Consider the following 55,441-nt stretch of genomic DNA (forward strand, 5'->3'; position numbering starts at 1 on the left):
GTGCTGTAAGGCGCCCACCGCACGAGGAAGAGCAACATGCAACTGAACACGATCAAGCCGGCCTCCGGCTCCAAGCATGCCAAGCGCCGTGTCGGCCGCGGCATCGGCTCGGGCCTGGGTAAGACTGCGGGCCGTGGCCACAAAGGCCAGAAGTCCCGTGCGGGCGGCTACCACAAGGTGGGCTTCGAAGGCGGTCAGATGCCGCTGCATCGTCGCCTGCCCAAGCGCGGCTTCAAGTCGCAGCTGCTGAAGTTCAACGCCGAAATCACGCTGCTCGAACTGCAGACGCTGGGCGCGGACGAAGTGGACCTGCTGACGCTGAAGCAAGCCGGCCTGGTGGCCGATCTGGTCAAGAACGTCAAGGTCATCAAGTCCGGCGAGCTGACCAAGAAGGTCACGCTCAAGGGCATCGGTGCCACCGCGGGTGCCAAGGTGGCGATCGAAGCCGCTGGCGGCTCGCTGGCCTGATCCCGGCCTGACAACCGACTCGAAGGACACCCACCCTCGTGGCAACCTCCCCGAATCAGCTGGCCAAGACGGGCAAGTTCGGCGACCTGCGTCGTCGGCTGGTCTTCTTGCTGTTGGCGCTCGTGGTCTACCGCATCGGCGCACATATTCCTGTGCCGGGCATCAATCCGCAGCAACTGCAGGCCTTGTTCCAAGGTCAGCAGGGCGGCATCCTGAACCTGTTCAACATGTTCTCGGGTGGCGCGCTGTCGCGGTTCACGGTGTTCGCGCTGGGGATCATGCCGTACATCTCGGCCTCGATCATCATGCAGCTGATGAGCTACGTGGTGCCGACGCTCGAAGCGCTGAAGAAGGAAGGTGAGTCGGGTCGTCGCAAGATCACTCAGTACACGCGCTACGGCACGCTGCTGCTGGCCGTCTTCCAGTCGCTGGGCATTGCGCTGGCGCTCGAAGGCACCGCAGGATTGGTGATCGCCCCGGGCTTTGGTTTCCGTGTCACGGCGGTGGTCAGCTTGGTGGCTGGCACGATGTTCCTGATGTGGCTAGGTGAGCAGATCACCGAGCGGGGCCTGGGCAACGGGATCTCGATCCTGATCTTTGGCGGTATCGCCGCTGGTTTGCCCAATGCGATCGGTGGCCTGTTCGAGCTGGTGCGTACCGGTGCCATGAGCATCATCGCTTGCCTGTTCATCATCGCGATCGTGGGGGCAGTGACCTTCGCCGTCGTGTTTGTCGAGCGGGGGCAGCGCAAGATCCTGGTGAACTACGCCAAGCGTCAGGTCGGCAACAAGGTGTATGGTGGCCAGTCGTCGCACCTGCCGCTRAAGCTAAACATGTCGGGCGTGATCCCGCCGATCTTCGCGTCGTCGATCATCCTGTTGCCGGCGACGGTCGTGGGTTGGTTCGCCACCGGCGAAGGCATGCGTTGGCTGAAGGACATCTCGTCGGCGCTGTCGCCGGGTCAGCCGATCTACGTGTTGCTTTACGCCGCGATGATCGTCTTCTTCTGCTTCTTCTACACGGCGTTGGTGTTCAACAGCCGTGAGACGGCAGACAACCTGAAGAAGAGCGGCGCGTTCATTCCGGGCATCCGGCCGGGTGAGCAGACGGCCAAGCACATCGACAAGATCCTGTCGCGGCTGACGCTGGCTGGCGCGATCTACATCACGCTGGTCTGCCTGCTGCCTGAGTTCTTGGTGCTGAAGTACAACGTGCCTTTCTATTTCGGTGGCACCTCGCTCCTGATCATCGTGGTCGTCACGATGGACTTCTGGGCGCAAGTGCAGTCGTATKTCATGAGTCAGCAGTACGAGTCTCTGCTGAAGAAGGCGAATTTCAAGGCCAGCTGAACCGACTCGGCCAGCTGCCAGCAGAAAWAACAATGGCGAAAGACGACGTCATCCAGATGCAGGGTGAGATCCTGGAAAACCTGCCCAACGCCACCTTCCGAGTGAAGCTGGAAAACGGGCATGTGGTTCTGGGTCACATCTCCGGCAAGATGCGGATGCACTACATCCGCATCCTGCCGGGCGACCGGGTGACTGTCGAACTGACCCCATACGATTTGAGTCGCGCTCGGATTGTTTTCCGCGCAAAGTGAATAACGTTCCAGAGCGTTTGGACCCCTCCCGGAGAAGACCATGAAAGTCTCGGCCTCGGTCAAGAAAATGTGCCGCAACTGCAAGATCATCCGCCGTAATGGCGTGGTTCGCGTGATCTGCACCGACCCCCGCCATAAGCAGCGCCAGGGTTGAGCCACGGCTGACAGCGAATCGAAGGAAGCACAATGGCACGTATTGCTGGTATCAACATTCCGCCGCACAAGCACGCGGAAATTGGCCTGACGCACATCTACGGCGTCGGCCGCACGACCGCTCAGAAGATCTGTGACTCGGTGGGCATCGCCTACTCGAAGAAGATCAAGGACCTGACCGACACCGATCTGGAAAAGATCCGGGAAGAGGTGGGCAAGCTGACGATCGAAGGCGACCTGCGCCGCGAGATCTCGATCAATATCAAGCGCCTGATGGACTTGGGCTGCTACCGCGGCTTCCGCCATCGCCGTGGCCTGCCGATGCGTGGTCAGCGCACCCGCACCAACGCCCGCACCCGCAAGGGTCCGCGCAAGGGTGCAGCAGCGCTGAAGAAGTAAGCGTCGCCCACGGTACTAGGAAAGAGAACACAACATGGCCAAAGCACCTGCCAACACCGCCGCGCGGCGTGTGAGCAAGAAGATCCGCAAGAACATCGCGGACGGCATTGCCCACGTGCATGCTTCGTTCAACAACACGATCATCACGATCACCGACCGCCAAGGCGGTGCGCTGTCGTGGGCCTCGTCGGGCGGTCAGGGCTTCAAGGGCTCGCGCAAGTCGACCCCGTTCGCCGCCCAGGTCGCTGCTGAAGTGGCTGGTCGTGCTGCGCAAGAACAAGGCATCAAGAATCTGGACGTTCGGATCAAGGGCCCGGGCCCTGGCCGCGAATCGTCGGTGCGCGCCCTGGCTTCGCTGGGCATCCGCATCAACTCGATTTCGGACATCACCCCGATCCCGCACAACGGCTGCCGCCCCCAAAAGCGCCGCCGGATCTGAGCGCAGCAGGGTTGTGACGACCCTGCTACAATCGAGAGTTTCCCGAATGCCGACCGCCGGAGTGATCCGCGGTCGGCTTCCTTACTCCCAAGCCCACCGTCTGAGCGTCAATTACAACATTCGCCAGACTCGCGCGCCGGTCCGAATCGTTTTCAACGAATCCGACCACTGGGCGCGTCAGTAACACACCTAAGAAGGAAGCAACGTGGCACGTTACCTCGGCCCCAAGGCCAAGCTGTCCCGCCGTGAAGGCACCGACCTGTTCCTGAAGAGCGCCCGCCGCGCCATCAGCGACAAGGCCAAATTCGATTCGAAGCCCGGCCAGCATGGCCGCACCTCCGGCTCGCGCACCTCCGACTTCGGTCTGCAGCTGCGTGAAAAGCAGAAGGTCAAGCGCATGTATGGCGTGCTGGAGCGCCAGTTCCGCCGCTACTTCGCCGAAGCCGACCGCCGCAGGGGCAACACCGGCGCCAACCTGCTGTTCCTGCTGGAATCGCGCCTGGACAACGTTGTTTATCGCATGGGCTTTGGCTCGACCCGCGCCGAAGCGCGCCAGCTGGTCTCGCACAAGGCACTGACGGTCAACGGCGAAGTCGTGAACATCCCGTCGTACCAGGTCAAGGCCGGCGACGTGATCGCGATCCGCGAAAAGTCGAAGAAGCAACTGCGCGTCGTTGACGCTCTGAAGCTGGCCGAATCCATCGGCCTGCCGGCCTGGGTCCAGGTCGACGCCACCAAGCTGGAAGGCACCTTCAAGAAGGTCCCGGACCGCGACGAATTCGGTGCCGAGATCAATGAATCGCTGATCGTCGAGTTGTACTCACGTTGATGCCAATTTGGCGCGTGCGTGCCACTGCGCGCATGCGGCCCACCCCGCCGCGGCAAGCCGGTCCCGCGGCGGGTTTTTCGTGCTCCGGTGTGGTCCGCCAGCCTTATCGGTGTAACGAGCCGAGGGTATTGAGAGGAACAGGACTTACATGCAAACCAATCTGCTGAAACCCAAAGCCATCGTTGCGGAGCCGCTCGGCGGCCACCGCGCCAAAGTCACGCTGGAGCCGTTCGAGCGTGGTTATGGCCACACGCTCGGCAACGCGCTGCGTCGCGTGCTGCTGTCGTCGATGGTGGGTTACGCGCCGACGGAGGTCACGATCGCCGGCGTGCTGCATGAGTACTCGACGATCGACGGCGTGGCCGAAGACGTCGTGCACATCATGCTGAACCTGAAGGGCGTGGTTTTCCGCCTGCACAACCGCGACGAAGTCACGCTGGTGCTGCGCAAGGAAGGCGAGGGCCCGGTCACCGCGGCCGACATCCAGACCCCGCACGACGTTGAAATCGTCAACCCTGAGCATGTCATCGCCAACCTGGCCCAGGGTGGCAAGCTGGACATGCAGATCAAGGTCGAGAAGGGCCGTGGCTACGTGCCTGGCAACCTGCGCCGCTACGGCGATGAGCCGACCAAGTCGATCGGCCGCATCGTGCTGGACGCTTCGTTCTCGCCGGTCAGGCGCGTCAGCTATGCGGTCGAAAACGCCCGCGTCGAGCAGCGTACCGATCTTGACAAGCTGGTGATGGAAATCGAAACCAACGGCGCCATTTCGCCGGAGGAAGCGATCCGCGCGTCGGCCAAGATCCTGGTTGAACAGCTGGCCGTCTTCGCCCAGTTGGATGTGGGCGACATTGCCACTTTCGACCAGCCGGCCAAGAGCTCGGCGGTGTTCGACCCGATCCTGCTGCGCCCGGTCGACGAGCTCGAGCTKWCGGTGCGTTCGGCCAACTGCCTGAAGRMCGASAACATCKWCTACATCGGCGACCTGATCCAGCGCACCGAGACCGAGCTGCTGAAGACCCCGAACCTGGGTCGCAAGTCGCTCAACGAAATCAAGGAAGTGCTCGCTTCGCGTGGTCTCACGCTGGGCGCACGCCTCGAGAACTGGCCGCCCCAGGGCCTGGACAAGCGTTAACTGAAAAAGACGGCACAAAACGCCGTCCAAGGAACGGGCCGCATCTCGGTGCGGCCCGGTGCAACCCCTGGTACCTGATCCGGCCAGGGTTCAATAAAGAAAGGAAAGCACCACCATGCGTCACCGCCACGGACTTCGCAAACTCAACCGCACCAGCGAACATCGCCAAGCGATGCTGCGCAACATGTGCGTCTCGCTGCTGCGCCACGAAGCCATCAAGACCACGGTCCCCAAGGCCAAGGAACTGCGCCGCGTCGTCGAGCCGCTGATCACGCTGGGCAAGGAAGCCACGGTCGCCAACCGCCGCCTGGCTTTTGCCCGCCTGCGTGACCGCGACATCGTGACCAAGCTGTTCAACGAACTGGGCCCGCGTTACCAGACCCGTCCGGGTGGCTACACCCGGATCCTGAAGATGGGCTTCCGCGTCGGCGACAATGCGCCGATGGCCTATGTCGAGCTGGTCGATCGCCCTGACGTGGCGGGCGAAGCGGTCGAAGGCGTCGCCGAATAAGTCAAGAATCCTCTTTCCGAGGTTTTCGCAATAAAAGGGCCAGCTATGCTGGCCCTTTTTGCTTGGTCTGCACGGCCCATCAGGCTGCTGCATCGGAAGGCGCGGAACCTGCGCCGCCCTGGTCTCTCAGAGAACGACATGATCCGACCGCTGAATTGGCTCCATCGCTTCGCCAGCCTGCTGGCCATGCTGTCCCTGGCTGTGCTCGGTTTGCTGGCTTCGGCTGCGGCACACGCGGCCGATGACTTCCTGGAGCCCGAGCAGGCGTTTCCGCTTGACGTGCGCGCCGCCGGCCCAAAAGAGTTGCTGCTGACTTTCCGCACGGTGCCCGGCTACTACCTGTACCGCGAGAAGTTCCACTTCAACACGACCGAGGCATCGGTCGGTGAGCCGGTGCTGCCGGCTGGTCATGTCAAGTTCGACGAGAACTTCCAGAAGAACGTCGAGACCTACCACGGGCCGCTGGAGGTGCGCGTGCCGGTGACCCAGGCCGCCGCTGGCGGCTTCACGCTCGACGTGGTATCGCAAGGCTGTGCCGATGCCGGCCTGTGCTACCCGCCGCTGACGCGCCAGGTGCGTGTGTCGCTGACCGGCTTTGGCGGGGATGGCACGGCCAGTTTGGTCGGCGCGCCGCAGGCGAGCACAGGGGCTGATGGCGCCACCGCCGGTGGGCTGTTGAAGTCCGCCGCGCAAGCGTCGCCGCAAAACGCCAGCTCGACCGCTCCCGCGGACTCGTCAGACAACGACGGCGACCGCGTGCAGCAAGTGCTCAAGAGCGGCTCCTGGTGGGCCGCTGTGGGCGCCTTCTGGCTGATGGGGCTGCTGCTGGCCTTCACGCCATGCGTGCTGCCGATGTTGCCGATCTTGTCGTCGATCCTGACCGGCGGGGCGGAGGTGTCGCGTCAACGGGGCTTCTTGTTGGCGGTCTCCTATTCGCTCGGCATGGCCATGATCTACACCGGGCTTGGCGTGGCCGCCGGACTGGCGGGTGAGGGCCTGGCTGCGACGCTGCAAAAGCCGGCGGTGTTGGCCGGCTTCGCGCTGATGCTGGCCGTGTTCTCGCTGTCGATGTTCGACGTCTACGAACTGCGCCTGCCGTCGGCCTTGGCCACGCGACTGGATGGCGCCTCGCGGCGTCTGCCTGGTGGTCAGCTGGTCGGCGTGTTCCTGATGGGCGGGCTGTCTGCGCTGATCGTCAGCCCTTGCGTGACGGCGCCGCTGGCGGGGGCCTTGCTGTTTCTCAGCCAAACGCGCGATGTGGTGCTGTCGGCGAGCGCCCTGTTTGCGCTGGCCGTGGGCATGAGTACGCCGCTGCTGTTGCTGGGCGCTTCGGCCGGCGCCTGGTTGCCCCGCTCGGGCACCTGGATGAACGTGATCAAGCGCTTCTTCGGCCTGGTGCTGCTCGGTGTCGCGCTGTGGGTCGTACAGCCGGTGTTGCCAGCAGCGGCGGTGTTGGCCCTGTGGGGCGCTTTGCTGCTCGTGTCGGGCTTCATGCTGCGGCCCTTCGACGCCAACCCGCATAGCGCTGCGCCACGCGTCTGGTTGCAGCGCGCGGCGGGTGTGGCCGCCTTGGCGTGGGGCGTGATGCTGCTGGGCGGTGCTGCTTCGGGTGGGCGTGATCCGCTGCAGCCGCTAGCCCACCTAGCCTCTGCTGGGGAGGGAGCCGGACCGCGCGGCGCGGCGCCGTCCCTGGCTTTCATGCATGTCAAGAGCGTGGCCGAGCTGGACGCGCAACTGCAACGAGCGGGCCGCCCGGTGATGCTGGACTTCTATGCCGACTGGTGCGTGTCCTGCAAGGAGATGGAGCGCTTCACTTTCAGCGACCCGCAAATCCAGGCGCGTTTGTCGAAGGCGCTGTTGCTGAAGGCCGACGTCACGGCCAACAGCGACGATGACCGCGCGTTGTTGAAGCGCTTCCAGCTCTTCGGCCCACCGGGCACGATCTTCTTCGACGCACGCGGCAGCGAGTCACGCGATGCGCGGGTCATTGGCTTCCAGAACACGGCCCGCTTTGCAAAAAGCTTGGACGCGGCTGGCCTCTAACGCAATTGCATGCTATAGTCCGTCTTTCTGTCGCGGGGTGGAGCAGTCTGGTAGCTCGTTGGGCTCATAACCCAAAGGTCGCAGGTTCAAATCCTGCCCCCGCAACCAAATTTCAGCCGACGCCACGGTTGCCATCAAGCCCTCTCTACCCGGTGTAGCGAGGGCTTTTTGTTTTCCCGATAGCGGTGCGCTGCAGCGGGTTTGTCCCAAGGTTTTCGGCTGGGCCGAAGGCTTGATTCGGCCCCACAGCGCCACAACTACAATGCCGCGCCCGCCGACTGGCGCGCTGCCACTGAAGAAGGAAACTCTCGTGTTCATTTCCAACGCCTACGCCCAAGGTGCAACGCCTGCAACCCCTGGTGGCTTGGCCGGCTTCCTTCAGGGGCCGTTTCCGATGTTCATCGTGCTGTTCGCGGTGATGTACTTCGTGATGATCCGCCCGCAGATGAAGCGGCAGAAGGAACACCGCGCCATGATCGACGCGCTGGCCAAGGGTGACGAGGTGGTCATCGGTGGCGGCGTGATCGGCCGTGTGGCCAAGATGGGCGAGAGCGTGCTGCACATCGAGGTGGCCAAGGATGTCGAAGTCCAGGTCCAGCGCTCGTCCGTCGTTCAGGTGCTGCCCAAGGGCACCTACAAATAAGCCTGCTGGCAACCCGGCGCATCTCCGCATGCGCCTGGCCGCGGCTGCTGATGCGGCGGGCGGTCCACGGCACGAAAGCCTGACATGAATCGATACCCTCTGTGGAAGTACCTGCTGCTGGCCTTCGCGCTGGCCGTGGGCCTGGTCTATACGCTGCCCAACTTCTTCGGCGAAGCGCCGGCGGTGCAGGTCTCCAGCGGCAAGGCGACGCTGAAGATCGACGCCTCGCTCGTTGGGCGGGTCGAGCAGGTGCTGCAAAGCGCCAGCATCCAGCCCGACTTCGTGCAGTTCGAGGGCAATTCGGTCAAGGCCCGCCTGCACGACACCGACACCCAGATCAAGGCCAAGGACGCGATCAGCAAGGCGCTGAACGGCGACCCGAACGACCCCTCCTACATCGTTGCGCTGAACCTGGTCTCGCGCTCGCCGCAGTGGTTGAGCAGGCTGCATGCGCTGCCGATGTACCTGGGGTTGGACCTGCGCGGCGGCGTGCACTTCCTGATGCAGGTCGACATGAAGGCCGCGCTGACGAAGAAGGCCGAATCGCTGACCGGCGACATTCGCACCACGTTGCGCGACAAAAACATCCGCCATGCCGGCATTGCGCGCGAAAGCAACAGCGTCGAAGTGCGCTTCCGCGACGCTGAGACTCGCACGGCTGCACTGACGGTCCTGAATGACACGCAGCCTGACGTGATCTGGACCGAAGGCTCGGCAGCCAATGGCGACCTGCTGCTGACCGGTGCGCTGAAGCCCGAGGCGATGCGCAAGGTACAGGATGCGGCGCTGAAGCAGAACATAACCACGCTGCACAACCGCGTCAACGAGCTGGGCGTGGCCGAGCCGGTGATCCAGCAGCAAGGCACCGACCGCGTGGTCGTGCAATTGCCCGGTGTGCAGGACACCGCCAAGGCCAAGGACATCATCGGCCGCACCGCCACGCTGGAAGTGCGACTCGTCGATGACTCAGCCGAAGCCGCGACAGCGGCCGCTGGCGCTTCGCCGGTGCCCTTCGGTACCGAGCGCTATGTCGAACGCGGCGGCGGCCCGCTGATCGTCAAACGCCAGGTCATCCTGACCGGCGAGAACCTGACCGACGCCCAACCCGGCTTCGATGACCATCAGCAACCGGCGGTGCACCTGACGCTGGACGCCAAGGGCGCACGCATCTTCCGCGACGTGACGCGTGAGAACGTCAACAAGCGCATGGCCATCCTGCTGTTCGAAAAGGGCAAGGGCGAGGTCGTGACGGCGCCGGTGATCCGCTCTGAAATCGGCGGTGGCCGCGTGCAGATTTCCGGTCGCATGACAACGCAAGAAGCCAATGACACGGCGCTGCTGTTGCGCGCCGGTTCGCTGGCGGCGCCGATGGAGATCATCGAAGAGCGCACGATCGGCCCGAGCCTGGGCGCCGACAACATCGCCAAGGGCTTCGCGAGCGTGACCTATGGCTTCGCCGCGATTGCAGTCTTCATGTGCCTGTACTACCTGCTGTTCGGCATGTTCTCGACGCTGGCGCTGGCCTTCAACCTGCTGATGCTGATTGCGGTGCTGTCGATGATGCAGGCCACGCTGTCGCTGCCCGGTATCGCGGCGATTGCGCTGGCACTGGGCATGGCAATCGACTCGAACGTGCTGATCAATGAGCGCGTGCGCGAAGAGTTGCGCGGCGGCGCATCGCCGCAAGCTGCCATCAGCGCCGGCTACGAACGCGCCTGGGCGACGATCCTGGACTCGAACATCACCACGCTGATCGCAGGTCTGGCGCTGCTGGCCTTCGGCTCCGGCCCGATCCGTGGCTTCGCGGTCGTGCACTGCCTGGGCATCCTGACCTCGATGTTCTCGGCCGTGATGTTCTCGCGTGGCCTGGTCAACCTCTGGTACGGCCGGCAGAAGAAGCTGAAGTCGGTGTCGATCGGCCAAGTCTGGCGACCGGAGGGCTCGGCCCTGCCGGCCACCACCGACACGGCCGATCAGGCCTGACCCGCGCCGCACGCGACGCTGAATCCACAAAGGTCATTCCATGGAATTCTTCCGTATCCGGCGCGACATCCCGTTCATGCGGCATGCGCTGGTGTTCAACATCATCTCGGCCCTCACGTTCTTTGCGGCGGTGTTCTTCCTGGTCACCCGCGGCCTGCATTTCTCGATCGAGTTCACCGGCGGCACGGTGTCCGAGATCCACTACGCGCAAGCGGCCGATCTGGCCCATGTGCGCGAGGCCGTCGACAAGCTCGGCTACGGCGAAGTGCAGGTGCAGAACTTCGGCACCTCGCAGGACGTGATGATCCGCGTGCCGGTGCGCGCCGACGTCAAGCAGGCCGAGATCGCACAGCACGTGTTCGATGCACTGTGCGCAGCCGACACGGGTGTGGTCGGAAAGAAGACCGTCACCACGCCGAAGGGCGAATTGGTGACGCGGCCTTCGTGCACGCAGGCCGGCGGCGTCGAACCGTTCGAGCTGTCGCGTACCGAGTTCGTTGGGCCGTCGGTCGGCGCCGAGCTGGCGCAGGACGGCGCGAAGGCGCTGGCCTTCGTCGTCATCGGCATCATGATCTACTTGGCGATCCGCTTCGAGTGGAAGTTCTCGGTCGCCGCGATCATCGCCAACTTGCACGACGTGGTGATCATCCTGGGCTTTTTCGCCTTCTTCCAGTGGGAGTTCTCACTCTCGGTGCTGGCGGCGGTGCTGGCGGTGCTGGGCTATTCGGTCAATGAATCGGTGGTGATCTTCGACCGGATTCGTGAGGCCTTCCGCAAATACCGCAAGATGAACACCCACGAGGTGATCGACCATGCGATCACCTCGACGATGAGCCGCACGATCATCACCCACGGCTGCACCCAGATGATGGTGCTGTCGATGCTGCTGTTCGGTGGCCCGACCCTGCATTACTTTGCGGTGGCACTGACCATCGGCATCCTGTTCGGCATCTACTCGTCGGTCTTCGTGGCCGCGGCGATCGCGATGTGGCTGGGTGTCAAGCGCGAAGACCTGGTGAAGTCGGGCCCGGCCAAGGAAGGCGGCGACCCGAACGACCCGAACGCCGGGGCGGTGGTGTAGAGTCAAACGCCTCCACTCGGCCTGCCGCACCGACGCACATGCCCGCTCCCTCGGCCCAGACGAGCCTGCTCGATCAAGCGCGACTGTTCTACGCTGAACGCCTGGTCAAGGAGTTCCAGCCCTGGGCGGACGCGGCTCTGGCCGGCGCGCAACTGCTGAACGAAAAGCCAGCCGAGCGCACGATCGCGCAGCAACGGCGCGATATGCTTCAGGACCTGATGCGCCACGGCGGTCAGTGGCCAGCGCGCCTGGCCGATCAGGTGCGGCAACAGATCGCAGCTGGTGGTTCCATGACCGCTGCCAGCGCGAAGCCCACGGGTCCAAGCAGCGGGCTCGACCTGAAGCTGGTCGACGACGACACGATCCAGTACGAGATCCTGGTGTCACGCCTGGCCCAGGGCATGCTGGACAAAGGCATCTGGGAATACAACGACCTGCGCGCCCGCCTGCTCGCGCTCGCGCGCCAACCTGAGTTGGACGAGCACGACCTGTTTCGCACGCCGGTGTTGGCGCAGACCGTCGTCAGCGCCTGGACAGCTGCCGGCCTGGCGCTGGAATCGTGGCGCGGCCTGGAAGAGGTTCTGATCAAGGCCTGCGCCAAACCGATCGAAGGCGTCTGGAAAGAAGTTAACAAGTGGCTGATCGACCATGGCGTGATGCCCGAGGTCGACCTGCGCGGTGCAATCCGCAAATCGGACGGCACCTCCACGTCGCCCGGCCGGCTGGATGAAGTTCCGCCGACACGCACAGGGGCCAGCACGCGCTTTGCCGACACGGCCACCTCGACGCCGTCGGCCCCGATGCCGTCTACCGGCGGCCGCTCCAGCGTCTACGGCGCCACGGGCTACGGTGCCGGTGGGGCGATGACCGGCGGCGGCGCCAGTTCTTCGGGCGGCGGCGCAGCCGCTCAAGGCGCGGGCGCGCCAGGTGAACCGTTTGGTGGGCCGCGGCCGCCGCAGAGCATCCTGCACGGCCACAGCATCGAAGACGAAACCCGGATGATGACCCGGCAGGCCGGCGGCGGCTCAGCGCGGGCCGACGTCGTGCTGGAGCATTTCTCCGAGGTGATGGAGCGTCACCTGCCAGGCTTCCGCGACACCGCGCATGCCCGCCCCGCGTCGGCGCGCCTGTCCGATGCGATGAACCAGGCCCAGCAGCGCCTGGTGCAGCAGGCCGGCGGCCCCGCGGGGGATGGTGCGGTTGCTGGCGGCGTCGCCGGCCCGGGTCCAACGCCGGAAGTGTTGCTGCAGGAACTGCGCGAACGCCAGGTCGCGTTGAAAGCGGCGGCGACCACGCCGGCCGAGCGGGCCACGGTCGAGCTGGTCGCGCTGCTGTTCCAAGCCATCCTGACTGAAGAGCGCATCCCGGCCCAGCTGCGTGTCTGGTTCGCACGGCTGCAGATGCCGACGCTGCGCGTCGCGATCGCCGAACCCGACTTCTTCTCCACCGCCGACCACCCGGCGCGCCGCCTGATCGACCGCATGGGCGCCTGCGTCATGGGCTTCGAAGGTGGTGCCGAGGTGCTGGGCACCCCGCTCGAGGCTGAGATCAAGCGCGTGGTGCAGGTCGTCGAGGCCTTTCCGGACACCGGTCGCCGCGTGTTCCAGACCGTGCTCAACGAGTTCGAGAAGTTCCTCGAAGGCTACTTCCGCGACTACAACGAGAAGAGCCGGGCCGGCGTCTCGCTGGCTCAGCAGGTCGAGCAGCGCGAGACGCTGGCGATCCAGTACACGATCGAGCTGCGCAAGCTGCTGGGTGACGTGCCGGTGCACGAAGGCATCCGCGAGTTCATGTTCCACGTCTGGGCCGATGTGCTGGCCACCGCCGCCGTGCGCCATGGCCCGCAGAGCGCCGAGGTGAAAACGGTGCGCGCTGCGGCCAGCGAATTGCTGTGGACGGCCAGTGCCAAGACCTCTCGCGAAGACCGCGCCGAGGTGATTCGCCGCCTGCCGCCGCTGCTGACCACGTTGCGCCAGGGCATGTCCTCGGTCGGCCTGGCCGCCGAGAAGCAGGACAACGCGATCAAGTCGCTGAACTTGGCTTTGACGGCCGCCTTCAGCGCTCGCTCGACCGCGATCAGCCCGCAGCAGCTGGACGAGCTGAAAGAGCGCCTCGAGATGATCGAGGAGCTGCTGCCCGACGAAGAGGTCGAGATCGACGAAACCTGGGTGCTCGACAGCGGCAGCCACCAGCAGGAAGGCCTGGAGATCGTGGCCGATGGTGGTTCGATGCCCGGTCCGGCGATGCTGCAATGGGCGTCCGAGCTGCAGCTGGGCGCCGCCTTCATGCTCGAGTACCGCGGCCGTCACCAGTCGGTGCGTTTGGTCTGGCAAGGCATGAGCCGCCAGCTGTCGCTGTTCTCGGCTGCCGACGGTCGTTGTGTGCTGTTCCAGAAGGCGCGCCTGGCGGCTTTCCTGCAGGCAGGGCTGCTGGTGCCGTTGCAGGACGAATCGCTTACCGTGGCAGCGACGCGCAACGCAATCGAGAAGATCAAGGCCGACCCCGCTCGCCTGTTGGCCTAGCGCCGCGCGCCCCAAAAGCAAACGGCAGCCTCCAGGGCTGCCGTTTTCGTTTCCGGGGTCGTTGACTTCAGTGGATCAATCGGTCTTCGGGCGCGACGAACAGTTCGTCGAGGATCAGCGCGTCGGGCTCTTCGCCCAGACTCCAGAAAACCATCAGCACGATGATCTTCAGGTCGTCCAGCTCCAGCGGGCCGGAGCCCACCGCGGTGGCGCGATCGATCACCATCTCGCGCAGCGGCGGCGTCAGCACGCCGGCGGCTTCGAGAAAGCTGATGAAGCCGATCGATTCGTCACCCAGCAATTCCTGCTCTTCGCGCAGGTAGACGCGAATGCCGGCCGAGGACTGAGCCAGTGGTGCGGCGCCGGTGGGTGCTTCTGCGCTCAGTTCGCCCGTGCGCATCGCCAGGCCGTCCAGCCAGTGCAATGCTTCTTGGATCTCGTCCGACTCAAAGCCCACGGCCGACAGTTTGCGGCTCAGCTGTGCGTGGTCCGGGCAGGCGTCGGGCCGCCAGTAGTTTTCGTACAGGTAGACCAGAACGTCGAACATGGATTGACTATACCCGAGTGCCCTGGGCCGGGTCGGCGGCAATTGGCGGGAATCACCCGGGGTCATCCGGGCGTTGGCGTGCTGTTTTCCGCGGCCTGGCGGATGCTCGAAAGATCGGATCAGCCGGTGCCGCGGCGCTGGAACAGCCCGCCCGGCAGGCGGGCCAGCCTGCCATCGAGCTCCATCTCCAGCAGGCGAGCTTGCAGCTCGGCGGTCGGCCAGCCCAACCGTGCCGACAGCGCGTCGAGCGTGACCGGGTCGTGGCCCAGCGCGGCGAGCAGCGGGTCGGGGCGCTGCGTGCTGCCACCGCCTTCCGTGGCGGCTGATGTGCTGGTCACCGATACGGGAGGCATCGGCAGACGCAGCTCCTGCACGATGTCGTCGGCGGTTTCGACCAGCTTGGCGCCGTCCTTGATCAGCCGGTGGCAGCCACGCGACTGCGGGCTGTGGATCGAGCCAGGGATCGCGAACACCTCGCGCCCGCACTCGACGGCCAGCCGGGCGGTGATCAGCGAGCCCGACTGGACGGCGGCCTCGACCACGAGCGTGCCCAGCGTCAACCCGGCAATGATGCGGTTGCGGCGCGGAAAGTGGCTTGGCAGCGGCATGCTGCCGAGCGCAAATTCGCTCAACATCAGCCCCGCCTCTTCGCTGAGGCGGTGCGCCAGCGCGTGGTGGCGCTTGGGGTAGACACGGTCCAGCCCGGTGCCGACCACCGCGATGGTGCCGCCGCCGGTGCCTGCGCCGTCGAGGGCGCCTTCGTGGGCGGCACCGTCGATGCCCAGCGCGAGGCCGGAGACGATCACCATGCCGGCCTGGCTGAGGTGGGTAGCGAAGGCGCGCGCGTTGTCCAGCCCGCCCGGCGTCGCATGGCGGCTGCCGACGATCGCGATCGAGGGCCTCGTCAACAAGTCGATCCGGCCCTGCGCGTACAGCAGTAGCGGCGGATCGGCGGTTTCCAGCAGGGCCGGCGGATAGGCGGGGTCACCCAGCGTCAACACATGGCGCCGAACCGGGTCGGCGGCCAACCAGGCCTGGGTGGTGTCAAACAGCGCGGCCGGATCGAGGCTGGGCTGCTGCAATGCCTGTGCAGCGTCCGCACCGGCAATTTCTCGCCAAGCGCCGGGGCCGGCGGAAACCGCTTGCTCTGGCGACCCGAACGCCGCTAGCAGACGCCGTGCGGCGCCTGGGCTGAGGCCCGGTGAGTGGACCAAGCGCAGCCAAGCCCGCAGTTCTTCGGCGGGCAGGGCAGTGTCGGGTGGCATGGCGAAAGACGGCGGCTGGGCCGCCGCCCAGGCCGAAGGGCGATCAGGGCTGGGTGAACAGGTCGCCGGCGGTGACCGGATCCTGCACGTTCAGGATCAGGGCGTACGACACGCGCTCAAACACGCGGAACACGAACATCAGGCCGTGACGCTCGTCCGGTAGGCGGATCAGTTCGCGTTTGTCTTCGGTGTTGTCGACACGCTGGGTACCGGCGCGCCAGACGGCCATCACGTGGCCACGCTCCATGCCGTCGCGGGCCCCCTTGTTCAGCGAGACGATCTGGTTCTGACCGGCGTTCAGGCCATCGCCGTAGACCGAAATGATGCGGCCCGACATCGGTGCGCCAGGTGCGTGCGGGGCGAACGGGTCGACATCGCGCGCCGGCGCGGGCGACAGGCGGTCGCCGATGTTCACTTCTTCGCGCAGGTTGGTGACGGTGATCGTCGCCGGGATGATTTCGGTCTTGCCGTCCGGTGTGGGGCGAACTTCGCCGGGCCTCACATAGTCGGCCGAGCCGACATAGCGGGCCTCGAAGCCCAGCACCTCCTGCGTGATGGGGTCGACCAGGGGCTTCGGCTCCCGGAACAGTTGCCAGTTGCGGGCCGCCGACAGGTCACCGCGCACGTAGGCGTTCTCGCCCTTGGACACGATGACCCGGCCTTCCTGGGTGGCGACCACGCGCGGCGCGGTGGCCAGCGTGTTGCTGTCCAGCACCACGGCGTCGTTCAAGAACGGGCCGATCAGGTGCATCGGCACCGACGCGATCGCGTCGCTCGGCAGCTCCTCGGCGCGCACCCGCGGCGACAACTTCTCGTCGCCGATCGGCTTGGCGGTGCGCAGGCGGGCGCGGCCGCCGGTCTTGTCCAGGTACAGGATCTGGCCCGGATAGATCAGGTGCGGGTTGCGGATGTCGTCCATGTTCATCCCCCACAGCTCGGGCCAGCGCCACGGGCTCTTGAGGAACAGCTTGGAGATATCCCACAGCGTGTCTCCACGCTTGATGGTGTAGCTGTCCGGCGCATTGGGCGACAGCTCGGACAGCGGCACACCGGTTTCGGCCACCTGCTGGGCGGTGGCTCGTTGGCCCGGGGTGATCGGGTAGGTGGCGGCCCCGGCTGACGCCGCAGCGCCCAACCCCAAGGACACGGCCACGAACCAGCTGGAAGGCGGCACAAGGGGCAGACGCGCGAATCGGCTCATGAATGGACTCTCCCGGGCGACGAGCCGGAAATCAAAGGCAGTGCAACAATTCCGGTTGCGCAGACGGCGGCCAGACCCCTTGCAGGGTCGGGCTTCAAGCCGTTGCTCAGCCGAAACCAAAAGCTAATGAAGCTCCGCAAATTCTGCCCCTAAAGCATTGATATCGCAAACAAACTGGCCTGCACGGTGCAACCCTTTGTCACCTGGGCGGGCCGCAAACGTTGCGTGCTGTTGACAACCTGGGGCAAGCCCCAAGGCCTTCATGGCCCACCGAACCCATGGCCCTGCTTTCGATCCTGCGATACCCTGACCCCCGTTTGCACACCGTGGCGGCGCCCGTCACCGAGGTTGACGATGCCACGCGCCAGCTGGTCGATGACATGCTGCAAACCATGTACGACGCCGACGGCGTCGGCCTCGCGGCGACGCAAGTCGACGTGCACCGCCGCATTCTGGTGATGGACACCTCCGAGCAGCGCGACGAGCCGCGGGTGCTGATCAACCCCGAGTTGGTGAGTACCAGCGAAGAGATGATGGTCGGCGAAGAAGGCTGCCTGTCGGTGCCGACGGTGTACGACGCCGTGCCGCGCCACGCCAAGGTGACCGTGCGTGCGCTGGGCCGCGACGGCAAGCCGTACGAGTTCGACGCCGAGGGGCTGACGGCGGTCTGCGTGCAGCACGAGATGGACCACTTGCTCGGCAAGGTGTTCGTCGAGTACCTGAGCCCGCTCAAGCGCGAACGCATCAAGACCAAGATGCTGAAGAAGACCCGCGACGAGCAAAAGCATCGATGAGGCCTCTGCGCGTCGCGTTCGCCGGTACGCCGGAATTCGCTGCCGCAGCGCTGGCGGTCATCCACGCCGCCGGCTACACGGTGCCGCTGGTGCTGACGCAACCCGACCGACCCGCCGGCCGCGGTATGAAGCTGACGCCGTCGCCAGTCAAGCAGTTGGCACTCGCTCACGGCCTGGGTGTGGCCCAGCCTCAGGGACTGAAACTGGACGGCAGGTACGCGGAGGACGCTGCTGCCGCTCGCGTTGAGCTCGAAGCTGCCGCGCTGGACGTGATGGTGGTGGCTGCCTACGGCCTGATCCTGCCGCGCTGGGTGTTGACCCTGCCGCGCCTGGGCTGCCTGAACATCCACGGCTCGCTGCTGCCGCGCTGGCGTGGCGCCGCACCCATCCACCGGGCGATCGAAGCCGGCGACGGCGAGACCGGCATCACGATCATGCAGATGGACGAAGGGCTGGACACCGGCGCGATGCTGTCCATCGGGCGCGAGCCGATCCGGCCGGGCGACACCACCGGCGCGCTGCACGACCGGCTGGCCGCGCTGGGCGCCACGATGATCGTGCAGGCACTGGCCGACGCTGCGGCGGGTCGTCTGACCGCGGTGCCGCAGCCTGACGAAGGCGTGACCTACGCCCACAAGATCGCCAAGACCGAGGCGGCGATCGACTGGACGCTGCCGGCCGCGGTGATCGAGCGCCGCGTGCGCGCGTTCGACCCCTTCCCCGGCGCCAGCTTCGACTGCGGCGGCGAAGCCGTGAAGCTCTGGCAGGCCAAGCTGAGGCCGGACGTGCAGGCGCAGCCTGGCCGAGTGGTTCACGCAGATGCCGCGCGCCTGACGGTGGCCTGCGGCGACGGCGGGCTGGACCTGCTGCAGCTGCAGCGCCCAGGCGGCAAGCGCCTGCCGGCGGCCGCCTTCATCCAGGCCAGGCCCGACCTGCTGGGCACCGACCTGGCGCCCCATTGAACTCGTGACCCCCGGCCGCATCTGAGCCGGTATCCGCATTGATGCGCGCCGCCATTGCCGGCGCCGAGGAACCACCTGCCATGTTCAACCTGTTGAAGACCGCTGTCCTGATGGCGGCGATCACCGCCCTGTTCATGACCATCGGTCGCCTGCTCGGTGGCCAGCAGGGCATGGTGCTGGCGCTGGTCGTGGCGCTGGGCATGAATGTTTTCAGCTACTGGTTCTCCGACAAGCTGGTGCTGCGCATGTACAACGCGCAGGAGGTCGATGCCCAGAGCTCGCCGCAGTTCTACCGCATGGTGCAAGAGCTGGCCGAGCGGGCCCAGCTGCCGATGCCGCGCGTCTACCTGATCAACGAAGACGCGCCGAACGCGTTTGCCACTGGCCGCAACCCGAGCCATGCAGCCGTGGCCGCGACCACAGGCATCCTGCGCACGCTGAGCGAGCGCGAACTGCGCGGCGTGATGGCGCACGAGCTGGCGCACGTGAAGCACCGCGACATCCTGATCTCGACCATCAGCGCGACGATGGCTGGTGCGATCTCGATGTTGGCCAATTTCGCCATGTTCTTCGGCGGTCGTGACGACGAAGGTCGCCCGGTCAACCCGATCGTGTCGATCCTGGTGATGATCCTGGCGCCGATCGCCGCCGGCCTGATCCAGATGGCGATCAGCCGTGCCCGCGAGTTCGAAGCCGACCGCGGCGGCGCCGAGATCTCGGGTGACCCACAGGCGCTGGCCTCGGCACTGCAAAAGATCCACCGCGTCGCCCAAGGCCTGCCGCTGGAAACCGCCGAGCGTCACCCCGAGACGGCGCAGATGATGATCATGAACCCGCTGTCGGGTGGCGGCCTGCGCGGCTTGTTCTCGACCCACCCGAGCACCGAAGAGCGGGTCGAGCGACTGCTCGAAATGGCCCGTTCCGGCCTGGCTGCTCGCTGAATCGGGGTCTCAAGTCCGCGGCGGGCGGGCCGATAAACCGGGCAGTCCTGTGCCTACAGACCACCCACCCACCATGCGCCGCGCCCTTCTCGCCCTCGTCACCCCGGTTTGCCTCTGGCTGGCCGGCTGCGACATGCTGGGCATCGAAGGCGCGACAGTCGTTGCCGAGCGCAAGGCCGCTGAAGGCAAGGCCGTCGGCGCCGCCTGCCGCCACGCCGGCCGGGCGATCGAAGACTGCTACACGCTGAACAAGAAGGCCGACAAGGCCGCCATCTACGCCGGCTGGCGCGAGATGGACGATTACATGCGCGAGAACAAGCTCGAACCGGTCCCGCCGCAGCTGAAAGCCGAAGCGCCGAAGGCCAAGGCGGCCGAGTCCGAAGACGAGCCTGAGAAGACCACCAAGGCCGACGGCGAGACCAAGGGCAAGGAAGCCCGCGCCAAGAAGGTCGCCAGCTCTCACTGATCGGGCGTTCTTGCTGTGYGTCCATGCACAGCCGACCCGCATCTGCGCACGAATGTGTATCCCCCATGGGTGAAAACCCCATAGGACAATGGCTGGATGCCCGATGTTGCGCCGCCGCCCCCGCTGTCCACGCCAATCTGGCAACACCCCGAATTCCGCCGCGGCGCCCGTGAGATGACTGGCATTGCTCTGGGCCTCGCTGCGTGGGGCCTGGTGACCGGCGTGGCGATGGTCAAGAGCGGGTTGCCGATCCCGCTGGCGTTGCTGATGACCTTTGTTGTCTTCGCCGGCAGTGCGCAGCTGGCTTCGCTGCCGCTGATCGCCAGCGACGCGCCGATCTGGGTGGTGTGGGCGACTGCGGCTTGCGTCAACCTGCGTTTCGTGATTTTCAGCGCCGGCTGGCGGCCGTATTTCGGCCACCTGCCGCTGCGCGAGCGGCTGCTGCACGGCTACTTCACCGCCGACTTGAACTACGTGATGTTCATGCGACGTTTTCCCGAGCCCAAGCCGTCGGCGGACCAAGGCCCGTACTTCTGGGGCGGTGTCTCGATCAACTGGGTCACCTGGCAGGCGATGTCGCTGCTGGGCATCGCGCTGGCCGACCGCATCCCCACGGCCTGGGGCCTGGGCTTCGCCGGCACGTTGGCGCTGATCGGTTTGACCGGCTCGCTGCTGACAGACCGGCAGACCTGGATCGCCGCAGCCATCGCCGCCTGCGCCGCGGTGGCGGCCTTTGCGCTGCCGTTCAAGCTGAACATCGTCGTCGCCATCGCCGCGGCGGTCGCGGTGGGCATCGTGCTGGACCACTTCAAACCGGCCGTCCCCCCAGGAGCCGGATCATGAGCACCTGGGAAGCCGCGATCTCGATCCTGGGGCTTGGCCTCATCACCGTGCTGACGCGCTCGTTCTTCCTGCTGCCGCAGCGCGAAGTGCCGATTCCGCTGTGGCTGCGCGAGGCGCTTCGCTACGCGCCGCTGGCCGCGTTGGTGGCCGTGATCGCCCCTGAAGTCATCATGAAGGACGGCCACCTGATCCAGACGTGGCAGGATGCGCGCCTGTACGCCGCCGCCGCTGGGGCGCTGTGGTACTGGTGGCGCCGTGGCATCCTCGGCACCATCGTCTGCGGCACCACGGTGCTGCTGGCACTGCGATTCGGCCTGGGCTGGTAAGGCGCCCGGTACCGGACGCAGGTCTGGCGCCGCTCCCGTCTTCCTTTTCCTATCCGAGAACGACCATGATGAAAGTGCTCCGCTTTTCCGACCTCGTTGCCCAGGGCCAAGTGCAGGGCAAGCGCGTGTTCATCCGCGCCGACCTGAACGTGCCGCAGGACGACGCCGGCCGCATCACCGAAGACACCCGCATCCGCGCGTCGGTGCCGTGCATCAAGCTGGCGCTGGACGCCGGCGCCGCGGTGATGGTCACCAGCCACCTGGGCCGCCCGACCGAGGGCGAGTTCAAGCCCGAGGATTCGCTGAAGCCCGTGGCCGAGCGCTTGGCTGAGTTGCTGGGCCGCGAGGTCAAGCTGGTCGCCAATTGGGTCGACGGCGTCGACGTGAAGCCCGGCCAGGCCGTGCTGCTCGAGAACTGCCGCCTGAACAAGGGCGAAAAGAAGAACAACGAAGAGCTGGCGAAGAAGATGGCCGCGCTGTGCGACATCTTCGTGCACGACGCCTTCGGCACCGCCCACCGTGCCGAGGCCTCGACCTACGGCATCGCGCAGTTTGCGCCGGTGGCCTGCGCCGGCCCGCTGCTGGCGGCCGAGATCGACGCGATCGGCAAAGCGCTCGCCAATCCGAAGCGGCCGCTGGTGGCGATCGTCGCCGGCTCGAAGGTCTCGACCAAGCTGACCATCCTGCAGGCGCTGGCCAAGAACGTCGACGGCCTGATCGTCGGCGGCGGCATCGCCAACACCTTCATGCTGGCCGCCGGCCTGAAGATCGGCAAGAGCCTGGCCGAGCCCGACCTGCTGGGCGACGCCACCGCGGTGATCGCGGMGATGAAGGCCCGCGGCGCCGAGGTGCCAATCCCTGAAGACGTGGTGACCGCGAAAGCCTTTGCCGCCGATGCACCGGCCACCGTCAAGGCCGCGACCGACGTCGCCGATGACGACCTGATCCTGGACATCGGCCCGAAGACGGCTGCCAAGCTGGCTGCGCAACTGAAGGCGGCCGGCACCATCGTCTGGAACGGTCCGGTCGGTGTGTTCGAGTTCGACGCCTTCGCCAAGGGTACAGAGACCATCGCCCGCGCGATCGCTGACAGCGACGCGTTCAGCATCGCCGGTGGTGGCGACACGCTGGCCGCGATCGCCAAGTACGGCATCGAAAAGGACGTTGGCTACATCTCCACCGGCGGCGGCGCCTTCCTCGAGATCCTGGAAGGCAAGACGCTGCCGGCGTTCGAGATCCTGGCCAAGCGCGCCGCAGCCTGACGGGGCGGTGCCGATGAGCCGCCGCTGGTGTCGCTTCGTCGTTGCCGGCTGCCTGGCCGCAACGGTTGGTTGGGCCTCGGCAGCGGCCGACACCGGCGTGCTGGGCGTGCAAAGCGGCGGCCGCCAGCTGCTGCGCGACTGCAAGCCCTGGGTGCCGCATGGCTTGTCGTTCTTCGGCCGGCTGCTGCCGAGCAAGCGCGCAGCAGACCCGAGCACCGGCGCCGCGCGCGAGCGCTATGGCGCCACGGCGATCGAGCTCGCACGCGCGATCGGTGCCGACGTCGTGCGGCTGCAGATTGGCCAGCCCTTTCTCGACCCGCAGTCGCCCGAGTTCGACAAGGACTACCTGGGCGAGGTGAAGGAGGCGGTGGCGCAGGCCCGCCGCGCCGGCTTCAGCGTGATCCTGTCGCTGCAGTGGGAAGGGCGCACAGGCGTCAAGCCGGTCGAGATGCTGCCCAAGGCATCAGCTCTGAGGGCTTGGACGGCCGTGGCGCCCAGCTTCGCCAACGACCTCGGCATCGCGTTCGAGCTCTTCAATGAACCGGCCAGCCCACCCGATCCCGGGCCGGGCATGTGGGAAGCCTGGCGCGCCGGCCACCAGGCGCTGATTGATGCGCTGCGCAAGAGCGGCGTGCGCAACCTGCTGATCGCTGACGGCCTGCGTGGCGCCCAGCGGCTGGACGGGGCTCCGGCGCTGAACGATCCGCTGGGCCAACTGGCCTATGCGGTGCACCCGTACTTCGGCTCCGAAGACAACTCACCCGCCGGCTGGGACCAGCGCTTCGGCCGCTTCGCTGCGACGCACCCGGTGATCGCGACCGAATGGGGCCACGCCGCGCGCCACTGCGAACGCGGCGGTGCCGACACCGCCGAGCAACTGCTGGGCTACCTGTCGGAACGCCGCATCGGCGTGATCGGCTACGGCGCCGACGAGGTGCACAGCCGAATGTTGCGTTGGGACGGCGACAAGCCCGTCTGGTCCAGCTACAAGAACCGCCCTTGCAACGGTGCGGCTGCCGGCCCGGGCGAGTTGCTGCAGGCCTGGTTCGACAAACAGTCGCGTGAAGCGACGCGCGTTGCGGCCGTCGCGCCGGCTGCCTGCGAGCGCGCGGCCCGCTGAGCGTTGCGGCGCCGCCGCGATCGCGGCTTTCCACATCGGCCATGCCACGTTAGGCTGCTACGCTGGGCACAAGACCTGCAAGCAAGCCCCGCGAGGAGACAACGACATGGCTTCCCCCCTGACCCCGGCCGAACAGGCCTTGCGCGACGCCGCGCTCGAATACCACCGCAGCCCGACACGCGGCAAGATCGCCGTCACGCCGACCAAGCCGCTATCGAACCAGCGCGACCTGTCGCTGGCCTACTCGCCCGGTGTGGCCTATGCCTGCCTCGCGATCGAAGAAGACCCGAAGCTGGCGGCCGATTTCACCTCGCGCGCCAACCTGGTCGGCGTGGTGACCAATGGCACTGCCGTGCTGGGCCTGGGCAACATCGGCCCGCTGGCCGGCAAGCCGGTGATGGAGGGCAAAGGGTGCCTGTTCAAGAAGTTCGCCGGCATCGACGTGTTCGACATCGAGCTGGCCGAGAACGACCCCGACAAGCTGGTCGAGATCATCGCCGCGCTGGAGCCGACGCTGGGCGGCATCAACCTCGAAGACATCAAGGCGCCCGAGTGCTTCTACGTCGAGCAGAAGCTGCGCGAGCGGCTGAACATCCCCGTCTTCCATGACGACCAGCACGGCACCGCGATCATCTCCAGCGCTGCGCTGATCAACGGGCTGGAGCTGGTCGGCAAGAAGATCGGCGAGGTCAAGCTCGCGGTCTCGGGCGCCGGCGCCGCGGCCATCGCCTGCCTCGACCTGATGGTGAGTCTCGGCGTCAAGCGCGAGAACATCTTCGTCGTCGACTCCAAGGGCGTCGTACGCGAAGGCCGCGGCGATACGCTGGACCCGTCCAAGCGCCGCTACTGCCAGCACACGACGGCGCGCACGCTGGCCGATGTGGTCGACGGTGCCGACGTGTTTCTCGGCTGCTCTGCCGCCGGTGTGCTGACCGGCGAGATGGTCAAGACCATGGCCGCCAAGCCGATCATCCTGGCGCTGGCCAACCCCGAGCCCGAGATCAGGCCCGAGATCGCGAAGGCCGCGCGGCCCGACTGCATCATCGCCACCGGCCGTTCGGACTACCCGAACCAGGTCAACAACGTCCTGTGCTTCCCGTACATCTTCCGCGGCGCGCTGGACTGCGGCGCGACGCGCATCACCGAAGCGATGAAGCTCGCGTGCGTGCACGAGATCGCCGCCTTGGCCAAGGCCGAAACGAGTGACGAGGTCGCCGCGGCCTACGCCGGCCAGGAGCTGAAGTTCGGGCCCGACTACCTGATCCCGACGCCGTTCGACGCGCGGCTGATCCTGCGCATTGCGCCGGCGGTGGCGTTGGCGGCGGCCGAGTCGGGTGTGGCGACGCGGCCGATCACCGACCCGCAGGCCTACCGCGAGCAGCTGACCAAATACGTCTACCAGACCGGCATGTTCATGCGCCCGGTCTTCCTGGCCGCCAAGGCCAAGCCCGCGCGCGTGGTCTACGCCGAGGGCGAAGACGAGCGGGTGCTGCGCGCCGTGCAGGTGGTCAAGGACGAAGGGCTGGCCCAGCCGATCCTGGTCGGCCGGCCGAGCGTGATCGAGATGCGCATCGAGCGGGCCGGCTTGCGGCTGAAGGCTGGCGTCGACTTCGAGCTGGTCGACCCGGAAGACGACCCGCGTTACCGCGCCTGCTGGGAGGACTACCACCGCCTGATGGGCCGCGACGGCATCTCGCCCGATGCGGCCAAGGCGGCGCTGCGCCGCTCGAACACGCTGATCTCGTCGATGCTGGTGCGCCGCGGCGATGCCGATGCGCTGCTGTGCGGCTTGGTCGGCCGCTTCGACCACCACTTCGACCATGTCAAGAACGTGATCGGTGCGCGGCCCGGCTCCGGCACGATGGCGACGATGAACGCGCTGATGCTGGAGCAGCACACGCTGTTCATTGCCGACACCTTCGTCAACGAAGAGCCGACAGCCGAGCAACTGGCCGAGATCGCGCAGATGGCGGCCGAAGAGGTGCAGCGCTTCGGCATGCCGGCCAAGGTGGCCTTCTTGTCGCATTCGATGTACGGCTCGTCGACTCGTGCGTCGGCCAAGCGCATGCGTGCGGCGCGCGAGCTTTTCGTGCAGCGTTGCCCAGGCATTGAAAGCGACGGCGAAATGCAGGGCGACGCGGCGTTGTCCGAAACCATTCGCCGCGCGGTGTTGCCCGACACCACGCTGACTGGTGCGGCGAACCTGCTGGTGTTGCCGAACATCGACGCCGCGAACATCCTGTTCAACGTGCTGAAGGTCACTGGCGGCCACGGCGTGACGGTGGGCCCGATCCTGCTCGGCGCGGCGGCCACGGCGCACATCCTGACGCCCTCGGCGACGATGCGGCGGGTCGTCAACATGACCGCGCTGGCCGTCACCGATGTGGCGGCAGCGCGGGCTTCGACGCACGCAGCTGCATAAGCACGTAATCGCCCGGTAACCGAAAACGCGTCGGGCTGTCGATAATCGCCCGCTGCATTGACCCCGGAGAAGCCCCCACCATGTCCCGCGCCACCAAGATCGTCGCCACCCTCGGCCCAGCCTCCAGCGATGCGGACGTGCTGGAGCGCTTGTTGCGCGCCGGTGTCGACGTGGTGCGGCTGAACTTCAGCCACGGCAAGGCGCAGGACCACATCGACCGGGCCAGGCTGGTGCGCGAATGCGCCTCCCGCGTCGGCAACCCGGTCGCGCTGATGGCCGACCTGCAAGGCCCGAAGATCCGCGTCGGCAAGTTCGCCGAAGGCAAGGTGATGCTGGAAAAAGGCGCGCCCTTCGTGCTGGACGCCGGCCGCACCGAACTCGGTGACCTGGACGGCGTGGGCCTGGACTACAAGGAGCTGCCGCGCGACGTGAAGCCCGGCGACACGCTGCTGCTGAACGATGGCCTGATCGTGCTGACTGTCGACCGCGTGCTGGGCGAACAGGTCCACACGCTGGTCAAGATCGGCGGCGAGTTGTCCAACAACAAGGGCATCAACAAGCAGGGCGGCGGGCTGACCGCGCCGGCCCTGACTGCCAAGGACATGGAAGACATCAAGACCGCGATGAGCTTCCAGTGCGACTACCTGGCGGTGAGCTTCCCGAAGAACGCGACCGACATGGAGATGGCGCGCCAGCTGGCCAACGTGGCCGGCGAACCGTGGCGCCACAAGCCGGCGATGATCGCCAAGATCGAGCGCAGCGAGGCGATCCCGCACCTGGAGGCAATCCTGCGCGCCAGCGACGGCATCATGGTCGCCCGCGGCGATCTCGCGGTCGAGGTCGGCAACGCGACGGTGCCGGCGCTGCAAAAACGCATGATCCGGATGGCGCGCGAACTCGACAAGATCGCGATCACCGCCACGCAGATGATGGAGTCGATGATCCTCGCGCCGGTGCCGACCCGCGCCGAGGTCAGCGACGTGGCCAACGCGGTGCTCGACGGCACCGATGCGGTGATGCTCAGCGCCGAGACGGCCGCCGGCAAGTACCCGGTCGAGACGGTCGAGCAGATGGCCGCGATCGCGCTCGAAGCCGAACGCGCCGAAGAGGTGCAGCTGGAAGCCGACTTCACCAACAAGCATTTCGGTCGCATCGACCAGTCGATCGCGATGGGCGCGCTGTTCACCGCCCACCACCTGGGCTGCAAGGCCATCATCGCGCTGACCGAATCAGGCTCGACCGCGCTGTGGATGAGCCGCCACCGCATCCACGTGCCGATCTACGGCTTGACCAGCCAGGTCCGCTCGCAGTCGCGCATGGCGCTGTACCGCAACGTGCGGCCGATCCTGATGAACAACTTCACCGACCGCGACCAGGCCCTGGCCGAGGCCGAGCGCCTGCTGGTGGTGCGTGGCGTGCTGAAGCCGGGAGATACCTACGCGATCACCTGCGGCGAGCCGATGGGCTATCCAGGCGGCACGAACATGCTCAAGGTTTGCCGGGTGGGTTGATCAACCCGGGTTGCCTGCAGAGCTCTGAGCGAGGCAGTCGGCCCGGGGATGTGCTCTGCGGCCCGCTCGCGGGGGGCGGCTTTTGGCTCGCAACGGTTGGCGTTGTCAGCGCCGCTGTGCGCATTCGAGGGTTGGGGCGACCGCGAATAGGGGCCGCCGAACACACCCCCGGACCACCTGCCAGGGCACCGACGGTGGCATGCAGACGCGTGGCGTGTCACGGGTGGTGCTTGCAGGGTGGCGGTGGCGTCTGCGGGCGGCGGCCTCATTCGCGGTCGCCCCCACGTGTCTAGGGCACCACGGTGTTGATGGGTAGCCCGTTGATCACTTCAAGCGGTCGCCCGCGAGCGGGCCGCAGCCCGCAGGCGACGCCGTCGCCCTGCCGCCGCGACCGTCGAAGTAGGAGCTACTTCAAGCTGCCTGAGCCAGCTCGATCATCGCGTTCACACGCGGACCAGCGTTCTTGACCACCAGCTGCACAGCCGTCTGGTTGCGGCCGAAGACGCGGAACAGCTCGTCGGCAAAGCCTTGGCCGATGTGCTCGATGCCAGTGAAATCCAACTCGGCTTGCTTGAACTCGGTCAAGCGAGCAGCCACGCGGCGGGCCTGGGCGCGGGATTCGAGCCCGGTGTCTTCGTTGACGATCAAGCGCAAGGGCAGGGTGGTGCGTTCGATCGAATAGCCTTGGGCGTCGATGCTGGCCGAGCGCATCACCTCGTCCAGTGTGCGGGTCGTGTCCAGCGCAATCGCCAAGTAGATGGCGCTGCCTTGCTGCTGCCGCACGGCGCGAGCCTGCTTCCAACTGCGCGGGTCCCACTCACGGTGCTGGAAGGCGACTGCATTGGCGTGCAAGTCGAAAATGTCGGCCAAGCGCGAAGTGAAGTACAGGCCGCGGCCGGTGTGGCGGTCGGGTGCGCTTGTCAGCTTGCCTTTGCTCAGCTCCAGCATCGCCATCGCCGGGTCTTCGATCTCGAAGCCCTCTCGGATCTTGTCGAACAGGCCGCGGCCGTCGTCCGACACCAGCAACTGCAGGTGAGCGGGAGTCTGGCGCATCGACACGGTGACGAACTGGCCTTCGCTGTGGTCGATGGCGTTGTTCAGCAATTCGGTGAAGGCGTGCTGCATCAGCTGGCGCACGTTCTTCGGCATCTCGAAATGGGGCGCAAAGTCGCGTGCCCAGGGCAGATCTTCGTTCAGACCGGCCAGCGGGTAACGCTGCACGATCTGGCGCAGGCGGCCGGGGGAGTAGCGAGCGCGGCGGCCAACGCCCTGGCCCTCGATCCAGCMCAGGCTGGCCAACTGCTTGACCAGCGCGCGAGCCTTGCCGATGCCGCAGCCGGCCCGTTCGGCCAGCGCCTTCGGCAGGTCGGCCGGCCGGTCTTCGGCCAGGCGGGTGATCCAGGTGGTGACTTGGGCGAGTTCGATGCGGGCCATGGTGGGCTTTCGTGACAGCGAGGAGGGCGGGCCGCGGTGATCGCGAATCCCGGGTTTCCAGGCTCACAGTGTTGGCCCATCCGGCGCAAACTGGAGCCGGAAAAGCGGCGGCTTTTCGGTCCAGTTCCAGGCTGGCGGGGCTGCCGTGGCCTGGCACGCGTGCTGCTTGTCACGCCCCAAGTTTGTGGAATGGCTGAAAAGGGGCGCTCGGTAGAATCGCCCGAGTTACGGCGCGATTACATCGGCCCGGCMCCTGCCTCCCGAGTGACGGCGGCGGCCCTGCCTGCCCGGCGCCGGGGCCTGTTTTTCAACTGCAGTGAGGAAGACCATGCCTCTCGTTTCCATGCGCCAGCTGCTGGACCATGCCGCCGAAAACGGCTACGGCATCCCGGCTTTCAACGTCAACAACCTGGAACAGGTCCAGGCCGTGATGACCGCCGCGGCGGAAGTCGGCGCGCCGGTGATCCTGCAAGCCAGCGCCGGCGCCCGCAAGTACGCCGGTGAAGCTTTCATCAAGCACCTGATCCAGGCGGCCGTCGAAGCCTGGCCGCAGATTCCGCTGGTGATGCACCAGGACCATGGCCAGAGCCCCGACATCTGCCGTGGCGCGATGGGGCTGGGCTTCGGCTCGGTGATGATGGACGGCTCGCTCGAAGCCGACGGCAAGACCATCGCCAGCTACGACTACAACGTCGACGTGACCCGCAAGGTCGTCGACATGGCCCACGCCCAGGGCGTGACCGTCGAAGGTGAACTGGGCTGCCTGGGCTCGCTCGAAACGATGCAGGGCGACAAGGAAGACGGCCACGGCACCGATGCGGTGATGACGCACGACCAACTGCTGACCGACCCCGAGCAAGCCGCCGACTTCGTCAAGCGCACCCAGCTGGACGCACTAGCGATCGCCATCGGCACCAGCCACGGCGCCTACAAGTTCACCCGCAAGCCCACAGGCGACATCCTCGCCATCGGCCGTGTGAAGGAAATCCACAAGCGGATCCCGAACACCCACTTGGTGATGCATGGCTCGTCGTCGGTGCCGCAAGACCTGCTGGCGATCATCAACCAGTACGGCGGCAAGATGAAGGAAACGTATGGCGTGCCGATCGAGGAGATCCAGGAAGCCATCAAGAACGGCGTGCGCAAGATCAACATCGACACCGACATCCGCCTGGCGATGACCGGCGCGGTGCGCAAGTTCATGGCCGAGAACCCGGACAAGTTCGATGCCCGCGAATGGCTCAAGCCCGCTCGCGAAGCCGCGATGAAGATCTGCAAGCAGCGCTACATCGAGTTCGGCTGCGAAGGCCAGGCCGGCAAGATCAAGGCGGTGACGATGGTCGACATGGCCAAGCGCTACGCCAGCGGCGAACTGGCGCAGACGGTCGTCTAATACCCTCATGTGAAGAAGTCGCAAGCGGCCCCTCGAGGGCCGCTTTTGCTTCGGCTTCGATGAACCGGCCGCCGGGCAAGCCACCTACAATCAGCGGCTCATTTCTCGCCCGGCGCCATGAACCCCACGTTGCTCCAGAGTTCGCTGCATTCCCTTCCTCTTCTGGCGCGCGGCAAGGTGCGTGACAACTATGCAGTCGGCGCCGATCGCCTGCTGATGATCGCCAGCGACCGACTGTCGGCCTTCGACGTCGTGATGGGCGAGCCGATCCCCGGCAAGGGCGAGCTGCTGACCCAGATGGCGCTGTTCTGGTTCGAGCGCCTGAAGGACATCGTGCCCAACCACCTGACCGGCGAAGCGCCCGAGTCAGTGGTCGCCCCCGATGAGGTGGCCCAAGTGCGCGGCCGTTCGATGCTGGTCAAGCGCCTGCAGCCGATTCCCGTTGAAGCCGTGGTGCGTGGTTACCTCGCCGGCTCGGGCTGGCAGGAATACCAGCAATCGCAATCGGTGTGTGGCGTTGCGCTGCCGGCCGGCCTGCACAACGCCGCCAAGCTGCCGGAGCCGATCTTCACCCCGGCCACCAAGGCCGAGATGGGTGAGCACGACGAGAACATCTCGTTCGACCAGATGGCCGCCAAGATCGGCCGCCCGCTGGCCGAAAAGGTGCGTGATGTCGCGATCCGCCTGTACAAGGAAGCGGCCGCCTTCGCGCTGACCAAGGGCATCATCATTGCCGACACCAAGTTCGAATTCGGGCTGGATGCCGACGGCACGCTGACCCTGATGGACGAGGTGCTGACGCCCGATTCGTCGCGCTACTGGCCGGTCGAAGGGTATGCCGACGCGGTCAAGGCCGGCGCCAACCCGCCCAGCTACGACAAGCAGTTCGTGCGCGACTGGCTGGAGCAGGCCCGGGTCGACGGCAAGCCCTGGCCGAAGACCGCGCCGGCACCGGCACTGCCACCCGATGTGGTGCAGCGCACGGCCGCGAAGTACCACGAAGCTTTCGAGCGCCTCGGCGCCCGCTGACCGGTCGCCGCCGCCGTGGTTGCCTCCCGCCTGATTGAACGCTTGGATGGCGCAATTGGCGCCGCGTCGGAACCGCTGCAGCGCGAATACCTGAAGGCCGAGCGGGCCGGGGCGATCGCGCGGCTGGGCTTGCTGTCGGACGCGCGTTTTGCGTTGGGCGGCCTGCGGACCCAGAACCAGCGCCACAAGGACCCGTTGCTGTCGGCCTGGATCCACCTGGTCGACGGCCAGATCGACCACTTCGACACCATTGCGCCGAAGGCGGTCGACAAGTTCCAGCGCGCGCTGGAGCTGGGCGAGTCGGCCGGCAACGTGCAGATGCAGGCGCTGGCCTCGGCCTGGCTGGCCAACTGCGCCTTCAATGCATCCGACATCCCTGCGATGACGCGCCACGTGGCGACCGCGCTGACCCTGGCTGAGCCAGACCAGCATGCGGCCCGCGCCCGCGTCGGTCTGGTGCTGGCCGACGCCTACCGCTGCAGCGGCGACGACATCAATTCGCAGACCTGGTACCTGCGCGCCCGGGCCCACGCCAGCGCCGATGGCGACAGCTCGATGATCAGCGCGATGCTGCACAACATCTCGGCGATGCGCTCGGGCCAGATCGCATTGGCCGACGCCTTCGGCCGGGCCGACATCGAGCAGGCGCGCAAGGCGCTGCTGGAGGCCGAGTCGACCGCCAACTACGACTGGGGCACCGGCGTCGCGTCGCTGTCGGCAATGGTGCCGGTCACCCGGGCCCAGCTGCTGGTGGCACTGTCCCGCTTTGAAGAGGCTGCACGTCTGTTCGACGAGCACCTGGACCGCGCCCGCCAAGAAGGCATGGCCCACCGCGAAGCCCGCTTGTTGGCCGACCGCGCCTGGTGCCATGTGCGCCTGGGTCGGGTCTCGCAGGCGCTGGCCGACACCCGCGCAGCCGAGGCGGGTGTGCAAGGCCAGACCGATGCCGACGACCGCGCCGCTGCCTATGCCCGGCTGGCCCGCATCCACCGCCATGGCGGCCGCGAAGGCGTGGCCGACACGCTGCAGGAGCAAGCCGATCGGGCGCTGGCCGAACACGAGGCCGAACAGGCCCGCACGCGCGAAGCGCTGGACGACACGCTGGTCGGTCTCGGGCAGTACGAGAAATAGCCCGCCGCGGGTCTGTTCGGCAGCCGACTCCAGCGCGATGGCGGCGGACTCAGCTGCGTCGTCGGGTTACGCCAGGGTGAACTTGATCCATGGCTGGCCGTTGCAGACCTGCTGCTTGAACTGCTCTGCGCGCAGGCCGTGCCGCTCCGCCATCGCGATCAAGGTGCTTTCGGCGTAGGCCACGTTGATGCCCGCGGCCGGCGGTTCGGCCAACAGCTTCTCGCCGATGACCAGCGGCGGCTTGCGTGCGGCGTGGGGCTTGGCCACGTCCGATGGCCAGTACGACGCGAGGAAAACCCCGGTCGCACTCAATGAGGCGGGCAGGGAGGCCAATACCTTTTCAATTGCCGCTGGCGTGAAATGGGTAAAGATCGACCGCGCCACGATGAAGTCGAATTTCTTGTTGAAGACCGTGAGATTGAAGTTGGCGTCGGAATTGAAGGCGGGAGCCTTCTGTGCCAATAGTTCACTTCCGATCACAATTCTTTTCCCGGCCGCCAAATACTCTTCATTCGGCTCGATGCCGTGATAACCACCTCGATCAAGGAATCGCATGATCCAATAACCGAGACGCATCACGCCGCAACCGTAGTCGAGCACCAGCGAATCGGGCCTGAGCCCGTGCTGCAGCAGAGTCACAAAGGTGTGGCGGCCCACTTTTTCGAAGGCATTCTTGGGCCCGCCAGAGAAACCACCCTCGGCTGTGAGGGCGTCTGCAATATCAGCCAACTTGGTTTGCAATTGGATACTCCCCACTGAACGCATGCGCGCTGCCACGAATGCCATTGATTAATCGGGCCGCCAATTGGCAGGCGGCGCGATGGTATGCCAATGGCGCGCCAATTCAATGAATACCGTCATGCCCATATTGCAGTTGGGGTGCAGTGGCGGGCGTGGTAAAGGCGTGATGGGCGGGGAGGGGCCAAGCGCGGCCGGTGAGAAAAGCGCGGCCGGACCGGGGTCACAGCCTGCATGGCTGCGGCGGCGAGGGTGGTCGGCGGAAGTAAGGGAAGTGGGGCCAGGTACTGCTGATGGCCCACCAGCCGATCGCCAAGCGGCGATCGGCAGCGCTCAGAACAGCGCCATGCTGAGCTTGCGCCGGTACTGGTCGAGCACCGGGTCGGCCGCGGGGGCGGCGGCAGCCTTGCCGGTCAGCTCGAGCGTGCCCTTGGCCGAGCCGGCGGCCGGGTCGGCCTTGGCCGGCTTGGTCATCAGCTCGAGGATGGCCACATAGGTCTTGCGCGCCAGCTCCTGGTTCCAGGTCTTGTCGCGCATCAGGATCTCTAGCAACTCGTCCATCGCTGCGGTGGTGTCGCCTTGCGCGAACAGCCACTGCGCGCGCTCGAAGCGGGCGTTGAAATCGCGGCGATTGGCGCCGATCGCTGCGTCCAGTTCCGCCATCGGCCGGGCCGTCGCCATCGCCTCGCAGGCCTTCAGCCAGTGCTCGATCGCCGCATAGCGGGTGTCCGACAAGACCTTGCTCGCGACCGGCTCGAAGGCTTGGCGGGCCTGGGCCGTGCGGGCCGGGTCGGCGGCCGCCTCGCCAAGCAGCAGCTTCAGGTAGTCGATGCGCGCGCCGTCGTTGGACGGGTCGATCGCCACCGCTTCCTGCAGCTTGGCCAGCGCCCCTTCGACGTCACCGCCCTCGGCCAGCAGCTGTTCGGCCTCGGCCACCTCGGCGTCGGCTTCCAGTTCGTCGACGCTGGGCACGTGTTTCTCGAGGAACTTGCGGATCTCGGCTTCCGGCAGCGCGCCGACGAACCCGTCGACTGGCTGGCCTTGCGAGAACAGCACGCAGAACGGGATCGATCGCACGCCGAAGGCCTGGCTCAGCTGGCCGGCGATCTCGGGCTGCTCGTCGCTGTTCAGCTTGGCCAGCAGGAAACGGCCTTCGTAGGCCGTCTCCAGTTTTTCGAGCACCGGCCCTAAGCTCTTGCATGGGCCGCACCAGGGCGCCCAGATGTCCAGCAGCACCGGTTGCTGCATGGAGGCGCTGATCAGCTCGGTCTCGAAATTCTGTATGGTGATGTCGATCATGTCGGAATGTGAACTGAGGGCGAACGGGCGGGAAACAAGCGCAGCCTAAAATCGCGGTTTTCCCGTGACCCGGAGCCGCAAGCTTGGAGCCTGCCCTGCCCGTGGTCGGCATCGTGATGGGGTCGTCCAGCGACTGGGACACCATGCAGATCGCCGCCCAGATTCTCGCCGAGTTCGGCATCGCCCACGAAGCCCGCGTGGTGTCCGCTCACCGCATGCCGGATGACATGTTCGCCTATGCCGAAGCGGCAGCTGCGCGCGGGCTGAAGGCGATCATCGCCGGCGCCGGTGGTGCCGCGCACCTGCCGGGCATGCTGGCCGCCAAGACGGTCGTGCCTGTGCTGGGCGTGCCTGTGGCCAGCCGCCACTTGCACGGCGTCGACTCGCTGCATTCGATCGTGCAGATGCCCAAGGGCATCCCGGTGGCGACGTTCGCCATCGGCACGGCCGGCGCGGCCAACGCGGCGCTGTTCGCGGTGGCGATGCTCGCCAATGAAGACGCCGGCCTGCGCGAGAAGCTGACCGATTACCGTGCCAAGCAGACCGAAGCGGCGCGGGCCATGAGCCAGGAGCTGAAGTGAGCGTCGCCAAGCCGCTGTTGCCGGGTGCCACGCTCGGCGTGATGGGCGGCGGCCAGCTGGGCCGCATGTTCGTGCATGCGGCACAGGCGATGGGCTATGCCACTGCAGTGCTGGACGCCGACCCGACCAGCCCGGCCGGCCTCGTCTCGCACCACCACCTGCTGGCGGCCTATACCGACACCGCGGCGCTGGCTGAGCTGGCTCGGGTGGCCGATGCGGTGACGACCGAATTCGAGAACGTGCCGGCGCCGGCGCTGCGCGTGCTGGCCGAGTCGCGCCCGGTGGCGCCCAGTGCCGACGCGGTCGCCATCTGCCAGGACCGCGCCGCCGAAAAAGCCCACTTCGGCCGCGCCGGCGTGCCCTGTGCGCCCTATGCGGTGATCGACTCGGAGGCTGCGCTGGCGGCCGTCGACGAGGCGCTGCTGCCCGGCATCCTGAAAACCGCCACGTTGGGCTATGACGGCAAGGGCCAAGCCAGGGTCACCGACCGAGCCGAACTGGCCAGCGCCTGGCAGCGGCTGCGCAAGGCCCGCTGCGTGCTGGAGCAGCTGCTGCCGCTGCAGCGCGAGCTGTCGGTCATCGTCGCCCGTGGCGCCGACGGCCAGGCGATCACCTTCCCGGTGCAACAGAACCTGCACCGCGACGGCATCCTCGCCGTGACCCAGGTGCCGGCGCCTGATGTGCCGTCCGCACTGGCTGACGAGGCCGTGCGCTGCGCCAAGGCGATTGCTGCGTCGATGGACTATGTCGGCGTGCTGTGCGTCGAGTTCTTCGTCGTGGCGGACGGCGCCGGTGCGCTGCGCCTGGTGGCCAACGAGATGGCGCCGCGCCCGCACAACTCGGGCCACTACACGATCGACGCCTGCGATGTCTCGCAGTTCGAACTCCAGGTGCGCTRCATGGCCGGCCTGCCGCTGGTCAGCCCGCGCCTGCATTCGCCGGCGGTGATGCTGAACCTGCTGGGCGACCTGTGGTTCATCGGGGGTGAAGCTGAGGCGAAGACGCCCCGCTGGTCCGAGGTGCTCGCTTTGCCTGGCGCGCATCTGCACCTGTACGGCAAGACCGACGCCCGCCCGGGCCGAAAGATGGGCCACCTGACCTTCACAGGCGCGACKCCGGAGGACACGCGTGCGCTGGCCCTGAAGGCTTGTGCGCTGCTCGGTCTGCCCGCGTTCTGAGATGTCGGCCCCCACCTCGCTTCGCGCCTGCCCCCCGAGGGGGCGTTCAGCCGCCTCGGGGCGGCCCGTCGTCGTCTGAGATGCCGATTCGCGACGGGGCCGATGCCACCGCCCTGCGCGAAGCCGCGCAGCGGCTGGCCGACGGCGAACTGGTGGCGTTCCCGACCGAGACTGTCTACGGCCTCGGCGCGCGGGCTGATGACGATGCCGCCGTCGCGCGCATCTACGCCGCCAAGGGGCGGCCGGCGGACCATCCGCTGATCGTTCACGTCGCCCAGACCGAGGCCGCGCAGGCCTTTGCCGCCACTTGGCCGGCGCGCGCACAGCGTCTGGCCGAGGCCTTCTGGCCCGGGCCGTTGACGGTGATCGTGCCGCGTGCGCCTGGCATGGGTGGTGCCGCGGCCGGTGGGCAGGACACGATCGGCTTGCGCTGCCCGGCCCACCCGATCGCGCATGCCTTGCTGGTCGAGGCCGCCGCACTGGGCGTGTCAGGCGTGGCCGCACCGAGCGCCAACCGCTTCGGCCGTGTCAGCCCGACCCAGGCAGCCCATGTGGCGGCCGAGTTCGACCCGGCGTTGTGGGTGCTGGACGGTGGCCCGTGCGAAGTCGGCATCGAATCGGCAATCGTCGATTGCAGCCGCGACCGTGCGGTGTTGCTGCGCCCAGGCACCTTGACGCGCGAGCGCATCGAGGTCGCGCTCGGCGGCGAAAGGCTGGGTGCGCGCGACCACAACGCGCCCCGTGCGTCCGGCACGCTCGACGCGCACTACGCGCCGCGGGCGAAGGTCCGCTTGATGGACGCGCCGGCGTTGCGTTCGGCGCTGTCGGTGCTGGGGCCAGTGGCCGGCAGGGCGAAACCGCCGGTGGCGGTATATTCCCGTACCGTGGGCCCGCTGCCTGCGGGCATTCCCGGTCGCGCCATGCCGGCTGACGCCGCTGCCGCCGCCCGGGCCCTCTTCAGCGCGTTGCGCGAGCTCGATGCTTGCGGCACGCCCTTGATCTGGATTGAAACCCCCCCCGCCGAATCCACCTGGGACGGCGTGCGGGATCGCCTTCAACGCGCCGCGGCGGCTGGCTGAAAGCCGTGCGCGACGACCGAATTCACCGAACTGGAATGAGCATGATCTCGACTTCGTTGGCCCGCCGGGCCCCCCGCGTCTGGCGCCTGGCCGCGGGCGCTGCGCTGATGGCCGGCGTCCTCGCCGGCTGTGGTGGCAGCACCAGCCAGGTCGACACCTTCGAGCCCGGCCGCGTGCTGGTGTTCGGCGACGAGTTGAGCGTGCTGACCAACGACGGTCACAAGTACACCGTTAATGCCGTTGACGAGGACAGCGGCGCCCTGCAGTGCTACAACAACCCGATCTGGGTCCAGGTACTGGCGGTGCATTACCACATGGTCTTTTCCGAATGCAACCCCGATGCGGTGGCCAACCCCAAGGCCAAGATGCTGGCCACCGAAGGGGCCACGGTCGACGAACTGGACTTGCAGATCCGCACGTTCACCTCGGGCGACAGCATCCACAGTGATGACCTGGCGACGGTGTTGATCGGCATGAACGACGTGCTGCGGGCCTATGCCAGCTACCCGGCCGAGAGCGAGGATGTGCTCATCGCGCGGATGGAAGAGGCCGGCGAACGCACGGCGTCGCAGGTCAACGATCTGGCGTCCAGTGGCGCGCGGGTCCTGATCAGCACGATGCCGGACATGGGTCAGACCCCTTTCGCCAAGGCCGAAGACCTGGAGCACGGGGACATCCGCTCGAAGGTGCTGACGCACCTGAGCAGCGCCTTCAACCGCAGCATGCGGCTGAAGCTGACCAATGACGGCAGCAAGCTTGGTCTGCTGTTGCTCGACGACCTGATGCACGCCATGGTGCGCGTCCCGGCTGCCTTTAGTCTGACCAACACCGACACGGCAGTCTGCGACGCTGCCGCGCCGCTGCCCACTTGCAGCAACGACACGCTGATCCCGGCCGACAGCTCACCCACGCCCAGCGCGTCGACCTACCTCTGGGCCGATGCGACACGGCCAGCCCCGAGGGCCCACAACTCCCTGGGCTCGCAAGCCGTGACCCGCGCGTCGAACAACCCGTTCTGACCACGGGCTTCGTGACAGGCGTCACGCCACCACCCTTTCGACGCCGCAGTTTTAGGGGCTGTCAGCCCGCCGCCACACAGAGGGTTTGCCCCGGCGGCGAGCGCCGGACCCGCCTTTTATAGTTTTTCCACTAAATCGAACGGTCGTTCGATTTTCTGGCAGACGAGCGCCCTCCGGGCTCGGCAGGCCGAGCCCGCCCCCGGGGTGTCCAAACTCGGGAGCGGCCCTTCGTTTCTTGAGAGGTGGGCATGAAGAAATTTCATCCGTCATGGGTGGCGGCGGCAGCGACCGCTTTGCTGGTGGCTTGCAGCGGCGGCGGAGAGGGCGATCAATCCCCTCGCGTCGAATACGGCAAGATGGTCACGTTCGGCGACAGCCTGAGCGACGTCGGCAGCTACAAGGTTGGCGCGGTTGCGGCGATGGGTGGTGGCCGCTACTCGATCAACGTCGATGCCGATAGCAACGGCACCAACGACCCGATCAACTGGACCGAACTGCTGGCGACCACGCTGGGCGTGGATGCCCTGTGCTCGGCCGAGACGGGCCTCAATTCGGCGGCAGAGCTTGGCGGGCACCAGCCTATCGTCCCTCACGCGGGTTGCTACAGCTATGCGCAGGGCGGCGCCCGCGTCACGGACGATGTCGGTCCCGGCAATGAGGCACTTTGGCTCGTTTACGGACTTGAGTCCGGCAAGCTGGGCCAGTTGACCGTTCCCGTGCAAAAGCAGATCCAGCGTCACTTGGCTTTGTCCAACGACAGCTTTGCTGCCGACGACTTGGTCACCGTGATGGCGGGTGGCAATGACCTGTTCATGGTCATTCCGTTCGTCTTCCAGGGCACCCTGGCGCAAACGGGCAACTTGGATCAAGCCAAGGCGGCCGCCAATGCCGCCATGACTGCTGCGGGCGCGCAATTGGCCGGCTACGTCAAGGACCTTATCGTCGCGAAGGGCGGCAAACGGGTCGTGGTCGTGAACTTGCCTGACGTGAGCAGCACGCCAGCCTATCTGTCTGCCGATGCTGACAGCGGTACGGATACAGACGACTTTGTGACGCGTGCGCTTGTGCTTGAGCTGGTCCAGGCCTACAACACTGCGCTCGCCGATGGACTGAAGGACAACAGCACCGACGTGCTGCTGGTCGACGCGTTCACCGTCAGCCAGGACCAAGCCGCTCATCCGACGCAGTACGGGCTGACCAACGTCACCACGCCAGCTTGTGACCTTGAGAACATGCCGCTGGCGACCTCGCTGGCCTGCTCCGTCAACACGCTGGTCGCCGGCGTCACCGAGACCTGGCAATACGCCGACACCGTGCACCCGACGCCTTACGGCTACAAGCTGCTGGCCCAGCTGGTGACGGCTGAAATGTCGAAGAAGGGCTGGCTGTGAGCCGGCGGCATCTGCGCAGCAACAAGGACCTGTCCATCATGAAGAAAACATTCACCTCCGCGCTGATGCTGACGGCCCTGGCCCTGGCGTCGAACAACGCGCTGGCGCAGGACGCTGGCACCGTGGCGGTCAAGTTCGGCTACAACCAGATCATGCCGCAGGTCAGCAGCGGCGATCTGTCGGCGCCGAGCATGCCGGGCACCAAGATCGACGTCAAGGAAGCCGGCGCGCCGATCCTGACGCTGACCTACATGTACTCGTCGGGCATCTCGTTCGAGCTGTACGCCGGTCTGCCGTACGAGCACGAGATCGTCGGTGACGGTGCGATCAAGGGCGTGGGCAAGATCGCCAGCGTCAAGCAGGTTTCGCCGACGCTGTTCGCCCAGTACCGCTTCTTCGACAAGGACTCGACGTTCCGTCCTTACGTCGGCCTTGGTGTGACCTATGCCTACTTCTATGGCGAAGAAGGCAGCGGCAACCTGACCGCGCTGACCAACCCGGGCGGCGATCCGACGCTGCTGGAAGTCGACGACGCCTGGGGCATCTCGCCGCAGGTGGGCGCCACGGTGAAGATCGACCGCAACTGGTTCGTCGACATGTCGGTGATCAAGTCCTTCGTCAAGACCACCTCGCACCTGTCGACCGGCCAATCGATCGACACCAAGCTCGACCCGCTGGCGGTCAGCCTGTCGGTCGGCTATCGCTTCTGATCGGCTGAGCGCCTCGGCGCACCACGGCGGCACCGGTGACGGTGCCGCCGTTTTCTTTTGTGCGCGGCCCGGCGGCTGAGGATTTCGAGGGGCCGGTGCTGGTCTTCTTCAGTGCGGCCGGCGCTCAGCGTGCGAGCGGCGGACACGGGCGTCTTCGCGCAGTTTGGTCAGCAGGATGCTGGCCGCCAGCGGCAGCGTGACCGCGTTGGCGACGATCAGCGCCCAGTCCTGCTCGTGCCAGCCGTAGATCAGCCACAGCGTGATCCCGACGGTGAAGGCGAAGTAGGTCAGGGCCGAAATGCCGCTGACATTGCGCGTTCGCAAGGTCAGCCAGGCCTGCGGCACGAAGGCCAAGGTGGTCAGCGCAGCGGCGGGGTAGCCCAGCCAGTGGTACAGGTGGTCGGGGATCATGGCGGGCAGGATGAGGTGACAGCGCGCGCTTCAGCGTGCGATGGTGTCGCCGGTGGCGGTGGGGGCGATGGGGGCGGAGGTTGAAGCGCCGGGGGCGTCGCGAATGGTCCACTGGACGAGCGCATCGATCGCCGGCCGGGCCGCGGCGGCGTTCGGGTGGTTGACGATCGCGACCAGCACATAACGCCGGCCGTTGTTTGACAGCACGTAGCCCGCCACCGCGGCCACGTCGCGCAAGGACCCGGTCTTCAGGTGCGCGCGACCGGCGGTGGCGGTCGAACGCTTCAGCGTGCCGTCGGTGCCGCTGACCGGCAACGAACTCATCAGCTCCGGCATCACGCTGCTGGCCCAGGCTGCTTGCAAGAGCCGCGCCAACAGTGATGGGCTGATGCGCACCTCGCGCGACAGGCCGGAGCCGTTGTCGACCACCGTTTGCTGCGCCGCGGCCTCGCCGAAACGGCCAGTCAGCCAGCGCCGCAGGTTCTCGCGCGCGTCCTCGGGCCGAGTGGCAGGGATGACCGGAAGGGTCGCAGTGGCACTGCTGGCCGCCGAGGCCGGCACTGCCGGCAGGGCCAGGGGGACCGGAGCCAACGCCGAAGGCAGGCTGAGGAACAGCTGCTCGGCCATCACGTTGTTGCTGAACTTGTTGATGTCCCGGATCACCTCGGCCAACGGCGGCGAGGCCTGATCGAAGGCCAGGCGTGCACCCGGCAACAGCACGCCGTCGCGCACGCTGCCGCCCAGGCGCCCGCCCAGCTCGCGCCACAGCTGATCGACCAGGCGCACGTCATAGGCATGGGCGTCGGCAGCGGCCAGTGGCCAGCTGCGCTCACCACAGGCCAGCGGGTAGTTGCCGGCAAAGTGCACCCGCAACGGGTCGGTCAATTGGGCTTTCAGCGCGAGGCGCCAATCGTCGCAAGGGCCGGCGGCCAGCGGCACAGTGGCGTCGACCTGCATGCCCGCCAGCACCGGCTCGCTCGCCACCCGGGCGAAGCCCAGCGCCGGCTCCGGCACGAAGCTGTAGCTGACTGACTTGAAGTTCAGCAGCAGCGCGTCAGGCTGCACGTTCTGCGGTTTGTAGGGCTCGCCGTCGAAGTCGCCTGGCGCACGCTCTGGCAGCGCAAACGCCGAATGGTCGAGCACGATGTCGCCGCGGATCTCTCTCACGCCGGCCTGTTGCTGCAGCCGCCGCAACAGCAGCCAGACCCGTTCGACCACCAGCTTCGGGTCGCCGCGGCCCTGGATCACGACGGAGCCGTTGAGCACGCCGTCGCGCAAGGGGCCGGTCAGGTAGACCGGGGTCGACCAGGTCCAGGCGGGGCCCAGCTGGTCGAGGGCCGCATAGGTCGTGACCAGCTTGAACACCGAGGCCGGGTTGACCGGTGCCTGTTCGTTCCAGGCCAGCAGCGGCGGGCCGTTGCCGACCTCCTGCACCACGGCCGCCAGTGCACTGGCCGGCAACTTGGCGCGCTTCAGCGCTGCATCCACCTCGCTCGGCAGACCTTGCGCCTGGGCGGCGGTCAGCAGCCCCAGCAACCCGCCTGTCACCCCGCTCGTCCACCGGCGCCATGCGCGGCCGGCACGGTCGCTGCCCACTGACCTGCATCCCATGGCGGCATGTTCGCACGGCTACACTTGGCCGATGCCTGCCTGCGCGCCCCTTGTTGTCTTTCCACGCCGCGTTTTGCCGGCACGGCGAAGCGCATGAAGCTGCTGGCACTGGACACCGCCACTGAGTCGATGGCGGTGGGGCTCGCCGATGGTGCCGCGCACTCGGTGGTCAACGCCGAAGGCGGCGCCCACGCGTCTGAACGCCTGATCCCGACCGCGCTGGAGCTGCTGGCACAACGGGGGCTCGCCCCGCCGTCGCTGGACGCCATCGCCTTCGGCCAGGGGCCGGGCGCTTTCACCGGCCTGCGCACGGCGGTATCGGTGGCGCAAGGTCTGGCGTTTGGCATTGGCTGCCCGGTGTTGCCGATCGACAGCCTGTTGATCGTCGCCGAAGACGCCCGGGCGCAAGCGCTGGGCGCAGACGGCACCGAGCCCTTCGAGCTGTGGGTGACGATGGACGCCCGCATGGACGAGGTCTACGCCGGTGCCTACCGGCACGATGGCCGGGCCTGGGCGACGCTGGCGGCGCCGGCGCTGTACGACCTGCCGTCGCTGGCCGCCCGCTGGGCCGTCGCGGGGGCACCGTCGAATCTGGCCGGCAGTGCGATCGAAGCTTTCACCGGTCGCCTGCCCTGGGGCTCAGCGCGCCTGTGGCCACGCACCGCCGACCGCGCTGCCGCCTTGCTGCGCCTGGCCTGCGCCGCCTGGTCAGCCGGCCGCGGCGTTCCGGCCAAGGAGGCGCTGCCGGTCTATCTGCGCGACAAGGTGGCGCTGACCACCGTCGAGCGCGCAGCGGTCGCGGCGGCCAAGGCAGCGGCAGCCGCCACCGCGCGCGACGAAGGTCCGACGTCATGAGTGCCGTCGAGCGCCGCCCGCTGGTCACCGGCCAACGGCCGATGACGGTGACCGACCTCGACCAGGTGATGGCGATCGAGCTGCAGGCCTATCCCTTTCCGTGGTCGCGCGGCCACTTCACCGACTCATTGGCTGCCGGTTACCAGGCCGACCTGCGGGTCGTCGGCCGCGAGCTGCTCGGCTACTGCGTCGCGATGCCCGGAGTTGAAGAGCTGCATCTGCTCAATCTCACCGTCGCGCCGGCCCACCAAGGCCAAGGCCATGCCCGTGCACTGCTGGCCCATCTGGCCGACGTCGCGCGCGCGCAGAAAGCCGTGCAGATCTGGCTCGAAGTGCGCGAGAGCAACGAGCGGGCGCGGCGCCTGTACGAACGCTGGGGCTTCGAATCCATCGGCCTGCGCAAGGGCTATTACCCGGCCGCGCTGGGCCAGCGTGAGCACGCGGTGGTGATGCGCTGGACACTCGACCTTGACACCACCGAGCCGAGGGCTGTCGCGCATGGCCTGGACTGACCGCCAGCGCGCGATGCTGCGGGCGATGGGGCTGAGCGTCTGGGCGCCGCCCGGTGCGCCGGCTGAAGCCTTGCCCGACGCGCCGTCTCCAGCTGTGTCCGTGGCACCGATGCCGTCACCGCCAGCAGCCGAGCGTCCTATCGTGCCGATCCGCTCGGCCCCGGCCGTGACCGCGGCAGAACCGGCGGTCGCGCTGGAGCCGCTGACCGGCGAGGTGGCCTCGCTGGACTGGCCGGCGCTGCGCGCTGCCGTCGCTGCCTGCCAGGCTTGCGCCCTCTGCGAAAGCCGCACCCAGACCGTGTTCGGCGTCGGCAACCCGCGGGCTCATTGGATGATCGTCGGCGAGGCGCCGGGCGAGCAGGAAGACCTGCGCGGCGAGCCCTTTGTCGGGCCGGCTGGCCAGTTGCTCGACGCAATGCTGAAGGCGCTCGGCCTGACGCGCAGCGAGGCGCCGCCGGAGCAACAGGTCTTCATCGCCAACACGCTGAAGTGCCGGCCGCCGCGCAACCGCAACCCGGAGCCGGCCGAGCTGGCGCGCTGCGAGCCGTTCCTGCGCCGCCAGCTGGCGCTGGTGCAGCCCAAAGTGATCCTCGCGATGGGCCGTTTCGCGGTCCAGTCGCTGCTGCGTTCGGACGACGCGATCGGCCGCCTGCGGGGCCGTGTCCATCGCTACGAAGGTGTGCCGCTGATCGTCACCTACCACCCGGCCTACCTGCTGCGCCAGCCGGCCGACAAGGCCAAGGCCTGGGAAGACCTCTGCCTGGCGGCCAGTTTGCTGGAGCGCTGATCGACGCGGTGTTGCAGGGCACCTTAGCTAGCTACGCTACCCCGCTGGGTGGGCGATGGCAGTACCGTTGCCGGGTGCTCCCGCGGCCAGCGCTGGGCCGCTCCCGAGCGGCCGCGCACCCGCCCGGAGGGCTGAGCCCGGACGCCATCAGTCCAGTGGACTGATTGCGCCTGGCGAAGGGCCGGTCGACTTGCGACCGGCGCGGCCTGCAAGGCGCGGCCGTGCCCGGCCACCGGGTGCCCATGTCACCAGCGCGTGTTGCCGTGCAGGTCGGCCTTCAGGTAGTGCGCGCCAGGAATCGGGTTGAAGTAATACGGCGGGATGGTCTCGAAGCCGAGCGAGGCGTACAGCTCACGCGCCGCCTCCATGTCGTCCAGCGTGTCCAGCAGCATCGCCGAGTAGCCGGCCTGCAGCGCGGTGTCCATCAAGGCTTCAGCCAGCACCCGGCCGAGGCCGAAGCGGCGAAAGGCGCGCCGCACGTACAGCCGCTTCATCTCGCAGGCGTTGGCGTAGTCCACGTCGGGCATCGGGCGGAAGGCACCGCAGCCGGCCAGCTCGCCGTCCACCCAGGCCAGCAACAGGGCGCCGCCGGGGGCGTCGTATTCGCCCGGCAGCGAGGCCAGCTCGGCCTCGAAGTTCTGAAAGCACAGGTCGATGCCGAGCGACTCGGCGTACTCGCGCATGATGTCGCGCGTCGCGGCCAGCGCTTCGGGGGTGTCCRGCGTTTGCAGCCGTATCTCGGGGGTGGGCATGCCGGGTGGCGGCGCGTTGGGGAATGGCAAGTCTAGCCAAGCCTGTAGACCCACACCGCCGAGGCGGCGCAGGCCAGGGCCAGCAGGCACGCGAACATGCGGGTGACCAGGTGGTCGGTGCTGGGCGGGACGCCGGCCGGCAGCTGCTTGTCGCCATGCCACATCGGCCGCAGCAGCGTCTGCTTCTTCCTGCGCACGTAGTAGACGATCGCCGCCAGGTGCAGCGCCACCAGCGCGTAGATCAACCAGGGGCCATAGCCCTTGTGCCAACCGGTCGCCAACCCGGCGGTCGCGCCACTGACAAAGCGGTTCAGCGGCCCGGTGGTGGCGATTTCGTCGTCTGCCACCAGCCCGGTGGCCACCTGCAGCAGCAGCACGCCCAGCAAGGCAAAGACCGAGAAGCTGCCGAGCGGGTTGTGACCGATGTCGAAATGGTCCTGCGGCCGCGGCTGGCCCCGCAGGTAGCGCGCCAGCGCCGCCGGCGAGTACAGAAAACTCGTGAAGCGCGACCAGCGCCCGCCGAGCACGCCCCAGACCAGGCGGAACACCAGCAGCGCACCGACCGAGACGCCGAACCGCATGTGCCACTCGAGCGCGTTGCCGCCGACGTTGCCGGTGATCACCAGGCCCAGCACACAGGCGGCCAGCAGCCAGTGGAACAGCCGTGTGGGCAGGTCCCACACGCGGGTCGCGACCAGGGGTGGGGCGGCATCGTCAGGTGACATCGGGTACGGCGGCGGCAATCGCGCGCGCTGGGCTGGGGCCGCCACCATACCCGCGGCACCGTGCCGAATCCAGCCCCCGCGACAACCCTGACCATGCGGGCTTTCCCCGGGGCGACTCATTGATCCGTGACGGAAAAACGTTTGCAAGCGCTGCGTACACTCGTTGGATCGACCTGATCGCGGGCCGACGCGCCCTTGCAGCTCAAGAAACGAAGGACCGTTCCCGAGTTTCTGGGTCCCCCACAGGGGGCGGGCTGGGCGCAGCCCGGCCCTGGGGGCGCTCAGCTGCCGGCAGGCGATGCCGTTCGAACGAACCGTTCTCACCCCTTGGAGGAAATCGCATGAAACGTCTCGTCCTGGCCGCTGCAGCGGCCGCTGGCCTGGTCACCGCTTTGCCGGCTGCCGCACAGTTCCAGAAGCCTGAAGACGCGATCAAGTACCGCAAGGCCGCGTTCACCGTGATGGCCAACCACTTCGGCCGCGTCGCGGCGATGGCCAACGGCAAGGTGCCGTTCGACGCTGCCGCCGTGCAGGCCAATGCCGAGATCGTCGCGACGATGTCCAAGCTGCCCTATGCCGGCTTCATCGAAGGCACCAGCAGCGGCGAGACCAAGGCCAAGCCGGAGATCTGGACCGAGCAGGACAAGTTCAAGGCGGCCGCCAGCAAGATGCAGGAAGAGGTGGCCAAGCTGAACACCGTGGCCAAGGGCGGCAACATCGACCAGATCAAGGCCGCTGTCGGCGATGTCGGCAAGAGCTGCAAGGCCTGCCACGACAACTACCGCAAAGAGTGAACTGACTGCGCTGCCAGCGCACCCGCGTCAACAGCCGGGCGCGTTGGCAAGCGTGAGTTGCTGCGCTCGCAGCGGCCGGCTCCCGCCGGCATCGGTCAGCACGAACACTGCCTGTGCCGCATGACCGGCGCTGACGCTGGGCACCGTCCAGCGCCATTGCTGGGCCTGACTGGCGGGCCAGGCGGCGACCGGCTGGTAGCGCCGCACCACGTGTTCATGGCGCAGCGCGTGGCCGGCGTTTTCGCCTGCAGCCACCTGACTCTGGTGGCCGTCTTCGAGCAAAGCCCAGTAGCCGGCCAACTGCCCGCTGCCACCGGCGCCTACCTCGGCAACCAACTGCGCGCCCTCGCGGCGCAGGCGCAGGCTCGGCGCATCGACTGGTAGGGCCGGTGCGCTGGTCACCAGCGTCGTCGCCGGTAACTCGCGCCAGCCTGGGAAGTCGCGCCCGCCGACGATCAGCTGCGGCGTGTAGACATAACGCGCGCCGCTGCTGGATTGCAGGTGCCGCTGGCGGCCGGTGTAGGCCGCGTCGGCGAAGCGATCGGTCCAGCCCAGGCTGTCCCAGTAGTCGACATGAAAGGCCAGCGCCAGCACCGAGCCGTCGCGCGGCAGCGCGGCCAGCCACTGGTCGGCCGGCGGGCAGGAGTTGCAGCCTTCGGACGTGTACAGCTCGACGATCAGCTTCGGCGCGGCGGCATCCGGCGATGCGCACGACGTCGACGCGGCCTGCGCGATGGTCAGCGACATGGCCATGGCCAAAACCGCCGCCACGTGGGCGGTGACGGGAAAACAGCGACGGGGCATGCGGGTTCCTTCAACGAACGGCAATCCGCCGCGCTGAAGGCGCGGCGGGCCTGCTCGTCGGTCGCCCGGGCGCCGCCTGGCCTTACAGCCTCACGCCGCGGCGGGTTTGAGCCAATGCAGCGCGAACCAGCGCCGCGCGTCGACCCAGACTGTCTCGGGCTCGAAGCCGGCGCTGCGGGCCAGGCGCTGGAAGCCGGCCACGGTGTACTTGTACGAGTTCTCGGTGTGCACGCTGTCGCCCTCGGCCACCTTGATGGCATGGCCGCACAGCTGCACCACCTGGTCGCTGCGGCTGACGAGGTGCATCTCGATGCGCTGCAGCGCCGGGTGATAGAAAGCGCTGTGGGCCCAGCGGCTCAACTCGAAATCGGCACCCAGCTCGGCATTGGCGCGCGCCAGCAGGTTGCGGTTGAAGCGCGCGGTCACGCCCTGTGCGTCGTTGTAGGCGGCGTGCAGCAGGTCCGGGTCCTTGACCAGGTCGACGCCGATCAGCAGCCCGCCATCGAGCCAGCCGGCCATGCGCTGCAGCAGCTGGCGCGCTTCGTTCGGTTCGAAATTGCCGATCGAGCTGCCGGGGAAGAAGCCGACCCGCGGCCCATGCGCCGGCGGCAGCACCAGGTCTTGCATGAAATCGGCCGCCAGTGGCCGCACGGCCAAGCCGGGCCGATCACGCTGCAGCTGCGCCGCGCTGGCATGCAGATGCTCGGCCGAGATGTCGATCGGCAGCAGGCCGGCAGGCCGCTCCAGCGCATCCAGCAGCAGGCGCACCTTGCGCAGGCTGCCGGCGCCGAATTCGACCAACTCGACCCCCGGGCCCAGGCGGCGCGCAATGTCGTGCGCGTTGCGGTCCAGCAGCCCCAGCTCGGTGCGCGTCGGGTAGTACTCGGGCAGTTCGCAGATCGCATCGAACAGGCGCGAGCCCTCGGCGTCGTAGAACCACTTGGGCGAAATGCGGCGTGGCAGCTGCGTCAACGCCGCTTGCAAGGCATGGGCGAATTCGCTGGCGCAGGTGTCGGGCGAGGGTTTCATGCGTCGAGGTCACGCGCCAGGCGCACGCCGCTGAACTGCCAGCGTGCCGAGGGCGGAAAGAAGTTGCGGTAACTGAGGCGGGCGTGGCCCGGTGGCGTGGCGCAGCTGCTGCCACGCAGCACCAGCTGGCCGACCATGAACTTGCCGTTGTACTCGGCGGCGGTGCCGGCAAAGGGCTTGAAGCGCGGGTAAGGGTCGTAGGACGAACGGGTCCACTGCCAGACCGCGCCGAAGCACTGCGGGTCGGCGCTGCTGCGGCGCGGCGCCGGCTGCAGCGGGCCGGGCCCGGCCGGCGTGGCCACACCCCAGGCGCGTGCCGCGGCCTCCCATTCGAACTCGGTCGGCAGCCGCGCACCGGCCCAGGCGGCCAGGGCCGAGGCCTCGTAAAAGCTCAGGTGGCAGGCCGGCGCATCGAGCTGGAGCGGTTGCTCGCCGTGCAGCGTGAACTGGCGCTCGCCATCACGCCAATACAGCGGGGCTTGCCAGCCTTGGGCCTGCACCACGGCCCAGCCGTCGGACAGCCAGAACTCGGGCCGCTGGTAACCGCCATCGGCGATGAAGGCCTGGACCTCGCGGTTGGTGACCAGGCCCCGTGACAGCTCGAACGGTGCCAGCCGTACGACATGGCGTGGGCCTTCGTTGTCGAAGGCGAAACCTTCGCGTGCGTCATGCCCGATCTCAGCCTCGCCGCCGGCGTATTGCCACCAGCCGCTGTCGCCGGCGTGGGCACTCGGGCCCGCGGGCATGGCCGGCCGGTAAGCGGGGGCCAGCGGGTTCAGCGACAGCAGGTGCAGCACGTCGGTCAGGATCAGCTCCTGGTGCTGCTGCTCGTGCTGCAGGCCGAGTTCGAGCAGCGGCGCGGCCTGGGCCCAGGTGTCGGCATCGGCACCTTCGGCAAAGGCGTGCAGCGCCTCGTCGACATGGGCGCGGTAGCTCAGCACCTCGGCCAGTGCCGGACGGGTCAACAACCCGCGTTGGGGTCGCGGGTGGCGCGTGCCCAGGCTCTCGTAGTAGCTGTTGAACAGACGGCCAAAGCGCACGTCGAACGGCCGGTAGTGCGGCGCGAACGCCTGCAGCACCACGGTCTCGAAGAACCAGCTGGTGTGGGCCAGGTGCCACTTGGTCGGGCTGGCATCGGGCATCGATTGCGCGCCCTGGTCCTCGGCCGACAGCGGCTCCGCCAACGCGAGGCTGTGAGCGCGCATCGCGCGCAGCCGACTGGCCAGTGCGGCACGCGGAGTCAGGCGACGGTCATCTGTCGGCTGCAAAGGCATGGCGAACAAAAGCAGGGCGGCGGAACGCGCAATGTACGGTGCGCCGGCCGCGCCGTCGACCATGGGGTGTTTCGACAAGTCACGGCAACGTGTTTGGCAAGGGGTGTGCCCGCGGGAAGTGCCAGCGGTGGATGTTGTGTCACGGAAATGTCGGCAGCGTGGCAGGAAGGGTGTGGGTGGGGCGCGACAGAGCGGCGCGGGCGCGTTGAACGACGGTGGTCGTCGCGGTGAACTCAGGGGAAACGGCAAGGATGGTGCAGCGCAGAAGTTCTTCTGACTTTGGCCCGGGCGCTGAAGCGCCCTTCACGTCGGCTGAAGCCGACATGAGCCTGCGCCGGAAGAAGAGCGCGGCGCTATGCGCCGTTGGGGTTCGCCGGGGCGAACCCCACCACCACCCTGCGGGTGGTGGCGCTTTTCTTCTCAATCTTCGTGACGACCACCGGCCCGATATCGGCCGTGTTGTTCACATGCGTCCCCCCGCACGGCTGCAGGTCGACGCCCTGCACCTCGACCAGCCGGACACGGCCCGAGCCACGCGGAGGCTGCACGCTCATGCTGCGCACCAGTTGCGGATTCGCGTCGAGCTCGGCGTCGGTGATCCAGCGGGTGGTCACCGGGTGCGCGGCGGCGATGTAGCGCGCCAGGCCGGCCGTCAGGGTTTCCTTGTCCAGCGGCTCGGTCATGTGGAAGTCCAGCCGCGCGTAGCCGGCGGTGATCGAGCAGCCGTCGACCGGGTGCGGCACCAGCGCACACAACAGGTGCGTGGTGGTGTGAAAGCGCCGGTGGGCCTGGCGGCGCGTGGTGTCGATGCGCGCGGTGACGCGGTCGCCGACCTGCAAGACACCCTCGGCCGGCTCGGTCAGCAGGTGCAGGATCTGGCCCGGCTCGGCGCCCTTGCGGGTATCGGTCACCGCCAGCGTGCGCCCATCGGGCAGCTGCACGACACCCGCGTCGCCGGCCTGGCCCCCACCCTGCGGATAGAACACCGTGCGGTCGAGCTGAACTGCGTTGCCGTCCACGGCCGTGACGACGGCGTCACACTCGTTCAGGTCGGAATCGTCACGGAACAGTTCAATGGTCATGGGCGGTAGCGTATTGGGTCCGGCGCAGCCCGGAGCACTTCAAGTGGCGTGCGTGGATCCGGCTCTGCCGGTCCACTGCGCGAGCCCCCTCGGGGGGCAGCGACCGGCAGGGAGCGTGGGGGTCCTTACATCCCGGCTATGACGCCGCAGGCGATGCGGGCGCCGGAGTTGCCGGTCGGTTGGGTGGTGTAGTCGTCGGGGGCGGCGTGCACGATCACCGCGTGCTCGACCAGGCTGGCGGCGCCGGCGCTGACCGTCGGGCCCATCAGCATGAACTTCTGGTTCGCGACGCCGTTCGCATCGGCCTTCAGTGCCGGCATGTCACCGGCGTGGTGGGCTGCGCTCTGCGGGCCGTGCGGCTTGCCGTCGGGGTTGAAGTGGCCGCCGGCGCTGGTGCCGTCGGCACTGGCGCAGTCGCCCTTTTCATGCACGTGGATGCCGTGCTCGGCGTTCGGCTTCAAGCCGCTGACCTGGGCGTGCACCATCACGTGGTCGCCCATCTGGTGGAACACGAACAGGCCGCGCACGGTGTTGCCCTGGGTCGGCGTCAGCGTCGCGAAGGCGACCTTGCCCTTCATCGAGGCCATGTGGGTGTCCATGCCTTCACCGCCGCCCTCGTGGCTGTGCGAGGCCGGGGTGCTGCAGCCGGCGCAGGCCATGGCGAGCAGGGTGGTGGTGGTCAAGAGGCTGAGACGAATCATGTGGATGGCTCCGGGCTAATCTGAGGTGGCACCGAATGTAGGCGCGAAAGCCCGGGGCGTGAAGCCACTGGCACAGGGGCTTACAAGCCTGCGGCGTCTCTGCTACAGGCTCAGCGTGCCGCTGATGCACGGCGTCACGTCGCCGCCGATCCAGATCGTTCCGCTGGCCGGGTCGCGCTCCACATGCACGCGGCCGGCACGGCACATCGCCGTGCCTTGCGCGGCGACGTACTGCGCCGGTGCCAGCCCCTCGCCGATCAGCCATTGCGCRASGCYCGCGTTCAGGCTGCCGGTGACGGGGTCTTCTTCGATGCCGATGGGGGCTGCAAAGGCGCGCACCTCGAACTGCGTGTCGGCACTGCCCTCGGCATCTTGCGCCGCCACCAGTCCGACCTTGGCCAAGGTCTTCAGCCGGCCGTGGTCCGGCTTCAAGGCCCGCAGGCGCGATGCACTGGCCACCCGCAGGCCCAACCACTTCGGGCCGTTGTCGAGCCAGCAGGCGCCGAGCAGCTCGGTCGCCGGCAGACCCAGCGCACTGACCACCTGGACCAGCAACTCGTCGTCGACCGGGTCTCGCTTCAGCGACGGCGCCGCAAAGGCCAGCCGCGCGCCGTCGCGCCGCACGTTCACCAGACCGACGCCACATTGCTGGACGATCTGTTGCGCCTCACGAGGCTGCCCACCGGCGGCCAACCACGCGTGGCAGCTGCCCAGCGTCGGATGGCCGGCGAACGGCAGCTCGCCACCGGGTGTGAAGATGCGCACCCGGTAGTCGGCTCGCGCATCGGTAGGGGGCAGCAGGAAGGTCGTCTCGCTCAGGTTCGTCCACTTGGCGAAAGTCTGCATCTCGGCGTCCGACAGGCCATCGGCGTCGTGCACGACGGCCAGCGGATTGCCACGCAGCGGGGTGGCGGTGAAGACGTCGAGCTGGCTGAACCGGCGAGTCGTGCTTGTCATATCAGGGCGTGGCCTCTTCCAATTCTTCGTTTAGATGGCGCTTGAGCACGCGACCCAGCGCTGCGACCGCGGTGCGAATGTCGTCTGGCGCCAGCGTGACGAACGACAGGCGCATCGTGCGCACATCCGGTGCGTGGGCGTAGAAAGCTTCGCCGGGCACGTAGGCGACACCGGCAGCCACAGCCTGCTCGAGCAGCGCCAGCGCATGGCAGCCCTCGGGCAGACGGACCCAGAAGAACATGCCGCCCAGCGGGGCCGACCAGTCGCTGCCGGCCGGCAGGTGCTCTTGCAACGCCGCGGCCATCGCGTCGCGCTGCGCCTTGTAGCGGGCGCGGATGGTCGGTACGTGTTGGTCGAGGAAACCGTTCTTGATGACCTCGTAGACCACGCGTTGGTTGAAGCCCGGCGTGTGCAGGTCGGCCGCCTGCTTGGCTTGCAGCAGCTTCGGGCACAGCTCCGGCGGCGCCACCACATAGCCCAGCCGCAGGCCCGGGGCCAGCACCTTCGAGAACGAGCCGAGGTAGATCGTGCCCTCGGGCCAACGCGAAGCCAGTGGCGCCGGCGGCGCTTCGTCGAACCACAGGTCGCCGTAAGGGTTGTCTTCAACCAGCGGCACGCGCGCGGCCTGCGCGGCCTTGACGATCGCCTGGCGACGCGCCTCGGGGATCACGCGGCCGGTCGGGTTCTGGAAGTTCGGCAGCACATAGGCGAAGCGAGTACCCGGCGCATCGTGCGGCAGGGCCTCGATCGCCTCGGGCAGCGGGCCGTGGGCATCGCTGACCAGGCTCTTGAAGATCGGCTCGTAGGGCGCGAAGGCCTGCAGCGCGCCGAGGTAGGTCGGCGTCTCGACGGCGACCGGCGCGCCGGCGTCGACCAGCACCTTGCCGACCAGGTCCAGACCCTGCTGCGAGCCGGTGGTGATCAGCACCTGCGCCGGCGTGACGTGCTGGCCCTGTTTGGCCAGGTGCGCGGCGACCCACTCGCGCAGCGGGCCGAAGCCTTCGCTGGCGGCGTACTGCAGCGCTTCTTTCGGCGTGTCGGCCAGCACCTTGGCGGTGGCTTCGCGCATCGCCTCGATCGGGAAGGTCTCGGGCGAGGGCAGGCCGCCGGCCAGCGACAGCACGCCCGGTTGCTCGGTGACCTTCAGGATCTCGCGGATGATCGAAGGGTTCATGCGCGCCGCGCGTTGCGCGAGGTGCCAGGCACTGGTGGGGGCGGTGATGGTCATGGTCGGATTTCCTCAGTCAGCATCCATTGCACCGCCTCGTGAGCGTGCAATGCGGTGGTGTCGAACAGTGGCAATGGCCAGCCGTCCGGTTCGGGTGGGTGATCGGGTGGGGTCAGCAGGGAGATCTCCGTGCAGCCCAGGATGATGGCCTCGCAGCCTTGTTCCGCCAAGCCGTTCATGATCTGCACGAAGCGATCTCGTGACGCAGGCAACGTGATGCCGCGGCAGAGTTCATCGTAGATCACGCGGTGGACTTCGTCGCGGTCGGCCGGGCCGGGCGTCACCGTGGTCACGCCATGCCGATCGGCCAGGTGGTCGGCGAGAAAACGGTCTTCCATCGTGAAGCGGGTGCCGAGCAGGCCGACGCGGGTGTGACCGGCAGCGCGCAGCGCGCGTCCGGTGGCGTCGCCGATGTGCAGCAGCGGCAGGCCGCCAGCTTCGACGATGGGCGTGGCGACCTTGTGCATTGTGTTGCTGGCGATCAGCAGCCCTTCGGCGCCCGCGGCGCGCAACTGCGCGGCGGTGCGGCCCAGCACCTCGGCGGCGCCGGCCCAATCGCCGGCGCGTTGCTGCGCGGCAATGCCGTCGAAATCGACGCTGGCCAATCGCAGCGAGGCGCTGTGCAAACCGCCCAGGCGGGCCGCCACGCCCTGGTTCAGCAGCCGGTAGTAGACCAGCGTCGATTCCCAGCTCATGCCGCCGAGGATGCCCAGGGTCTTCATCGTGTCACCTCGGGTTGGCTGGTGGGTGCGACGGCTGCGGGCGTCCGCACCGGCATCTTCTTGCCGATCACCACGGTGGCCAGCACGGCGGCGGCAAACACCAGGGTCGAGGCTTCGAGCCGCTCACCCAGCACCGGCACCGCGAACAGCAGCGCGAGAAACGGTTGCAGCAATTGCACCTGGCTGACCCGCAGTGCGCCGCCCAGTGCGAGCCCGCGGTACCAGGCGAAAAAGCCCAGCCACATCGAGAACAGCGTGACGTAGGCGAAGCCGCCCCAGGCCGAAGGTGCGACCGGCGCGTCGGGCCACCAGAACCAGGCCAGCGGCGCGGTCAGCGGCAGACTCAGCACCAGCACCCACGAGATCACCTGCTCGGCCGGCCATTCGGCGGCCAGCCGGGCGCCGGCCACGTAGCCACCGGCCGCGCTGAACACCGCCAGCAGCAACCAGCCATCGGCGCTGGTCAAGGCGCCCCCACCCTCGTGCCCGGCAAAGGCCAGCACCAGCAGGCAACCGAGCACCGCGCAGACCCAGAAGCCTGTCGATGCACGTTGACGCAGGGCCAGCGCCGCGATGGCCGCGGTGGCCAGCGGCAGGATGCCGGTCACGACCGCGGCGTGCATTGCCGGCACTTCACGCAAGGCCAACGCAATGCCGAGGGGGAAGCCGACCACGGTGCCGAGCGCGCTCAACAGCAGCGTCAGCAGATGGCGGCGTTGCGGCCACGGTGCCCGCGTGAGCAGCAGGTA

The 55,441-nt window shown here is 67.4% G+C and carries 56 protein-coding genes and 1 tRNA gene (1 of these 57 cut by a window edge); 38 read left to right on the forward strand and 19 right to left on the reverse strand.

Annotation, left to right across the window (positions count from 1 at the left end):
* The first annotated feature begins 36 nt into the window (after positions 1 to 36).
* The 15 genes from rplO to AC1DYI_RS00075 all read left to right on the forward strand — a co-directional run bounded on the left by rplO (position 37) and on the right by AC1DYI_RS00075 (position 13,806).
* Positions 37 to 468: a 50S ribosomal protein L15 gene (gene rplO, locus AC1DYI_RS00005; RefSeq protein ID WP_477202019.1), complete on the forward strand. Its 432-nt coding sequence runs from the start codon at positions 37 to 39 to the stop codon at positions 466 to 468.
* Positions 469 to 506: 38 nt separating this feature from the next.
* Positions 507 to 1,817 (forward strand): preprotein translocase subunit SecY, encoded by a 1,311-nt coding sequence (gene secY, locus AC1DYI_RS00010; RefSeq protein ID WP_477202020.1) that lies wholly within the window; start codon positions 507 to 509, stop codon positions 1,815 to 1,817.
* Between the two features lie 32 nt (positions 1,818 to 1,849).
* Positions 1,850 to 2,068 (forward strand): translation initiation factor IF-1, encoded by a 219-nt coding sequence (gene infA, locus AC1DYI_RS00015; RefSeq protein WP_089416251.1) that lies wholly within the window; start codon positions 1,850 to 1,852, stop codon positions 2,066 to 2,068.
* Between the two features lie 40 nt (positions 2,069 to 2,108).
* The gene (gene rpmJ, locus AC1DYI_RS00020) at positions 2,109 to 2,222 is read left to right on the forward strand and encodes a 50S ribosomal protein L36 (protein WP_058933616.1); all 114 of its coding nucleotides are present in this window, start codon (positions 2,109 to 2,111) and stop codon (positions 2,220 to 2,222) included.
* Positions 2,223 to 2,254: 32 nt separating this feature from the next.
* Positions 2,255 to 2,620: a 30S ribosomal protein S13 gene (gene rpsM, locus AC1DYI_RS00025; protein WP_329718981.1), complete on the forward strand. Its 366-nt coding sequence runs from the start codon at positions 2,255 to 2,257 to the stop codon at positions 2,618 to 2,620.
* A 34-nt stretch (positions 2,621 to 2,654) separates the two neighbouring features.
* A complete protein-coding gene (rpsK, locus tag AC1DYI_RS00030) occupies positions 2,655 to 3,059 on the forward strand; it encodes a 30S ribosomal protein S11 (protein WP_324157739.1) in 405 nt (134 codons plus the stop codon).
* Between the two features lie 205 nt (positions 3,060 to 3,264).
* On the forward strand, positions 3,265 to 3,888 hold the full coding sequence (gene rpsD / locus AC1DYI_RS00035; RefSeq protein ID WP_477202021.1) for a 30S ribosomal protein S4: 624 nt from the start codon (positions 3,265 to 3,267) through the stop codon (positions 3,886 to 3,888).
* A gap of 148 nt (positions 3,889 to 4,036) precedes the next feature.
* The gene (locus AC1DYI_RS00040) at positions 4,037 to 5,023 is read left to right on the forward strand and encodes a DNA-directed RNA polymerase subunit alpha (protein ID WP_477202022.1); all 987 of its coding nucleotides are present in this window, start codon (positions 4,037 to 4,039) and stop codon (positions 5,021 to 5,023) included.
* Positions 5,024 to 5,138: 115 nt separating this feature from the next.
* Positions 5,139 to 5,534: a 50S ribosomal protein L17 gene (rplQ, locus tag AC1DYI_RS00045; RefSeq protein ID WP_477202023.1), complete on the forward strand. Its 396-nt coding sequence runs from the start codon at positions 5,139 to 5,141 to the stop codon at positions 5,532 to 5,534.
* A gap of 138 nt (positions 5,535 to 5,672) precedes the next feature.
* Positions 5,673 to 7,577, forward strand: a complete 1,905-nt coding sequence (dsbD, locus tag AC1DYI_RS00050; protein WP_477202024.1) for a protein-disulfide reductase DsbD — start codon at positions 5,673 to 5,675, stop codon at positions 7,575 to 7,577.
* 31 nt (positions 7,578 to 7,608) lie between these two features.
* Positions 7,609 to 7,685: transfer RNA gene (locus tag AC1DYI_RS00055), tRNA-Met, on the forward strand.
* 202 nt (positions 7,686 to 7,887) lie between these two features.
* Positions 7,888 to 8,220, forward strand: a complete 333-nt coding sequence (gene yajC, locus AC1DYI_RS00060; RefSeq protein ID WP_477202025.1) for a preprotein translocase subunit YajC — start codon at positions 7,888 to 7,890, stop codon at positions 8,218 to 8,220.
* Between the two features lie 84 nt (positions 8,221 to 8,304).
* The gene (secD, locus tag AC1DYI_RS00065) at positions 8,305 to 10,203 is read left to right on the forward strand and encodes a protein translocase subunit SecD (RefSeq protein ID WP_477202026.1); all 1,899 of its coding nucleotides are present in this window, start codon (positions 8,305 to 8,307) and stop codon (positions 10,201 to 10,203) included.
* 40 nt (positions 10,204 to 10,243) lie between these two features.
* The gene (gene secF, locus AC1DYI_RS00070; protein ID WP_477202027.1) at positions 10,244 to 11,284 is read left to right on the forward strand and encodes a protein translocase subunit SecF; all 1,041 of its coding nucleotides are present in this window, start codon (positions 10,244 to 10,246) and stop codon (positions 11,282 to 11,284) included.
* Between the two features lie 38 nt (positions 11,285 to 11,322).
* On the forward strand, positions 11,323 to 13,806 hold the full coding sequence (locus AC1DYI_RS00075; RefSeq protein ID WP_477202028.1) for a DUF1631 family protein: 2,484 nt from the start codon (positions 11,323 to 11,325) through the stop codon (positions 13,804 to 13,806).
* Between the two features lie 67 nt (positions 13,807 to 13,873).
* Here the strand turns inward: AC1DYI_RS00075 and AC1DYI_RS00080 are convergent, their stop codons facing one another.
* The 3 genes from AC1DYI_RS00080 to AC1DYI_RS00090 all read right to left on the reverse strand — a co-directional run bounded on the left by AC1DYI_RS00080 (position 13,874) and on the right by AC1DYI_RS00090 (position 16,819).
* A complete protein-coding gene (locus AC1DYI_RS00080) occupies positions 13,874 to 14,353 on the reverse strand; it encodes a Smg family protein (RefSeq protein ID WP_477202029.1) in 480 nt (159 codons plus the stop codon).
* A 119-nt stretch (positions 14,354 to 14,472) separates the two neighbouring features.
* Positions 14,473 to 15,618 (reverse strand): DNA-processing protein DprA, encoded by a 1,146-nt coding sequence (gene dprA / locus AC1DYI_RS00085; RefSeq protein ID WP_477202030.1) that lies wholly within the window; start codon positions 15,616 to 15,618, stop codon positions 14,473 to 14,475.
* 43 nt (positions 15,619 to 15,661) lie between these two features.
* Complete coding sequence (locus AC1DYI_RS00090) at positions 15,662 to 16,819, reverse strand: LysM peptidoglycan-binding domain-containing protein (RefSeq protein ID WP_477202031.1); 1,158 nt, start codon at positions 16,817 to 16,819, stop codon at positions 15,662 to 15,664.
* A gap of 278 nt (positions 16,820 to 17,097) precedes the next feature.
* On the opposite strand from AC1DYI_RS00090, the gene def reads away from it, so the two are divergent.
* The 10 genes from def (at position 17,098) to pyk (ending at position 27,466) form a co-directional block, all read left to right on the forward strand.
* The gene (def, locus tag AC1DYI_RS00095) at positions 17,098 to 17,613 is read left to right on the forward strand and encodes a peptide deformylase (RefSeq protein ID WP_477202032.1); all 516 of its coding nucleotides are present in this window, start codon (positions 17,098 to 17,100) and stop codon (positions 17,611 to 17,613) included.
* 5 nt (positions 17,614 to 17,618) lie between these two features.
* Entirely contained in the window at positions 17,619 to 18,575 is a 957-nt protein-coding gene (gene fmt / locus AC1DYI_RS00100) for a methionyl-tRNA formyltransferase (RefSeq protein ID WP_477202092.1), read from the forward strand.
* Positions 18,576 to 18,655: 80 nt separating this feature from the next.
* Positions 18,656 to 19,516 (forward strand): zinc metalloprotease HtpX, encoded by an 861-nt coding sequence (gene htpX, locus AC1DYI_RS00105; RefSeq protein ID WP_477202033.1) that lies wholly within the window; start codon positions 18,656 to 18,658, stop codon positions 19,514 to 19,516.
* Positions 19,517 to 19,589: 73 nt separating this feature from the next.
* A complete protein-coding gene (locus AC1DYI_RS00110; RefSeq protein WP_477202034.1) occupies positions 19,590 to 19,982 on the forward strand; it encodes a hypothetical protein in 393 nt (130 codons plus the stop codon).
* Between the two features lie 96 nt (positions 19,983 to 20,078).
* Positions 20,079 to 20,825 carry an AzlC family ABC transporter permease gene (locus AC1DYI_RS00115; protein ID WP_477202035.1) on the forward strand — a complete coding sequence of 249 codons (747 nt, stop codon included), beginning with the start codon at positions 20,079 to 20,081 and terminating at the stop codon, positions 20,823 to 20,825.
* The gene (locus AC1DYI_RS00120) at positions 20,822 to 21,151 is read left to right on the forward strand and encodes an AzlD domain-containing protein (protein WP_477202036.1); all 330 of its coding nucleotides are present in this window, start codon (positions 20,822 to 20,824) and stop codon (positions 21,149 to 21,151) included. The genes AC1DYI_RS00115 and AC1DYI_RS00120 overlap by 4 nt, the downstream gene beginning before the upstream one ends.
* A gap of 68 nt (positions 21,152 to 21,219) precedes the next feature.
* The gene (locus tag AC1DYI_RS00125) at positions 21,220 to 22,413 is read left to right on the forward strand and encodes a phosphoglycerate kinase (RefSeq protein ID WP_477202093.1); all 1,194 of its coding nucleotides are present in this window, start codon (positions 21,220 to 21,222) and stop codon (positions 22,411 to 22,413) included.
* A gap of 13 nt (positions 22,414 to 22,426) precedes the next feature.
* On the forward strand, positions 22,427 to 23,533 hold the full coding sequence (locus tag AC1DYI_RS00130; protein ID WP_477202037.1) for a cellulase family glycosylhydrolase: 1,107 nt from the start codon (positions 22,427 to 22,429) through the stop codon (positions 23,531 to 23,533).
* Positions 23,534 to 23,639: 106 nt separating this feature from the next.
* A complete protein-coding gene (locus AC1DYI_RS00135; RefSeq protein ID WP_477202038.1) occupies positions 23,640 to 25,955 on the forward strand; it encodes an NADP-dependent malic enzyme in 2,316 nt (771 codons plus the stop codon).
* A gap of 80 nt (positions 25,956 to 26,035) precedes the next feature.
* Positions 26,036 to 27,466 carry a pyruvate kinase gene (gene pyk, locus AC1DYI_RS00140; protein ID WP_477202039.1) on the forward strand — a complete coding sequence of 477 codons (1,431 nt, stop codon included), beginning with the start codon at positions 26,036 to 26,038 and terminating at the stop codon, positions 27,464 to 27,466.
* Between the two features lie 411 nt (positions 27,467 to 27,877).
* On the opposite strand, the gene AC1DYI_RS00145 is transcribed toward pyk, so the two are convergent.
* On the reverse strand, positions 27,878 to 28,900 hold the full coding sequence (locus AC1DYI_RS00145; protein ID WP_477202040.1) for an STAS-like domain-containing protein: 1,023 nt from the start codon (positions 28,898 to 28,900) through the stop codon (positions 27,878 to 27,880).
* 328 nt (positions 28,901 to 29,228) lie between these two features.
* On the opposite strand from AC1DYI_RS00145, the gene fba reads away from it, so the two are divergent.
* From fba to AC1DYI_RS00160, 3 genes are all read left to right on the forward strand, one after another.
* The gene (gene fba / locus AC1DYI_RS00150; RefSeq protein ID WP_477202041.1) at positions 29,229 to 30,293 is read left to right on the forward strand and encodes a class II fructose-bisphosphate aldolase; all 1,065 of its coding nucleotides are present in this window, start codon (positions 29,229 to 29,231) and stop codon (positions 30,291 to 30,293) included.
* Between the two features lie 117 nt (positions 30,294 to 30,410).
* Positions 30,411 to 31,322 (forward strand): phosphoribosylaminoimidazolesuccinocarboxamide synthase, encoded by a 912-nt coding sequence (locus AC1DYI_RS00155; RefSeq protein ID WP_477202042.1) that lies wholly within the window; start codon positions 30,411 to 30,413, stop codon positions 31,320 to 31,322.
* Between the two features lie 15 nt (positions 31,323 to 31,337).
* Positions 31,338 to 32,453, forward strand: coding sequence for a hypothetical protein (locus tag AC1DYI_RS00160; protein ID WP_477202043.1), 1,116 nt, complete (start codon positions 31,338 to 31,340; stop codon positions 32,451 to 32,453).
* A 66-nt stretch (positions 32,454 to 32,519) separates the two neighbouring features.
* On the opposite strand, the gene AC1DYI_RS00165 is transcribed toward AC1DYI_RS00160, so the two are convergent.
* Together AC1DYI_RS00165 and AC1DYI_RS00170 are read right to left on the reverse strand one after the other, a co-directional pair.
* Entirely contained in the window at positions 32,520 to 33,194 is a 675-nt protein-coding gene (locus tag AC1DYI_RS00165) for a class I SAM-dependent methyltransferase (protein ID WP_477202044.1), read from the reverse strand.
* A gap of 330 nt (positions 33,195 to 33,524) precedes the next feature.
* Positions 33,525 to 34,490 (reverse strand): tetratricopeptide repeat protein, encoded by a 966-nt coding sequence (locus AC1DYI_RS00170; protein WP_477202045.1) that lies wholly within the window; start codon positions 34,488 to 34,490, stop codon positions 33,525 to 33,527.
* A gap of 116 nt (positions 34,491 to 34,606) precedes the next feature.
* Here AC1DYI_RS00170 and purE point away from each other — a divergent pair, with 116 nt between their 5' ends.
* From purE to AC1DYI_RS00200, 6 genes are all read left to right on the forward strand, one after another.
* Positions 34,607 to 35,071, forward strand: a complete 465-nt coding sequence (purE, locus tag AC1DYI_RS00175; RefSeq protein WP_477202094.1) for a 5-(carboxyamino)imidazole ribonucleotide mutase — start codon at positions 34,607 to 34,609, stop codon at positions 35,069 to 35,071.
* Complete coding sequence (locus AC1DYI_RS00180; protein WP_477202046.1) at positions 35,068 to 36,249, forward strand: 5-(carboxyamino)imidazole ribonucleotide synthase; 1,182 nt, start codon at positions 35,068 to 35,070, stop codon at positions 36,247 to 36,249. Before purE ends, AC1DYI_RS00180 begins: the two co-directional genes overlap by 4 nt.
* 80 nt (positions 36,250 to 36,329) lie before the next feature.
* Complete coding sequence (locus tag AC1DYI_RS00185) at positions 36,330 to 37,328, forward strand: L-threonylcarbamoyladenylate synthase (protein WP_477202047.1); 999 nt, start codon at positions 36,330 to 36,332, stop codon at positions 37,326 to 37,328.
* Positions 37,329 to 37,363: 35 nt separating this feature from the next.
* Positions 37,364 to 38,347, forward strand: a complete 984-nt coding sequence (locus AC1DYI_RS00190; protein ID WP_477202048.1) for an SGNH/GDSL hydrolase family protein — start codon at positions 37,364 to 37,366, stop codon at positions 38,345 to 38,347.
* Between the two features lie 248 nt (positions 38,348 to 38,595).
* A complete protein-coding gene (locus tag AC1DYI_RS00195; protein WP_477202095.1) occupies positions 38,596 to 39,738 on the forward strand; it encodes an SGNH/GDSL hydrolase family protein in 1,143 nt (380 codons plus the stop codon).
* Between the two features lie 38 nt (positions 39,739 to 39,776).
* A complete protein-coding gene (locus AC1DYI_RS00200; protein ID WP_477202049.1) occupies positions 39,777 to 40,448 on the forward strand; it encodes an OmpW/AlkL family protein in 672 nt (223 codons plus the stop codon).
* A gap of 108 nt (positions 40,449 to 40,556) precedes the next feature.
* Here AC1DYI_RS00200 and AC1DYI_RS00205 read toward each other — a convergent pair whose 3' ends face one another.
* Both AC1DYI_RS00205 and AC1DYI_RS00210 read right to left on the reverse strand, forming a co-directional pair.
* Positions 40,557 to 40,859, reverse strand: coding sequence for a SemiSWEET family sugar transporter (locus AC1DYI_RS00205; protein WP_477202050.1), 303 nt, complete (start codon positions 40,857 to 40,859; stop codon positions 40,557 to 40,559).
* A gap of 30 nt (positions 40,860 to 40,889) precedes the next feature.
* Entirely contained in the window at positions 40,890 to 42,407 is a 1,518-nt protein-coding gene (locus AC1DYI_RS00210) for a D-alanyl-D-alanine carboxypeptidase/D-alanyl-D-alanine-endopeptidase (protein WP_477202051.1), read from the reverse strand.
* Between the two features lie 156 nt (positions 42,408 to 42,563).
* On the opposite strand from AC1DYI_RS00210, the gene tsaB reads away from it, so the two are divergent.
* From tsaB to AC1DYI_RS00225, 3 genes are read left to right on the forward strand one after another with little or no spacing between them, the layout of a single operon-like run.
* Entirely contained in the window at positions 42,564 to 43,325 is a 762-nt protein-coding gene (tsaB, locus tag AC1DYI_RS00215; RefSeq protein ID WP_477202052.1) for a tRNA (adenosine(37)-N6)-threonylcarbamoyltransferase complex dimerization subunit type 1 TsaB, read from the forward strand.
* Positions 43,322 to 43,837, forward strand: coding sequence for a ribosomal protein S18-alanine N-acetyltransferase (gene rimI, locus AC1DYI_RS00220; protein WP_477202053.1), 516 nt, complete (start codon positions 43,322 to 43,324; stop codon positions 43,835 to 43,837). The genes tsaB and rimI overlap by 4 nt, the downstream gene beginning before the upstream one ends.
* The gene (locus tag AC1DYI_RS00225; RefSeq protein ID WP_477202054.1) at positions 43,824 to 44,624 is read left to right on the forward strand and encodes a uracil-DNA glycosylase; all 801 of its coding nucleotides are present in this window, start codon (positions 43,824 to 43,826) and stop codon (positions 44,622 to 44,624) included. Before rimI ends, AC1DYI_RS00225 begins: the two co-directional genes overlap by 14 nt.
* 245 nt (positions 44,625 to 44,869) lie before the next feature.
* Here the strand turns inward: AC1DYI_RS00225 and AC1DYI_RS00230 are convergent, their stop codons facing one another.
* Entirely contained in the window at positions 44,870 to 45,376 is a 507-nt protein-coding gene (locus tag AC1DYI_RS00230; protein ID WP_477202055.1) for a GNAT family N-acetyltransferase, read from the reverse strand.
* Positions 45,377 to 45,408: 32 nt separating this feature from the next.
* Positions 45,409 to 46,101 carry a cytochrome b/b6 domain-containing protein gene (locus AC1DYI_RS00235; protein ID WP_477202056.1) on the reverse strand — a complete coding sequence of 231 codons (693 nt, stop codon included), beginning with the start codon at positions 46,099 to 46,101 and terminating at the stop codon, positions 45,409 to 45,411.
* A gap of 341 nt (positions 46,102 to 46,442) precedes the next feature.
* Between AC1DYI_RS00235 and AC1DYI_RS00240 the strand changes: the two genes are divergently transcribed.
* Entirely contained in the window at positions 46,443 to 46,895 is a 453-nt protein-coding gene (locus AC1DYI_RS00240) for a c-type cytochrome (RefSeq protein ID WP_477202057.1), read from the forward strand.
* A gap of 27 nt (positions 46,896 to 46,922) precedes the next feature.
* Here AC1DYI_RS00240 and AC1DYI_RS00245 read toward each other — a convergent pair whose 3' ends face one another.
* The 9 genes from AC1DYI_RS00245 to AC1DYI_RS00285 form a co-directional block, all read right to left on the reverse strand.
* Positions 46,923 to 47,699 carry a DUF1223 domain-containing protein gene (locus AC1DYI_RS00245; protein WP_477202058.1) on the reverse strand — a complete coding sequence of 259 codons (777 nt, stop codon included), beginning with the start codon at positions 47,697 to 47,699 and terminating at the stop codon, positions 46,923 to 46,925.
* A 90-nt stretch (positions 47,700 to 47,789) separates the two neighbouring features.
* On the reverse strand, positions 47,790 to 48,728 hold the full coding sequence (gene egtD, locus AC1DYI_RS00250) for an L-histidine N(alpha)-methyltransferase (RefSeq protein WP_477202059.1): 939 nt from the start codon (positions 48,726 to 48,728) through the stop codon (positions 47,790 to 47,792).
* On the reverse strand, positions 48,725 to 50,002 hold the full coding sequence (gene egtB, locus AC1DYI_RS00255; RefSeq protein ID WP_477202096.1) for an ergothioneine biosynthesis protein EgtB: 1,278 nt from the start codon (positions 50,000 to 50,002) through the stop codon (positions 48,725 to 48,727). The genes egtD and egtB overlap by 4 nt, the downstream gene beginning before the upstream one ends.
* Positions 50,003 to 50,355: 353 nt before the next feature.
* The gene (locus tag AC1DYI_RS00260) at positions 50,356 to 51,084 is read right to left on the reverse strand and encodes an alanyl-tRNA editing protein (protein ID WP_477202060.1); all 729 of its coding nucleotides are present in this window, start codon (positions 51,082 to 51,084) and stop codon (positions 50,356 to 50,358) included.
* A gap of 125 nt (positions 51,085 to 51,209) precedes the next feature.
* Positions 51,210 to 51,785 carry a superoxide dismutase family protein gene (locus AC1DYI_RS00265; protein WP_477202061.1) on the reverse strand — a complete coding sequence of 192 codons (576 nt, stop codon included), beginning with the start codon at positions 51,783 to 51,785 and terminating at the stop codon, positions 51,210 to 51,212.
* A gap of 102 nt (positions 51,786 to 51,887) precedes the next feature.
* A complete protein-coding gene (locus AC1DYI_RS00270; RefSeq protein WP_477202062.1) occupies positions 51,888 to 52,742 on the reverse strand; it encodes a PhzF family phenazine biosynthesis protein in 855 nt (284 codons plus the stop codon).
* Position 52,743: 1 nt separating this feature from the next.
* The gene (locus AC1DYI_RS00275; protein ID WP_477202063.1) at positions 52,744 to 53,970 is read right to left on the reverse strand and encodes an aminotransferase-like domain-containing protein; all 1,227 of its coding nucleotides are present in this window, start codon (positions 53,968 to 53,970) and stop codon (positions 52,744 to 52,746) included.
* On the reverse strand, positions 53,967 to 54,692 hold the full coding sequence (locus tag AC1DYI_RS00280; RefSeq protein ID WP_477202064.1) for an aspartate/glutamate racemase family protein: 726 nt from the start codon (positions 54,690 to 54,692) through the stop codon (positions 53,967 to 53,969). Before AC1DYI_RS00280 ends, AC1DYI_RS00275 begins: the two co-directional genes overlap by 4 nt.
* Positions 54,689 to 55,441, reverse strand: the 3' portion of a protein-coding gene (locus AC1DYI_RS00285) for a DMT family transporter (RefSeq protein WP_477202065.1). Its footprint extends 198 nt past the window's final position; 753 of the gene's 951 nt are visible here — the last part of the coding sequence; its start codon lies beyond the right edge, outside the window; it ends in the stop codon at positions 54,689 to 54,691. The genes AC1DYI_RS00280 and AC1DYI_RS00285 overlap by 4 nt, the downstream gene beginning before the upstream one ends.

It is taken from the genome of Ideonella sp. P3_A4 (genome assembly GCF_056403075.1).

Bases quoted from the DNA above. Each gene is read 5' to 3' on its own strand.
- rplO (WP_477202019.1), top strand. From the start codon at position 37: ATGCAACTGAACACGATCAAGCCGGCCTCCGGCTCCAAGCATGCCAAG.
- infA (WP_089416251.1), top strand. From the start codon at position 1,850: ATGGCGAAAGACGACGTCATCCAGATGCAGGGTGAGATCCTGGAAAAC.
- rpmJ (WP_058933616.1), top strand. From the start codon at position 2,109: ATGAAAGTCTCGGCCTCGGTCAAGAAAATGTGCCGCAACTGCAAGATC.
- rpsM (WP_329718981.1), top strand. From the start codon at position 2,255: ATGGCACGTATTGCTGGTATCAACATTCCGCCGCACAAGCACGCGGAA.
- rpsK (WP_324157739.1), top strand. From the start codon at position 2,655: ATGGCCAAAGCACCTGCCAACACCGCCGCGCGGCGTGTGAGCAAGAAG.
- rplQ (WP_477202023.1), top strand. From the start codon at position 5,139: ATGCGTCACCGCCACGGACTTCGCAAACTCAACCGCACCAGCGAACAT.
- dsbD (WP_477202024.1), top strand. From the start codon at position 5,673: ATGATCCGACCGCTGAATTGGCTCCATCGCTTCGCCAGCCTGCTGGCC.
- secD (WP_477202026.1), top strand. From the start codon at position 8,305: ATGAATCGATACCCTCTGTGGAAGTACCTGCTGCTGGCCTTCGCGCTG.
- secF (WP_477202027.1), top strand. From the start codon at position 10,244: ATGGAATTCTTCCGTATCCGGCGCGACATCCCGTTCATGCGGCATGCG.
- AC1DYI_RS00075 (WP_477202028.1), top strand. From the start codon at position 11,323: ATGCCCGCTCCCTCGGCCCAGACGAGCCTGCTCGATCAAGCGCGACTG.
- AC1DYI_RS00080 (WP_477202029.1), bottom strand. From the start codon at position 14,353: ATGTTCGACGTTCTGGTCTACCTGTACGAAAACTACTGGCGGCCCGAC.
- dprA (WP_477202030.1), bottom strand. From the start codon at position 15,618: ATGCCACCCGACACTGCCCTGCCCGCCGAAGAACTGCGGGCTTGGCTG.
- AC1DYI_RS00090 (WP_477202031.1), bottom strand. From the start codon at position 16,819: ATGAGCCGATTCGCGCGTCTGCCCCTTGTGCCGCCTTCCAGCTGGTTC.
- def (WP_477202032.1), top strand. From the start codon at position 17,098: ATGGCCCTGCTTTCGATCCTGCGATACCCTGACCCCCGTTTGCACACC.
- htpX (WP_477202033.1), top strand. From the start codon at position 18,656: ATGTTCAACCTGTTGAAGACCGCTGTCCTGATGGCGGCGATCACCGCC.
- AC1DYI_RS00110 (WP_477202034.1), top strand. From the start codon at position 19,590: ATGCGCCGCGCCCTTCTCGCCCTCGTCACCCCGGTTTGCCTCTGGCTG.
- AC1DYI_RS00115 (WP_477202035.1), top strand. From the start codon at position 20,079: ATGCCCGATGTTGCGCCGCCGCCCCCGCTGTCCACGCCAATCTGGCAA.
- AC1DYI_RS00120 (WP_477202036.1), top strand. From the start codon at position 20,822: ATGAGCACCTGGGAAGCCGCGATCTCGATCCTGGGGCTTGGCCTCATC.
- AC1DYI_RS00130 (WP_477202037.1), top strand. From the start codon at position 22,427: ATGAGCCGCCGCTGGTGTCGCTTCGTCGTTGCCGGCTGCCTGGCCGCA.
- AC1DYI_RS00135 (WP_477202038.1), top strand. From the start codon at position 23,640: ATGGCTTCCCCCCTGACCCCGGCCGAACAGGCCTTGCGCGACGCCGCG.
- pyk (WP_477202039.1), top strand. From the start codon at position 26,036: ATGTCCCGCGCCACCAAGATCGTCGCCACCCTCGGCCCAGCCTCCAGC.
- fba (WP_477202041.1), top strand. From the start codon at position 29,229: ATGCCTCTCGTTTCCATGCGCCAGCTGCTGGACCATGCCGCCGAAAAC.
- AC1DYI_RS00155 (WP_477202042.1), top strand. From the start codon at position 30,411: ATGAACCCCACGTTGCTCCAGAGTTCGCTGCATTCCCTTCCTCTTCTG.
- AC1DYI_RS00170 (WP_477202045.1), bottom strand. From the start codon at position 34,490: ATGATCGACATCACCATACAGAATTTCGAGACCGAGCTGATCAGCGCC.
- purE (WP_477202094.1), top strand. From the start codon at position 34,607: ATGGGGTCGTCCAGCGACTGGGACACCATGCAGATCGCCGCCCAGATT.
- AC1DYI_RS00185 (WP_477202047.1), top strand. From the start codon at position 36,330: ATGCCGATTCGCGACGGGGCCGATGCCACCGCCCTGCGCGAAGCCGCG.
- AC1DYI_RS00190 (WP_477202048.1), top strand. From the start codon at position 37,364: ATGAGCATGATCTCGACTTCGTTGGCCCGCCGGGCCCCCCGCGTCTGG.
- AC1DYI_RS00195 (WP_477202095.1), top strand. From the start codon at position 38,596: ATGAAGAAATTTCATCCGTCATGGGTGGCGGCGGCAGCGACCGCTTTG.
- AC1DYI_RS00200 (WP_477202049.1), top strand. From the start codon at position 39,777: ATGAAGAAAACATTCACCTCCGCGCTGATGCTGACGGCCCTGGCCCTG.
- AC1DYI_RS00205 (WP_477202050.1), bottom strand. From the start codon at position 40,859: ATGATCCCCGACCACCTGTACCACTGGCTGGGCTACCCCGCCGCTGCG.
- tsaB (WP_477202052.1), top strand. From the start codon at position 42,564: ATGAAGCTGCTGGCACTGGACACCGCCACTGAGTCGATGGCGGTGGGG.
- rimI (WP_477202053.1), top strand. From the start codon at position 43,322: ATGAGTGCCGTCGAGCGCCGCCCGCTGGTCACCGGCCAACGGCCGATG.
- AC1DYI_RS00225 (WP_477202054.1), top strand. From the start codon at position 43,824: ATGGCCTGGACTGACCGCCAGCGCGCGATGCTGCGGGCGATGGGGCTG.
- AC1DYI_RS00235 (WP_477202056.1), bottom strand. From the start codon at position 46,101: ATGTCACCTGACGATGCCGCCCCACCCCTGGTCGCGACCCGCGTGTGG.
- AC1DYI_RS00240 (WP_477202057.1), top strand. From the start codon at position 46,443: ATGAAACGTCTCGTCCTGGCCGCTGCAGCGGCCGCTGGCCTGGTCACC.
- AC1DYI_RS00245 (WP_477202058.1), bottom strand. From the start codon at position 47,699: ATGCCCCGTCGCTGTTTTCCCGTCACCGCCCACGTGGCGGCGGTTTTG.
- egtD (WP_477202059.1), bottom strand. From the start codon at position 48,728: ATGAAACCCTCGCCCGACACCTGCGCCAGCGAATTCGCCCATGCCTTG.
- egtB (WP_477202096.1), bottom strand. From the start codon at position 50,002: ATGCCTTTGCAGCCGACAGATGACCGTCGCCTGACTCCGCGTGCCGCA.
- AC1DYI_RS00260 (WP_477202060.1), bottom strand. From the start codon at position 51,084: ATGACCATTGAACTGTTCCGTGACGATTCCGACCTGAACGAGTGTGAC.
- AC1DYI_RS00265 (WP_477202061.1), bottom strand. From the start codon at position 51,785: ATGATTCGTCTCAGCCTCTTGACCACCACCACCCTGCTCGCCATGGCC.
- AC1DYI_RS00275 (WP_477202063.1), bottom strand. From the start codon at position 53,970: ATGACCATCACCGCCCCCACCAGTGCCTGGCACCTCGCGCAACGCGCG.
- AC1DYI_RS00280 (WP_477202064.1), bottom strand. From the start codon at position 54,692: ATGAAGACCCTGGGCATCCTCGGCGGCATGAGCTGGGAATCGACGCTG.